This window comes from Mycobacterium sp. E735, from assembly GCF_001666955.1.
GTDB lineage: Bacteria > Actinomycetota > Actinomycetes > Mycobacteriales > Mycobacteriaceae > Mycobacterium.
Map to the genome: position 1 here is coordinate 1 of NZ_LZIX01000109.1, position 49,178 is coordinate 49,178.

Genomic DNA, 49,178 nt, shown 5'->3' on the forward strand with positions numbered 1-49,178 from the left:
CGCACAATTCATCACGGCCGCCGCTGCGAGCCCCAATTCCCAACTGGCGGCGCCCTTCTCGCTGATGCGGCGCGCGCTGGCGTGCCAGACGAACAACGCCGGATTCGGGGCGCGCGCCTTCCGGCGCAGCGACGGCCAATGGGGAGGCGCGATGGTGGTCGCCGCCAAGAGCGCGACGCCCAACGTCGACGCCCTGGCCGGCTGCGCCAAGACCAACTGGCGGCGCGCCACGGCCGGCACCCAGACCTCGCTGTGCAACAGCGGCTGGAGCACCCCCAACACCTACGAGAGCCGCCGCGGCGAGACCTACTACGTGTTGCTGGCCGGCACCGCGGACGACTTCTGCACCGCGGTCAACGGCAAATTCAAGGACAACTCCAACGGGTGGCCGTTCTAGCCGCTTTCCGGCGGCGTCGTACGGTAAGGGGGTGAGCATGTCGCGTCATCGCGTCGTCATCATCGGAAGCGGATTCGGTGGCCTGAACGCGGCCAAGGCACTCAAGCGGGCCGACGTCGACGTCACCCTGATCTCCAAGACCACGACCCACCTCTTCCAGCCGTTGCTGTACCAGGTGGCCACCGGCATCCTGTCCGAGGGCGACGTCGCCCCGACCACCCGGCTGATCCTGCGCAGGCAGAAGAACGTCCGGGTGCTGTGGGGCGACGTCAACGCCATCGACCTGACGGCCAAGACCGTGACGTCGCACCTGATGGGCATGGAGACCGTGACGCCCTTCGACAGCCTCATCGTCGCCGCCGGCGCGCAGCAGTCCTATTTCGGCCACGACGAGTACGCCGCCTTCGCGCCCGGCATGAAGAGCGTCGACGACGCCCTCGAGCTGCGGGCCCGCATCCTCGGCGCGTTCGAGGCGGCCGAAGTCGCCACCGACCCGGCCGAGCGGCAGCGCCGCCTGACGTTCGTGGTGGTGGGCGCGGGCCCGACCGGGGTCGAGCTGGCCGGCGAGATCGTCCAGCTCGCCGAGCGCACCCTGGCCGGGGCGTTCCGGACGATCACGCCCAGCGAGTGCCGGGTCATCCTGCTCGACGCCGCGCCCGCGGTGTTGCCGCCGATGGGCGAGAACCTGGGCTTGAAGGCGAAACGGCGGCTGCAGAAGATGGACGTCGAGGTGCAGCTGAACGCCATGGTGACCTCGGTGGACTACATGGGCATCACCGTCAAGGAGAAGGACGGCGGCGAGCGGCGCATCGAATGCGCGTGCAAGGTGTGGGCCGCCGGCGTGCAGGCCAGCGAGCTGGGCAAGATGGTCGCCGAGCAGTCCGACGGGACCGAGACCGACCGCGCCGGGCGGGTGATCGTCGAGCCCGACCTCACCGTCAAGGGGCATCCCTACGTGTTCGTCATCGGCGACCTGATGTCGGTGCCCGGCGTCCCCGGGATGGCCCAGGGCGCGATCCAGGGGGCGCACTACGTCACCAAGTTGATCAAGCAGGCGGTGAAGGGCCAGGACGACCCGGCCAACCGGAAGCCGTTCAACTACTTCGACAAGGGCAGCATGGCCCTCATTTCGCGGTACAGCGCCGTCGCCAAGGTCGGAAAGCTGGAGTTCGGCGGCTTCATCGCCTGGTTGGCGTGGCTGCTGTTGCACCTGTTGTACCTGGTCGGGTTCCGCAACCGCATCGCCGCCATGTTCTCCTGGGGCATTTCCTTCCTGGGCCGCACCCGCGGCCAGATGGCCATCACCAGCCAGATGATGTACGCCCGGCCGGTGGTGGACTGGGTGGAGCGCCAGGCGCAGGAGGGCTCACTGGCGGCGGCCGAACGCATCGAAGCCGCCGAGAAGCAGGCCGGTTAGCCCTTCGACTAGCTCAAAGCCTGGTCGATGTCGGCGATCAGGTCGTCGGCGCCCTCGAGCCCGACGGAGATTCGCACCACGCCGTCGCCCAGGCCGATCGCTGCGCGCCCCTCCGGGCCCATCGCCCGGTGGGTGGTCGTGGCCGGATGTGTGACAAGGGATTTCGCGTCGCCCAGGTTGTTGGAGATGTCGATCAGCCGCAGCTTGTCCAGCACCTCGAACGCCCGCGGCTTGGCTTTGTCGTCGGGGCAGTCGAGCGCGAAGGTGATCACCGTCCCCCCACCCGACATCTGGCGCTTGGCCAGGTCGTACTGCGGGTGCGACGGCAGGAACGGGTAGCGGACCCAACTCACCGCAGGATGGGTCTCCAAAAATTCCGCGATCCGGTGCGCCGAGGAATTGCTGTGTTCCACCCGGACCGCCAGTGTCTCAAGGCCTTTCACCAGCACCCAGGCGTTGAAGGCGCTGAGCGCCGGCCCGGTGTGCCGCATCAGCTTCTGCACCGGGCCGTCGATGTACTCCTTGTCGCCCAGGATCGCGCCGCCCAGCACCCGGCCCTGACCGTCGATGTGCTTGGTGCCCGAGTACACCACCACGTCGACGCCCAGCGGAATGCCCTGCTGCAGCAGCGGAGTTGCGAAGACGTTGTCCAACACCACTTTTGCGCCCGCGGCGTGCGCGAGCTCGACCACCGCGGCGATGTCCACCAGCGACTGCATCGGGTTCGACGGCGTCTCGAAGAACACTGCCTGCGTCGGCTTCGACAGCGCCTCCTCCCACTGCGCCAGGTCGTCGCCGTCGACGAACACGGTCTCGACGCCCCAGCGCGGCAGGATCTCGTTGCACACCACGAAGCACGAGCCGAACAGGCTGCGCGACGCGACCAGCCGGTCCCCGGCGGCCAGCAGCGCGCCCAGCGACGTGAACACCGCCGCCATGCCGCTCGCGGTGGCGAACGCGGCCGGCGCGCCCTCGATCAGGCGCAACCGCTCCTCGAACATCGTCACGGTCGGGTTGCCGTACCGCGAGTAGACGAAGTGGTCCAGCTCGCCGGTGAAGGACTTCTCCGCGACGGCCGCCGAATCGTAGACATACCCGGACGTCAGGAACATCGCCTCTGCGGTCTCGTCGAACCCCGAGCGCAGCAGTCCCCCGCGTACGCCGATGGTGGCCTGGCTGACGCCGTCGGGCAGCGCCTTGGGCTCGCGGACGGAATCCCCCGACGGTGAACTCATAGCTGCTTCCAGGGCAATCCGATTGCGCGCCAACCTGATTCACCGCGAATCCCCTGGGCGTTCGGGTGGCCTTCGAACCCGTCAAGCACGTTGTAGGCCGGGGTGATGCCGGCCCGGGTGGCGACCTCGGCGGCACCGATCGAGCGGTTGCCCGAGCGACACAGGAAGACCACCGGCCGTTCGGATTCGGTCTCGGGCACCCGGTCGCGCAGTTCGTCGGCGAAGTTGGCGTTGAAGGTGCCGTCGGACGTGTTCCACTCGATGAACACCACCTCGCGGCCCAGGCTGGACAGGTCGGGCACGCCGACGAGCCGCCATTCGGCGTCGGTGCGCACGTCGACCAGCACCGCGTCGGGGTTGTCGCTCAGCAGCTTCCATGCCTGCTCTGGCGTGATGTCTCCGGCGTAGGAGCCTGTGCGCTCTGTGCTCATGACCTCGGATGGTAGCGAGGTTACAACCGCGCCTCTCGCGTGACCGAGCTGTGCGGGCCCTGGTGCCGCACCGCCAGCCGGTCCGCGACGTCGCGCGCGCGGTCGCGCGCGGCCGTCACGTCCGGCGCCGTCGCCAGCGCCTGGAATGCCCGCCCGGCCAGGCGAAGGTCGCTTTCCGGCACGCCCAGCGCCCCGGCGATCGCGACGGGCGGCGCGTCGGCGCGCTCCACCCGGTGGGCCGCGCCCGGCGAAATCATGATGGTGTCAACCGGCAGCCCGAGGACGGTGCGGGCCTGCAGTTCGAACGCCGACAGCCGCTGGCTGGGCACCGTCGCCCAGGCGCTGTCGGTGGGGCGGGGCGTGACGTCGACGAAGTACACCTCGTCGCCGTTGATCATCAGCTCGACGGCGAAGACGCCGCGCCCGCCGAGCGCCTTGACGATCCGCGCGGCGATCGATTTGGCGGCGTCCATCGCGGCCGCGGTCATGCTCTGCGGTTGCCAGGACTCGAGCACGTCGGGAGTGGGCTCGGGGTGGCCGACCGGTGAGCAGAAGTCGATCCGGGGCCCCTGCGGACCGTCGCTGCGCACCGCCAGCAGGGTGACGTAGAACTCGACCTCCACGACGGTCTCGGCCAGCACCCGGTGCTGCTCGCCGTGGCCTCTCGTCGCGCGCTGCCAGGCCGGCCCGATGTCGTCGGGACCCGACGCGACCGACTGGCCCCGCCCGGCGCCCGCGAGCACCGGCTGCACCAGCAGCGGGTAACCGGCGTGCGCGCCCACCGCCTCGAGTTCGCCGGCCGAGCCGACGAACCAGAACGGCGCGGTGGGCAGCCCCAGCTCGTCGGCGGCCAGCCGACGCAGGCCCTCGCGGTCGGCGGCGAGCCGCACGGCATGCGCGCTGGGCACCAGCTGCGGGCCCTCGAGCCCCTCCAGAGCTTGGGCCGCGACGGCGTCGGTGGTCGTGACCACGAAGTCCGGCTGCAGCCCGCGAATCGCCTTGGTCAGCTCGTCTGCATCGGTCATCGCCACCACCAGCGACTGATCGGCCACCGCGTGCGCGGGGGCGTCGGCGCGCTCGTCGAGGGCGATCACCCGCGCGCCGAGGCGGCCCAGGGCGATCGCCAGTTCGCGGGCGAGCTCACCGGCGCCCACCAACGCCACCCGCGGCCGGGTGTCGGCCTTCCCCGCCGGCGGTTGCGGCGGGACGGTGAGCGCGGTCGTCTTGTCGTCGGGTCCGTCGGTCACCGCTCAAGGATAGGTGCGCGGCGGGCAACTCAAGGTTGACCGGGAAGCAGCCGCACCATCAGCCCGTTGGCCTCGGCCAGCACCGCGTCGTCACCGTCGACGAGTTCGGCGGCGACGAACGCCTTGCGGCCCTCGGTGCTCGTGACGCGGCCGCGCACAGCCAGGGGCGCATCGATCGGGGTGACCTTGCGGTAGTCGACGTGCAGGAACGCGGTGCGGCTGATCGGCCGTCCCGCGGCGTGCGACACCATGCCGAACATGTGGTCGAACAGCAGCGGCAACACACCGCCGTGCACGGCGTGGTTTCCGCCGACATGGAACCGGCTGAAGTAGCCGGTCATCTCGACGCCGTCCGGCGCGTACCTGGTCAACGTCCAGGGCGGCAACAGCAGGCTGCCCATGCCGGGCAGGTCGGGCGTGCGCCCGGCCGGTGCCTTGCCCTCGTCGGCCTGGAACGGGCCGAGCAGCTGCACCAGCGCCGCGGCGCGGTCGGCCGCGTCGTCCCACACGTCGTCACCCGGGTCGGCGGACACCGCCAGGTCCTGCAGCGCGCGCATGGCCGCGACGAACCGGCCGAAGCCCGGGCCCGGGCTGGCCGGGCCGTATTCGGGAAAGCCGCCGTGGTGTTCGTAGTCGGGGTCGAGTTCTTTCGGGTCCGGTTCCGTCACGGGCGCGCCGCCAGCACGTCGCGGCGCACGATCGTCTGTTCCCGCCCCGGCCCGACGCCGATGCACGAAACATGCGCCCCGGCAAGCTCTTCCAGCCGCAGCACGTAGTCACGCGCCTTGGCGGGCAGGTCGTCGAATTCGCGCGCGCCGGAGATGTCCTCCCACCAGCCGGGCAGTTCCTCGTAGATCGGCTCGGCGCGCGCCAGGTCGCTCTGCGTCATCGGCATGTCGTTGGTGCGATCGCCGTCGATGCGGTAACCGACGCAGATGGGGACCGTCTCCAGGCTGGAGAGCACGTCGAGCTTGGTCAGGAAGAAGTCGGTGATGCCGTTGACCCGGGTGGCGTAGCGCGCGATCACGGCGTCGAACCAGCCGCAGCGGCGGCGCCGCCCGGTGGTGACGCCGAACTCGCCGCCCGTCTTCGACAGGTATTCGCCGTTGGCGTCGAACAGCTCGGTGGGGAACGGCCCGGAACCCACCCGGGTGGTGTAGGCCTTGAGGATCCCGAGCACGGTGGTGATGCGGGTGGGACCGATGCCGGACCCGACGGCCGCGCCGCCTGCGGTCGGATTCGACGACGTCACATAGGGATACGTGCCGTGGTCGACGTCGAGCAGGGTGCCCTGGGAGCCCTCCAGCAGCACCGTCTCGCCGGTCTCGAGCGCGGTGTTGAGCAGCCGGCGGGTGTCGCGGATGCGGTGCCGGAAGCCCTCGGCCTGATGCAGCAGGGCGTCGACGACCTGGTGCGGGTCCAGCGCCTTGCGGTTGTAGATCTTGACCAGGATCTGGTTCTTCAGTTCCAGCGCGGCCTCGATCTTGTGCGTCAACTGGTCGGGGTCGAGCACGTCCGCGACGCGGATGCCCTGGCGCGCGATCTTGTCCTGGTAGCACGGCCCGATGCCGCGGCCCGTGGTGCCGATCTTCTTGTTGCCCATGTAGCGCTCGGTGACCTTGTCGATCGCGACGTGGTAGGGCAACAGCAGGTGCGCGTCGGCGGAGATCAGCAGCTTGGTGGTGTCCACCCCGCGGTCCTCGAGGCCCTTGAGCTCGTCGAGCAGTACGCCGGGGTCGACCACCACACCGTTGCCGATCACGTTGGTGACGCCGGGGGTCAGCACGCCCGAGGGGATCAGGTGCAGCGCGAAGTTCTCGCCGCTGGGCAGGACGACGGTGTGGCCGGCGTTGTTGCCCCCCTGATAGCGCACCACCCACTGCACGCGCCCACCGAGCAGGTCAGTGGCCTTACCTTTGCCCTCGTCGCCCCATTGGGCGCCGATGAGGACGATTGCCGGCATGACTTGCTCCCGCCTGCTTACTGTGGTTCTACTGGCAACGCACCGTATCTCGCAGCGCTGCAACGGCTTGCGGCATCGCCCGGTGGCTCGAGCTGCCTGCCCGCACCAGGGTCTCGGTTGAGCGCTCCGGGACCGTGCGCGTAGCTGGAGGCATCTTTGCTTGACGCTCTCACGTGGCGATCCTAAACGTCGGGCAGCGACGTACCCGCGTCAAGGGCCGTTTGGTCGCGGCTCGTGTCCTCCACGGCCGGGGCTTACGGCGTCGTGGGCGGTTTAGCAGCGCATACGCCGCCGGCGGTCGGTGCCTCCAGCATCAGGCACAGGGGCTGCTTGGGGTCGCGCTCGGTCCTCTTGGCCGCCCAGCCCGGCCACACCGGTTTGCCGTTCCAGCTGACCAGCGTCCAGCCATCGTGCGGGTTGCCCTGGACCACGACGACACCGGCGTTGGGCAGCGGGTCGAACAGCAGGAGCAGTGGATCGGGGTTTCTGACGCTCATCATCGTCCCGACGCCGATAGCGAACTCGCTGGAGAACGCCACCTCGGTGATCTTGCCGCCCGCGGCCCGGACCGGGTTGGCCATGGCGTTGCCGTAGATCGTTTGCAGGGAGTCGTTGAAGCGACCCGCGTCGGTCGCCGCGTTGCCGTACATCGTCTGCAGCGCGCCGTTGAAGCGTTTGTGGAACTCGAATCCGTTGGCGTCGGTGGAGCCCGGAGCCAGCATCGGCACGATGCGCAGCCCAAGCAACCACGCCACCGGCCCCAGCAGGTACGCCAGCCCGGCGAGGCTGAACTGCGGTTGCCCGTTGAACGCGCCGGCGTCGATCTCGTTGAGGCCGGGCAGCGCCTGAACATTCATCCCCAACGCGGCCGCCAACGGGGCGGCCGTCTGCTGGGTCCTGGTCAGCTGCGACGCGAAGATCCCGGCGAGCGGACCCTGCGCGGCCAGCGTGGTGGCGATGTTCTGCGCCTGTTGCTGCCCGAGCGCGGTGAGCACCGTTCCGGGCACCGCCGTGTCGATCACCCGCGCCGCGTTGCCCTCCGACTGGCCATGCCGCACCAGGTCGATCACGATCGATTCGTCGGCCGAGGCCGTCGCAGGCTCGACGCACAACAGGACAGCCGAAACCGCCACGGCGCCGGCACGGCGGAGTCGCCTCGTCAGCAACGGACGCGCGTCGGGCCGGTACCAGACACGGGCGGCGCGGTTCGCGCGGTTGAGAGGAAGGCGGTGAGTCGGCGAATGGCAGTTCTCCGTTCTCTTGGCCACCCATTCGTTGACCCCGTGGCAGGAGTAAAGTATCCGGTTGCCATCGGGCGGTGGCGCAACAACTTTCGCAGTCCGAGATCATGTTGTGACCGCGTCGTGATGACGAGATTTTCCGGCCCCCAAATGGTCTGGCCGCTGAGTGCGCGAGAGGCATTGAAAGACAAGGCTATTGGTGAACACAGAAGACGGCGCCGTAGCGGTGCTGCTGTTCGGTGATCGCCGGGTGCCGCGACCGCTGGTCGGCCTGCCGGTCCACGCCGCCGATCCCGATTCCGCGATCGGGCCGTACCGGCGGCTGGTGGTGGTCGGCGCCGACGCCGACCTGGCCGCCGTGTTGACCGGGCTGCTGCGCGCCGGGCGGCTCGACGTCGAGGTGGCCTACGTGCCGCGCCGCCGTACCCGCGCGAGCCGGGCCTACCGCCTGCCCGCCGGGCGGCGCGCGGCGCGGCGAGCCCGGCGTGGCACCGCGCGGCGGGTGACCCTGGTCCGCGACGAGACCGGATCGGTGGTCGTCGGGCGGGCGAGCTGGCTGCCGTCCGAGGGGCGATCGCTGCGTGGCGAGGCCGTCGTCGACGACACCGTGTTGTTCGACGGGGACGTCCCCGGCGTGCACGTCGAGCCGACGCTGGCCGTGCCCGGCCTGCGCGCCCGCGTTGGCCGGCGCCGCTGGGTCGCCGGGCGCGCGGTCCAGCTGGGCAGCACCGGCGTCGACGTGGTGCGCGACGGCGTACCCGCGCCGCGGCCGGCGCGCCGCTCGACGTTCTACCGCAACGTCGAGGGCTGGCTGGCGGTCCGATAGTTGGGCTGAGTCCGCAGGATTCGCGAGCGCGGTCCGCATTACGGCGCTGGCGACTTTGCTGACAGTTCGTTCTGCAAAAGCGAGACGTCCCCAGCCCGCTCGAATAGCCTCAATCTAGGTTTGGGCGCACCACCCATTTGCCTGGAATCTCCGGCTTCCGCCCTGAACGGTCCCCGAAAGAAAGAGTTGTCAGATTCTCCGATTGGCGGGCTGGTCCTACCTACCTATCAGCCCGGCCCACCGGGGCTGCGACGAAACGAGGAGACATCATCATGATCACGCCGCATCACCTCGACCGCACCACTGGGCCCACGCTGAAAAAATCGGCCGCCATAACCGTTCTCGCCGGTGGGTTGGCGATGGCTGTCATAGGGCTGACCCCTGCCATGGCCAACGCAGACCCCGCACCGCTGGACCCCCCAAGCCCAACCATAACCGCAACCCTGCTCCCCACAGCGCCCCCACCGGGAAGGGCAGGATCAGACCTCTGTATCGCTGTCAACAATGCGCCGCGTGACCACCAGCCGAACAGCTTGAGCGGCTGCTAGGGCGCGCCGCACCACGCTACAGAGGCGGCGTTTCGACTCGGGGATTGGCGAGGCACCTCTGCCATCGCCACTGGTGATCAGGTTGAAGCCCTTGGGTTTTACTCCTTGTTCTACCGCAACGTCGAGGGCTGGCCGGCGGTCCGGCAGGTCGCGGGCTAGGCGCCGTCGCCCTGCTGCTTCGACGCCAGGTGCTTGACGATTAGGCAAAAGTTGACGACGGCGGCGCTCAGCTTGTGGATGGTGGCGTCCCGGGCCCGCCACGCACATCTGCCAGTCGCCGAACTCCTCAGGGGGTCTTTGGTTGTCCGCGTTGAGATGGATCTTCTGCTCGATCTGGTCGCACAGATCCGCCGGGGTCAAGTTGTCCCGGCGCATCGACGTCGAAGAACCATTTATCCGTCATGCCTAGTCGGTACCCCCTGCGCCGCGAATTCACCTGACCCGCGCGCCGGTCGACGTGACGAATGGAGCGCATCGTGTCACATTTCGCGGCTGCGGAACGTCGATATTCTCGAGAACTCCACGCATGAGGGGGACGCCATTGGCAGCGAATAGGCTTGCGTGCCGGCCGAATGTTGTCGTCCGGCTGCTGGACCTGACCCAGCTGGGACAGGCGCAGTGGTTGTTCGGCAACATCTACGAAGCGGTCGTCCATATCCCGGAGCGGCTTGCCGCCCAGCCGAGGCCGTCATCGGTGTTGGCACCGGGCAGCCCGGTGCGCTATTACGCTGCCGCCGCACCGATCACCGTGGCGGCCACGGCCGCAGCCGTGAGCAAGGGCTGGGAAATCGACGACGCCAGGGGCTGGTTGGCCGTTACGGCGGGATGCTCGGTCACCGGATTGGCCCTCACCGGCTATCTGATCCGGACGGTGAACCTCCCGGTGATGTTTGCCGACACGGCGCCGCCGCCAGACGTACGGGCCGCCCGACTCCGAACCTGGTACCGGCTCAATCTGGTTCGGATCGCCGCCGCGTGTGGCGCGTTGATCGCCGCGAACCGCGCGAGCCAGGTCATCGCGCGGCGGGGCGCACGGTAGCGCGCCAAACCCCGTCGACGGGCGGTCCGATAGTTTCGACCGGTGAACCTGCCCGCCCGGCGCGAATCGTTGCGACCCAGCCCCATCTTCCTGGCCCTGGTGGCCGTGACGGCGGCCGGCGGCGCGCTGGCCTGGCTGGCCGGCAGCACCGTGCGGCCACTGGCGTACGTCGGGGTGTTCACCTTCGTCATCGCCGGCTGGTTGGTGTCGCTGTGCCTGCACGAATTCGGGCACGCGGTGACCGCCTGGCGATTCGGCGACCACGACGCCGCCGTGCGCGGGTACCTGACGCTGGATCCCCGGCGTTACAGCCATCCCGCGCTGTCGCTGCTGCTGCCGATGGTGGTGATCGCGCTGGGCGGAATCGGCCTGCCGGGCGCCGCCGTGTACCTGCGGACCTGGTTCATGACGCCGAACCAGCGCACCCTGGTCAGCCTCGCGGGCCCCGCGGCCAACCTGGCGCTGGCGGTGCTGCTGCTCACCCTCACGCGGGTGTTCTACGACCCGTTCCACCAGGTGCTCTGGGCGGGCGTGGCCTTCCTGGGATTCCTGCAGCTGACCGCGGTGGTGCTGAACGTGCTGCCCATCCCGGGCCTGGACGGCTACGACGCGCTGGAGCCGCACCTAAGCCCCGAGACCCAGCGCGCGGTGGCGCCGGCCAAGCAATGGGGCTTCTTCATTCTGCTGTTTTTGCTCCTGGCGGGCGGTAACTGGTTCTTCGGGGCCGTGCTGTGGCTGTTCGACTTCTCGGGGGTGCCGACGTGGCTGGTGTCGGCGGGCAACGTGCTGACCCGCTTCTGGAGCCGCTGGTTCTGACCCTTGCCATATATGCGCGAATGTGCATATATTGCTCGCCATGGGCGCAGGCCACAGTCACAGTCCCGCCGAGACCGACGGGTCCCGGCTGATCCCTCGCATGATCGTCGCCGCCGCCATCCTGGCGGCGTTCTTCGTGATCGAGCTGACCACCTCGTTGCTCATCAACTCGATCGCGCTGCTGGCCGACGCGGGCCACATGCTGACCGACGTCGTCGCCGTCTTCATGGGCCTGGCCGCCGTGACGCTGGCCCGCCGCGGCAGCTCGTCGCCGTCGCGGACCTACGGCTGGCACCGCGCCGAGGTGTTCACGGCGGTCGCCAACGCGGGCCTGCTGATGGGGGTGGCCCTGTTCATTCTCTGGGAAGCGATCCAGCGGCTGAGGGAAACGCCGTCGGTCCCCGGCGTGCCGATGATCGTGGTCGCGCTCGCCGGCCTACTGGCCAACCTCGTGGTCGCGCTGCTGCTGCGGTCGCACTCCGGGCAGAGCCTGGCGGTCAAGGGCGCCTACATGGAGGTGGTCGCCGACAGTGTGGGCAGCCTCGGGGTGCTGATCGCCGGCATCGTCACCGTCACGACCCGCTGGCCCTACGCCGACGTGGTGGTGGCGGTACTGGTCGCGTTGTGGGTGCTGCCGCGGGCGATCTCGCTGGCCCGCGAAGCGTTGCGGATCCTGTCCGAATCGTCGCCGACCCACATCGACGTGGAGGAGCTGCGCTCGGCGCTGGGCGCCGTCGACGGCGTGACCGAGGTGCACGACCTACACGTGTGGACGCTGTCGCCGGGCAAGGACATGTGCACCGCACACCTGCGCAGCACCGGCGACTCCGCCCGGGTGCTGCAGGACGCCCGGACCGTGCTCTCGGCGCGCGGGCTGGAGCACGCCACCGTGCAGATCGACGGGCCCGGCGAAGCGGAGTGTTCGGAGAGCTTCTAGAGGCCCAGCGCCGGCCGCGCCTCCGGGTCGCAATCGTCGAGCAGGTCCAGGCAGCGCAGGTGTTCCTCGGATTCGCCGATCGTGTCGGCGGCCCGGGCCAGCGCCGCCACACAGCGCAGGAACCCGCGGTTGGGCTCATGCGAATACGGCACCGGGCCGAAGCCCTTCCAGCCGTTCCGGCGCAGCTGGTCCAGGCCGCGGTGATAGCCGGTGCGGGCGTACGCGTACGCCGTGACGGCCTGCTCGTCGGCCAGCGCCTGTTCGGCCAGCGCCGCCCAGGCCACCGACGCCGACGGATGCGCGGCGGCGACGATCGCGGGCTTCTCGCCGGCGAGCAGTTCCGCCTCGGCGTCGGGATCGCCCGGCAACAGGGTCGGGTCGGGTCCGAGCAGGTCTCGTGGCGGCGTCATGACTCCCATTCTGCAGCTGCCGGATTTCGCCGGGGCGGCGGACCTCGACCATCACCCCATCGAGGGGGACGGGTCGCTAAGCTCTCCAACTACCCCACCCGATAGCGGAGGACAGCCGTACTCATGCCCCAGCCACCCGAGCCCGACCGCGGCGGCACGCCGAACGCGCCTGGGCACGAATGGGCCGCGCAGTCAGGCGAAGACGCGACCGAGGGCGTCCCGCTCATCCCGAGCGACTCCGAGACGGAGACCGTCGTGATCCGGCCCGATTCGGGCGGGGGCCCGGGGGTTCCCGGGGACGACGCGGACGCCCAGCAGCGCGAACGCCGCTTCACCGCGCCCGGTTTCGACGCCAAAGAGACCACGGTGATCGCCACCACCCCGGAGCCCGCCACCGAGGCCTTCTCGACACCTCCGGAGGGCCAGACCGCGCAGCTTGGGGTGCCCCCCAAATCCGCTGTGCCACAGTCGATTCCGCCTCGACTCGGCGGAAAGCTGCGCACCTCCCGGCAGATCAACTGGGGCTGGGTGCTGGCGCTGGTGGTGATCGTGCTGGCGCTGGCCGCGATCGCGATCCTGGGCACGGTGCTGCTCACCCGCGGCAAGCACACGAAGGTGTCGCAGGAGGACATGGTCCGCACAACCATCCAGAGCTTCGACACCGCGATCCAAAAGGGCGACCTGACCACGCTGCGCACCATCACCTGCGGCACCACCCGCGACGGGTACGTGGACTACGACGAGCACTCGTGGGATGAGACGTACCGCCGGGTCTCGGCGGCCAGGCAGTATCCGGTGATCGCGAGCATCGACCAGGTGGTGGTCAACGGCCAGCACGCCGAGGCCAACGTCACCACGTTCATGGCCTACGACCCGCAGGTCCGTTCCACCCGCAGCCTGGACCTGCAGTATCGCGATGACCAGTGGAAGATCTGCCAGTCCCCGAGCGGCTAGGTTGAGCCTTCGGCGTCGAGTGTGCGGCCAGCCGCACGTTCGAGCGGCTAGCCGACGGACTTCCCGGCGCAGTGCAGGTCCTCGCAGGCCTCCACCACGCGCTCGCTCATCGACGCCTCGCCCTTCTTGAGGTAACTGCGCGGGTCGTAGACCTTTTTGTTGCCCACCTCGCCGTCGACCTTGAGCACGCCGTCGTAGTTGCTGAACATGTGGCCGGCGATCGGGCGGGTGAACGCGTACTGGGTGTCGGTGTCGACGTTCATCTTCACCACGCCGTAGCGCAACGCCTCCTCGATCTCCGACTTCAGCGAGCCCGACCCGCCGTGGAAGACGAAGTCGAACGGCTTGGCGCCGTCGGGCAGGCCCAGCTTGGCCGCGGCGACCTGCTGGCCCTGGGCCAGGATGTCGGGCCGCAGCTTGACGTTGCCCGGCTTGTAGACGCCGTGCACATTGCCGAACGTCGCGGCCAGCAGGTACTTGCCGTGCTCGCCGTGCCCGAGCGCCTCGATGGTCTTCTCGAAGTCCTCCGGCGTGGTGTACAGCTTGTCGTTGATCTCGTGGGCGACGCCGTCCTCCTCGCCGCCGACGACGCCGATCTCGATCTCGAGAATGATCTTGGCGGCCGCGGCCTCCTTGAGCAGTTCCTGCGCGATGGTCAGGTTCTCGTCGATCGGCACGGCCGAGCCGTCCCACATGTGCGACCCGAACAACGGGTCCTGCCCCGCGGCCACCCGCTCAGCGGAGATCCGCAGCAGCGGCCGCACGTAGCTGTCCAGCTTGTGCTTGGGGCAGTGGTCGGTGTGCAACGCGACATTGATCGGGTATCTGGCCGCGATCACGCGGGTGAACTCGGCCAGCGCCACCGCGCCGGTCACCATGTCCTTCACCCCCAGGCCGGAGGCGAACTCCGCACCGCCGGTGGAGAACTGGATGATGCCGTCGCTGCCGGCGTCGGCGAAGCCCTTGATCGCCGCGTTGACCGTCTCCGAGGAGGTGCAGTTGATGGCCGGGAAGGCGTACGAGTTTTCCTTGGCGCGGCCCAGCATCTCGGCGTATACCTCGGGCGTGGCGATGGGCATGGGCTCCTCCTGGCGACTAGGCCCATCCAGTATCGCAACACCGGTATGTTGAAGCATCGTGAGCACCACCGTGACGGCCCTGCCCCACATCTTCGACCCGATGTACTGGTTGGGCGCCGACGGCGTCTTCGGCTCCGCGGTGCTGCCGGGGATCCTGGTCATCGTCTTCATCGAGACCGGCCTGCTGTTCCCGCTGCTGCCCGGCGAATCGCTGTTGTTCACCGGCGGCCTGCTCGCCGCGCACCCGAATCCGCCGGCGAGCATCTGGGTGCTGGCCCCCGCCGTCGCGCTGGTGGCGATACTGGGCGATCAGACCGGTTACTTCATCGGGCGGCGGATCGGCCCGGCCCTGTTCAAGAAGGAAGACTCCCGGTTTTTCAAGAAGCACTACGTGACCGAGTCGCACGCGTTCTTCGAGAAATACGGGCCCTGGGCGATCATCCTGGCCCGGTTCGCGCCGTTCGTGCGGACGTTCGTCCCGCCGGTCGCGGGGGTGTCCTACATGCGCTACCCCGTGTTTCTGGGCTTCGACATCGTCGGCGGCATCCTGTGGGGCGGCGGCGTGACGCTGGCGGGCTACTTCCTGGGCAACGTGCCGTTCGTGCACCACAACCTGCAGAAGATCCTGCTGGTGATCCTCGTCGTGTCGCTGATGCCGGCGTTCATCGCGGCCGTGCGGAGCTACCGGGCGCGCCGACGGGGGCCGGCCGCCCCGGAGCCGGAGTCAGGACACCCGACTTCTGCGGTACGCAACGAAAGCGTCTAGCAGTTCCGGCCGGTCGATCGAGCTCTGCTGCACCGCCTCGCCCGGCGCGGCGCCCAGCAAGATCCGCTTGATCGGGATCTCCAGCCGCTTGCCGGTCAGCGTGCGCGGGATCCCGGGAACCGCCAGGATGTCGTCGGGCACGTGGCGCGGGGAGGCGTGCTGACGGATGGCCGCGACGATCCTGGACCGCAACCCCTCGTCGAGTTCGGCGCCGTCGGCCAGGGCCACGAACAGCGGCATCCAGTAGCCGCCGTCGTCCTGCTCGACGCCGACCACCAGGCAGTCGCCCACCTCGGGCATGCCCTCCACCGCGGTGTAGATCTCGGCGCTGCCCATCCGCACGCCCATCCGGTTCAGGGTTGCGTCCGAACGGCCGTGCACCACAACGGATCCCCGGTCGGTGATGGTGATCCAGTCGCCGTGACACCACACGCCCGGATACTTCTCGAAATAGGCTGCGCGGTAGCGGCTGCCATCGTCGTCGTTCCAGAAGAAGACCGGCATCGAGGGCATCGGCTCGGTGATCACCAGCTCGCCCTCCTCGCCGATCACCGGATGGTTTGCGCCGGACCAGGCTTCGATGGCCGCGCCCAGGCAGATGCACGACAGCTCGCCGGCGACCACGGGCAGGATCGCGCAGCCGCCGATGAAGGCGGTGCAGACGTCGGTGCCGCCGCTCATCGAGATCACCGGCACCGACCGGCCGAGTCCCTCGTGCACCCAACGGAATCCGGACGCGGGCAGGGGCGAGCCGGTGGAGCCCACGGCGCGCAGCCCGTCCAGCGGGTACGTCGCCCCCGGCTTGAGCCCCTTCTTGGCGCAGGCCAGCAGGTAGCCCGCGCCGGCGCCGAGCACGTTGACACCGCTCTCGGCGGCGACCCGCCACAGCCCGTCGGTGCCCAAATGCGTTGGGCTGCCGTCGTAGAGCACGATCGTGGTGTCGACCAGCAGCCCCGACAGCAGCAGGTTCCACATCATCCAGCTGGTCGACGAGTACCACAGGAAGCGCTCGCCGGCGTGCAGGTCCAGTTGCAGGCTCAGGTATTTCAGGTGCTCGATCACCGTGCCGCCGTGACCGTGCACGATGCCCTTGGGCTTACCGGTGGTGCCGGACGAGAACATCACCCACAGCGGATGCGCGAACGGCACGGCCGCGATCTCCAGCTCGGCGTCGGATGCCACCGCCATCGCCCACGCGACGGTGTCGCCGTCGCTCGCCAGCCCGAGCCGCGGCACCACCACGGTGGCGCGCAGGCTGGGCATCGCCCGCCGGATCGTGTCCAGCTCCGCGCGCCGGTCGATGCGCTTGCCGTCGTACACCGACCCGTCGGTGGCCACCAGCACGACCGGCTCCACCTGGCCCAGCCGGGCGATCACGCCGTCGACGGCCACGTCCTGGTTGCACACCGCCCAGATGGCGCCGACGCTGGCGGCGGCCAGGGCGGCGACGGCCGCCTCGCCGACGTTGGGCAGGTAGCCGACGACGGCGTCCCCGGGCCGCACGCCGAGGCCACGCAGGTACGCCGCGAACGCGCCGGTCTCGCGGCGCAGCCGCGCCCACGACCACTCGCACGCGCCGTCCTCGCCCACGACGATCATCGCCGGGCGCTCGTCGGTGGCGTGCCGGAAGATCTCGGTGGCGTAGTTGAGCGTGGCGCCGGGGAACCACTCGGCGCCCGGCATGGAACGGTTGCCCAGCACCGCGCGCGGCGGGCTGCTCGCCTGGATGCCGAAGTAGTGCCACACGGCATCCCAGAACCACTCGATGTCGTCCACGGACTTGCGCAGCAGCGCGGGGTAGTCGCCGAAGCGGCCGCGGCCCGTCTCCGCGAGCCACGCCATGAAGTGGGTGAGGTTTGCTTGGGCCAGCGTCGCCTCGTCGGGAATCCAGCTGCCGGGCTCGGTCATGTCGCGCTCCCTGCCGTCACGGCGGTGACGTTACAGGCGGCCTCCATCAGCATCCAGCCCGACAGCTGCACCGACAGATCCCGCTCGGCGACCTCGGAACTGTTCACCGCACCCTCGACGAACTGCGCCTCCCCGCCCTCCGCGCCGGGCAGCTGGGCGTCGCGGTCCCAGAACGGGCCGAACAGCGGCAGCCCGTCGACCGTTTGCCGGTAGTCCCAGGCCGACTTCGCGCTGGCCAGCACGATCCGCCGGGCGGTGTCGCGGGCCGCGGCGTCGTCCGCCGAGTCCCCCGGCAGCGTGGTGGCGACCAGCGCCAGGTATCGGGCGGTGATGCCGGAGAACAGTCCCCCGTCCCCGCCGCCGGCCCCGGTCAGCACGCCCGTCGGGGCCATGTGGTCGGCGACGGCCGCGACCAGCCGATGCACCCGCGGGGCGTGCCGGTCGTCATGGGTGCGCGCCGCGAGTTCCGTTTCCAGGCCGAGCACCACGCCCTGGCAATAGGTGTACTGGGCGCGGACCAGGGAGCCGGCCTTGATGCCGTCGAACACCAGGTGCGTCTCCGGGTCGATCAGGGTCTCGTTGATCCAGTCGGCCATCTGCTGGGCGCGCCGCATCTTCTCGCCGTAGCGGGCCAGGAAGATTCCCGCCGGGCCGTTGGCGGGGGCGTTGAAGAACTGGTCCTGCTTGCGCCACGGGATGCCGCCGCCGTCCTCGGGCACCCACGCGTTCAGGAACTGGTCGGCGAGCTTGGGCAGCGCGCGGTGGCGCTCGACCCCGGCTATCCGGGCGGCGCGTTCCAAAGCCAGCGCCAGCCAGGCCATGTCGTCGTAGTAGCTGTTGGTCCAGCGAAAGTTGTTGCGCAGCCGGTGGGAACGGACCTGCCGGTTGATCCTGGTGTGCCGCTCCGGCCGCGGGTCGCGCAGCTGCGCGTCGACCAGACAATCCAGCAGGTGCGCCTGCCACCAGTAGTGCCAGGTGCCGAACATCCGGTCACGGCGCGTCGACGGCCAGGCCACCACGCCCAGCTGCGTTGCGGGCAGGCCCCAGAGGCGCTTGAGGTGCCGTTGCGTGACGGCGGCCTCGGAGCTGGCCGCGCGGTTGACCCACAGCTGATCCATACTCCCCGATCCTGCCTCATACTGATATATGCGCTACCGGCAAACCATTTCGGGGACCACGCACACCTTCGACGGGCTGGTCGACGTGATGGCCAAGGCGACGCCGCTGCGCTCCGGCGACCAGCTGGCGGGGTGCGCCGCCGGCTCCGACGCCGAACGGGCCGCGGCCGCGTGGGTGCTGGCCGACATTCCGCTGGCGACGTTCCTCACCGACGTGCTGGTGCCGTACGAGACCGACGAGGTCACCCGCCTCATCATCGACGGCCACGACCGCGACGCATTCGGCCCGATCGCCGGCTTGACCGTGGGCGGCTTCCGCGACTGGCTGCTGGACGCCGCGTCCCGCGGCGACGGCGCGGCGCGCATCACCGCCGTCTCCCCGGGGCTGACGCCGGAAATGGTTGCCGCGGTGTCGAAGATCATGCGCAATCAGGATTTGATCCTGGTGGCCGCCGCGGCGACGGCGACCGCGGCATTCCGCACCACCATCGGGCTGCCGGGCACGCTGGCCACCCGGCTGCAACCGAACCATCCCACCGACGACCCGCGCGGGATCGCCGCGGCGCTGCTCGACGGGCTGCTGATGGGCTGCGGCGACGCGGTGATCGGCGTCAACCCGGCGACCGACTCGCCGCACGCGGCGTCCGACCTGCTGCACCTGCTCGACGACATCCGGCAGCGGTTCGCGATCCCGGTCCAGTCGTGCGTGCTGTGCCACGTCACGACCACGATGGAGCTGATCGAGCGGGGCGCGCCCGTCGACCTGGTGTTCCAGTCGATCGCCGGCACCGAGGGCGCCAACGCCTCGTTCGGCACCTCGATTCCGATGCTGCTGGAGGCCAACGAGGCCGCCCGGTCGCTGAACCGCGGGACCGTCGGCGACAACGTCATGTACCTGGAGACCGGGCAGGGCGCGGCGCTGTCGGCGGGGGCCCACCTCGGCGTGGGGAACAAACCGGTCGATCAGCAGACGCTCGAGGCGCGGGCCTACGCGGTGGCCCGGGCGCTGCAGCCGCTGCTGATCGACACCGTGGTCGGCTTCATCGGGCCGGAGTACCTCTACGACGGCAAGCAGATCATCCGCGCCGGCCTGGAAGACAACTTCTGCGGGAAACTGCTCGGCCTGCCGATGGGCGTCGACGTCTGCTACACCAACCACGCCGAGGCCGATCAGGACGACATGGACACGCTGCTCACCCTGCTCGGCGTGGCGGGCACCGCGTTCGTCATCACCGTTCCCGGCGCCGACGACATCATGCTGGGTTACCAGAGCCTGTCCTTTCACGACGCGCTGTACGTGCGAAAAGCGTTGGGGCTGCGGCCCGCTCCCGAATTCGAGGCGTGGCTGGCCGGCCTCGGCATGGCCGACGCCGACGGCCGGATCCTGCCCGTCGACCCCGCGACGTCGCCGCTGCGCGCGCTGGCAGCCGGCTGATGACCGACCCGGAACCCCCGGACGTCTGGGCCCCGCTGCGGGCGACCACGCAGGCGCGGATCGGCCTCGGGCGGGCGGGAGATTCGCTGCCGACCCGGCGCGTCCTGGAGTTTCGGGCAGCGCACGCCGCGGCACGCGACGCCGTGCACGACCCGCTCGACGTCGACGGCCTCGTCCAGCGGCTCCGCGGCGTCGGCATCGGCGAGCCGCTACAGGTGCACAGCCGGGCCACCTCCCGCGGCGAATACCTGCGCCGGCCCGACCTCGGCCGCAGCCCGGCGGACCTGTCGGATCTGCCGAACACCAAGGCGGACGTCGGATTTGTGCTCGCCGACGGCCTCTCGCCCCGGGCGCTGACCGACCACGCCGCGGGCATGGTCGAGGCGCTGGTGCGCGCGTTCGACGGCCGGTACACGATCGCCCCGCCGGTGGTCGCCACCCAGGCCCGCGTCGCGCTCGGTGACCACATCGGTGCAGCCCTGGGTGTCACAACGGTTCTCGTCCTCATCGGAGAACGGCCGGGGCTGTCGGTCGCCGACAGCCTGGGCATCTATCTGACGCACCGGCCGGCGCCGGGGCGCACCGACGCCGACCGCAACTGCGTGTCCAACATCCATCCGCCCGACGGCCTGGACTACCCGGCGGCCGCGGCGGTCACCGCCGCGCTGGTCGCAGGCGCCCGCGAACTCGGCCGCTCGGGGGTCGCCCTCAAAGACACGACGCGAGCGGCGATCGGCAGTTCTAGCGCCTCCGGCCGAGCACCCAACCCAACACCAGCGCGGCCAGCACGGCCAGCAGCACCGGGGCGTACCTCTTGAGCTGGTCGCCGCCGGCGAGGTCGAGCAGGTCGATGGGCTCGGGCTCGGCGGCGTGGCGTGGCTCCGGGGCGCGCCCGACCTGCGGGGGGCCCTCGGGTGTGGCCGGCGCGGCCACCGATTCCGCGACGAGCTTGGCTTCGAGCGACTCCACGAACTGGCCCAGCAGCTTTTCCGACACCTGCTGCAGCATGCCGCTGCCGAACTGGGCCAGCTTGCCGGCGATCTTCAGGTCGGTGTCGACGGTGACGCCGGTGCGATCGCCGTCCTCGTGGAGCTGGGCGGTGACCGTCGCCGCCGCGTTGCCGGTCCCGCGGGTCTCCTTGCCCTTGGCGTCGATCACCGCGCGGTATTGGCCGCGATCGTGCTCGACGAAGCGCACCTTGCCGCTGAACTCGCTGGTGACGGGGCCTACCTTCACCTTGACCTTGCCGAGGTAGTCGTCGCCCTCGTGGCCGGTCAGCGCGGCCCCGGGCATCAGCGGGATCACCTGCTCCAGGTCGCTCAGCACGTCCCAGGCCTCTTCGATGGGGGCACTGACGGTGAACTGGTTGGCGATCTTCATCCCGGGGTCCTCTCGTGTGCGGCGACGACGGCGTCGTGCACAGCCTACGGGCGGCACTACGGAAGTAGAGTGGGGTCCCCCGCGTCATGGTGGATCCGCCCGCCGATCTCGGCCAGCGGGCGGCCCCCGCCGCCCCAGCGCTTGGCGATGATGTCGGCGGCGATCGAGACCGCGGTCTCCTCGGGGGTGCGCGCACCGAGGTCCAGCCCGATCGGGCTGGACAGCCGGCTCAGTTCGGCGCCGGTCAGCCCGGCGGCCTGGAGCCGGGTCATCCGGTCGTCATGCGTGCGGCGCGACCCCATCGCTCCGACGTAGCCGACCTCGGGCAGGCGCAGCGCCACCTCGAGCACCGGCACATCGAACTTCGGGTCGTGGGTCAGCACGCAGATCACCGTGTGCCGATCGACGGCGCCCGCCTCCGCCTGGGCCGTGAGGTAGCGGTGGGGCCAGTCGACGACGACCTCGTCGGCCGTCGGGAAGCGGGCCCGGGTGGCGAACACCGGGCGGGCATCGCACACGGTGACGCGGTAGCCGAGGAACGAGCCCTGCCGCGCCAGCGCGGCGGCGAAGTCGATCGCGCCGAAGATCAGCATCTGCGGCGGCGGCGCGAAGCTGGACACGAAGACCTCCATGCCGTCGCCGAGCCGCTGCCCGTCGGGCCCGTACACGAGGACGTCGCTGCGGCCCAGCGCGAGCAGCCCGCGCGCGTCGTCGGCGACCGCGGCGTCGGCGCGCGCCGAGCCCAGCGAACCCGCCACGCCGTCGGGCCGGATGACGATCCGCCGGCCCACCCAGTCCGGGTCGGGGTGGGCGACGACGGTGGCGGTCGCCACCGCGCGACGCTCGGCGATGTCGTCGGCCACTGCGCCGAGCTCGGGAAACGACGCGCGCGAGACCGGTTCGACGAACACGTCGATGACGCCGCCGCACGTCAGGCCGATCGTGAACGCGTCGTCGTCGCTGACTCCGTAGCGCTCCAGCCGCGGCGCCCCGGTCTTCGCAGCCTCGGCGGCGAGGTCGTACACCGCGCCCTCCACGCAGCCGCCCGACACCGACCCGGTGACCGAGCCGTCCGGCGCGACCACCATCGCCGCCCCCGGCGGGCGCGGCGCGGACCGGAAGGTACGCACCACCGTGCCCAGCCCCGCAATATCGCCGGCACGCCAGATCGACATCAGCTCGGCAATCACGTCACGCACCCTCTCAACGTATGCGGACGGCCGCGAGCCCGGCTCAACTTGGGGTCTATTCGCCTCGGCTCGGCCGGACGAGGTATCCCACGCCGTCGCGGGTGAACCCTTGGCTTCGAGTGTGCGCTGAGGGCGGCGACACGCCGAAAATCCCCGCCCTGAGCGCACATTCGATGCGCAAGCGGGAAAGCGACGCCGCTACCAGGCGCGCGACAGGTCGGCGTGCTGCCGGACCCAGGCGTGCATCGCGATCCCGGCGGCCACCCCGGCATTGATGCTCCGCGTCGAGCCGAATTGGGCGATCGACACCGCCATCGCGGCGCCCGCGCGGATGTCGTCGGTGATGCCCGGGCCCTCCTGACCGAACACCAGCAGGCAGTTCCGCGGCAGCGCGGTCTCCTCGAGCCGCGTCGCGCCGGGGACGTTGTCCACCGCGACCACCGTCAGCCCGGCACCGGCGGCGAAGCCCAGCAGGTCGGCGGTGCTGTCGTGATGGCACAGCCGCTGATAGCGGTCGGTCACCATGGCGCCGCGGCGATTCCACCGCCGCCGGCCGACGATGTGCACGGTGTGCACCGCGAAGGCGTTGGCGGTGCGCACCACCGAGCCGATGTTGGCGTCGTGCCCAAAGTTCTCGATCGCCACGTGCAGGGGATGGCGGCGGCGGTCGATGTCGGCGATGATCGCCTCGCGCGTCCAGTACCGATAGGCGTCGACGACGTTGCGAGTGTCGCCCTCGCGCAACAGGACCGGGTCGTATCGCGGGTCGTCGGGCGGGTCGCCGGGCCACGGCCCCACCCCGGCGGCCGGTGCGGCCCATTCGGTCGGCCCGGGCCCCGGTTCGCTCATCGCGGCGTCCACACCGCGGCGTGCGTGCCGTCGACCGCCACCGTCGCGTAGAGCAGCGCCTCGTTGATCTCGCCCTGCGTGCACAACGACGCGCTGACGTGCACCGCGTCCAGCGAGGCGTCGGGCAGGATCAGCACCGACGACCCGTACGCCGAGCAGGCCGGGTTCAGCCCGGCGCCGGGCAGCGTCGGGGACGCGAGCAGCATCAGCGGGCCGCCGCGGTTGGCCGACTCGTCGCGATACCGGGCGGCCAACCCGTCGGCTTCCAGCCCGAGCAGCATGTAGCCGGTGCCGTTGAACGCCGCCGGATCGCCGAGCTGCGCCTTCGTCATCGGGGCGCCGTCGGCGCGCCAGGCCGACAGACTGACGGTCTTCACCGACAGGCCGGTGTCGTTGGCGTTGGTGGGCATCAGCCCCACCGGGAACGCGGCCGGGTAGGCCGCCGAGCTGTTCGGGATCCGGTCGCGCGGCGAGTAGGTGTACACGCCGCGGACCTGACTGCGATCCTTAAGCGGCCCAAGGCAAACCGTCCCGGCGAGCCGGTCGCCGGAGGCCGACAGCGGCGCGTGGACGTCGGGCGCCTGGCCCGCCGGGCGGTCGCAACTGCCCAGCCCGTTGGACTCCATCGGGTGCGACAGCGCCCCGTAGAGCCCGAACCGGATGTCCTCGGGTTTGGCGTGCGGCGCCTGCGGGTTGGCCGCCGAGGCGTCGACGTCGATCAGCACGTAGTCGCCGTCCCACCGCAGGTTCGACACCGCCATGTTCCAGCCCAGCAGCGAAAGCGATTCCCCGAAGCGGGCGCCCTGCGCGCCGTAGGGGCGGACGGGCTGGCTGGCGCCCGAGCAACCCGTGAGGCAAGCGAGCAGGCAGGCGGCCATCGCGAGGAAGGTGCGCACAGCGATGACGGCCTAGCCCAGCCCCAGATCGGCGAGGCCCAGCACGCTGCGGTACGGCAGGCCCTCGGCCTCGATGGCCTCGGCCGCGCCGGTGGAACGGTCCACGACCGTGGCCACGCCGACCACGTGCCCGCCTGCCTCTTGGACGGCGCGCACCGCGGTCAGCGCCGACGCCCCCGTCGTGCTGGTGTCCTCGACGACCAGCACGCGCTTGCCCGCGACCTCGGAGCCCTCGATAAGGCGTTGCAGCCCATGGGTTTTCGCGGACTTGCGCACGACGAACGCGTCGATCGGGCGGCCCGGCGCGTGCATGACGGCCGTAGCGACCGGGTCGGCGCCCAGGGTGAGGCCGCCGACCACCGCGTAGTCCCAGTCGTGGGTGAGGTCGCGCATCAGCGTGCCGATCAAGGCGGAGGCCCGGTGGTGCAGGGTCGCGCGGCGCAGGTCGACGTAGTAGTCGGCCTCCTTGCCCGACGACAGTGTCACCTTGCCGTGCACCACCGACAGCCGGCGCACCAGGTCGGCCAGCTCCTCGCGGGAGTCGCCGCGCGGGTCAGGTCCTGCCACGGCCACCGCCGATCCGCTTGGTCACGGCCCGCATCAGGGTCCGCGGAATCATCCGCTCCACGGCGATGATCGCCTTGTATTGCAGGCCGGGGATGCTGATCACCTTGCCGCGCGCGATGTCGGCCAGGCTCTGGTTCACCACGTCGTCGACCTCGAGCCACATGAACGACGGTGACTTGGCCATGTCGATCCCGGCGCGGGCGTGAAACTCGGTGTGCACGTAGCCCGGACACACGGCGTGCACCCCGACGCCGGTGCCCTGCAGGCCGACGGACAGGCCCTCGCTGAACGAGATGACCCACGCCTTGGATGCCGAGTAGGTCGAGCCGCGGCCCGGCACCAGCCCCGCGACGCTCGCGATGTTGATCACGGTGCCGGCGCCGGCGTCCAGCATGGCGGGCAGGGCCGCCCGGGTGAGGTGCATGACCGCGGTGACGTTGACGTCGAGCTGCGACTGCAGCAGCGCGGGATCGGTCGCCCAGAAGTCGCCGGAGGTGCCGAAGCCGGCGTTGTTCACCAGGACGCGCACCCCGCGGGACAGCCGTTCGCAGACCTGGTCGCGGCCGGCGGCGTCGGCCAGGTCGGCGGGCAGCACCTCGATGTTGCCGGCGCGGCCCTGCAGTTCGCCGGCGAGGTCGGTCAGCCGGTCGACGTCGCGGGCGACCAGGACCAGGTCGTATCCGTCGTTGGCATAGCGTCGCGCGTAGCCGGCGCCGATCCCCGAGGTGGGCCCGGTGATCAGGGCTACGGGACGAGGCATGAGCGACATCCTAATGACGGCGGCCGCGCCGCCCACCCGGCGCCCGGCGCGCCGTCAGTGCTGATAGTTGGTGGCCTGGTGGCCGTTGCGCCCCGCCGGCGGCGGGCGGCGAACGGCGTCCGGGCCGCGCTGCTCCCGCCGGATCGGCTCGGCCGGCCGGCGCGCGGACGCCTGAACGTCGGAGCCCAGTAGCCCGGCCACGTCCTGCTGCGGACGCCGGGGCGGCAGCTCGGCGCGGCCGGCGGGCGCCAGCGGGCGGCTGGGCGCCGCGCCGCGCAGCCCCGCGGGCGCGCCCGCCTCCTGCTGGGTCTCCTCCGGCAGCGGCGGCAGCACCCGCAACAGGTCGTTGAACTGACGCACGGTGCGCAGGCCCTCGTCCCACTGGGTGCGGGTGCTGGTGATGGGCATGGCGACCAGCGTCCAGTTCTGCTCGTTCCACATGATCTCGGCGGAGTCCGGGGCGGTGTGCGCGAAGGTGACCATGCGGCGGTCGCAGGCCCGCCGGGCGGCGTCCAGGTTGGTGGAGTACACCATCCGCGGGCCGATCGCGCCCAGCAGCCAAATGTCGCTCTCCCGTGGCTCTTTGAGCCCCTTGAGCCGCAGGTCCACCACGACGTTGGTGCCCACCTTGCGGTGCAGCGCGATCACGGTGGCGACTTCCTCGAGGTCGAAGATGTACACCGCCTCGCCGCGGATCTGACCCAGCACGACGTTCTCGGCGGCGATGTCGCCGACCGTCGAGATGACACCGCGCTTCCAGCGCTTGAGGATGTCGGCCGATTCCCGCTCATAGTCGAACCCGTGCGACCGCGCCCAGGATTTGCGGCGCCTGCTGCGTCCGCGGCGTCGATCGAGGTCGACGTACAGCAACACGCCCGCGCCGACGAAGCACAGCGCGGAGAGCGTGAACCAAAGGGGGACCATCCCACACAGGGTATCCGCATTTGCTCCGGAATAAATAAGTCCGGTCGGTCACAACCCAGTCACAGGACCAAACACTCCACTGATGCGCCGAACGTCGACTTGTTGGGCTCTTTCGGATGAAATGCCCACAACAAGTCGACGTTCGAGCAGCATCAGCCCAGGATCAGCGAATCGCCGTCCGGGCTGACGTTCACCGGCACGGTGTCGCCGTCGTGAATGTCACCGGCCAGCAGCAGCTTGGCCAACTGGTCGCCGATGGCCTGCTGCACCAGCCGGCGCAACGGCCGCGCGCCGTACACCGGGTCGAACCCGCGCTGGGCCAGCCACTGCTTGGCCGGCAGCGACACCTCCAGCGTCAGCCGACGCTGCGCCAGCCGCTTCTGCAGCTGGGCCAGCTGGATGTCGACGATCGACACCAGCTCGCCGGGCTCGAGGCCGTGGAAGATGATCACGTCGTCGAGCCGGTTGATGAACTCCGGCTTGAACGCCGAGCGCACCGCGGCCATCACCTGCTCCTCGCTGCCGCCCGACCCGAGGTTGGACGTCAGGATCAGGATGGTGTTGCGGAAGTCGACCGTGCGGCCCTGACCATCCGTCAACCGGCCCTCGTCGAGCACCTGCAGCAGCACGTCGAACACGTCCGGGTGCGCCTTTTCGATCTCGTCGAACAGGATCACCGTGTACGGGCGCCGCCGCACCGCCTCGGTCAGCTGGCCGCCCTGGTCGTAACCGATGTAGCCGGGCGGGGCGCCGACGAGCCGGGCGACCGAGTGCTTCTCGCCGTACTCGCTCATGTCGATGCGGACCATCGCGCGCTCGTCGTCGAACAGGAACTCCGCCAGCGCCTTGGCCAGCTCGGTCTTACCGACACCGGTCGGCCCGAGGAACATGAACGACCCGGTCGGCCGGTTGGGGTCGGCCACCCCGGCCCGGCTGCGACGCACCGCGTCGGACACGGCCGTCACCGCACGCTTCTGGCCGATGACGCGCTTGCCCAGCTCGTCTTCCATGCGCAGCAGCTTGGCGGTCTCGCCCTCGAGCATCCGCCCGGCGGGGATGCCGGTCCACGCCGACACCACCTCCGCGATGTCGTCGGGCCCGACCTCCTCCTTGAGCATCACGTTCTCGCGCGCCTCGGCCTGGGGCAGCGCCGCGTCGAGCTTCTTCTCGACCTCGGGGATGCGCCCGTAGCGCAGTTCGGCGGCCTTGGCCAGATCGCCGTCGCGCTCGGCGCGCTCGGACTCCCCGCGCAACGCCTCCAGCTGCTCCTTGAGCTCGCGGACCACGTCGATCGCGCTCTTCTCGTTCTGCCAGCGGGTGGTGAGCTCGGCCAGCTTCTCCTTCTGGTCGGCCAGCTCGGAGCGCAGCTTCTCCAGCCGCTCCTTGGACGCCTCGTCCTCCTCCTTGGCCAGCGCCATCTCCTCGATCTCGAGGCGGCGCACCAGGCGCTCGACCTCGTCGATTTCGACGGGCCGCGAGTCGATCTCCATCTTCAAGCGCGAGGCGGCCTCGTCGACCAGGTCGATGGCCTTGTCGGGCAGGAAGCGCGCGGTGATGTAGCGGTCGGACAGCGTCGCCGCGGCCACCAGGGCCGAGTCGGTGATGCGCACCCCGTGGTGCACCTCGTAGCGGTCCTTCAGGCCGCGCAGGATGCCGACGGTGTCCTCCACCGACGGCTCGCCGACCAGCACCTGCTGGAAGCGCCGCTCCAGGGCGGCGTCCTTCTCGATGTACTTGCGGTACTCGTCGAGCGTGGTGGCGCCGACCAGCCGCAGCTCGCCGCGGGCCAGCATCGGCTTGATCATGTTGCCGGCGTCCATCGCGCCCTCGCCGGTCGCGCCCGCGCCGACGATCGTGTGCAGCTCGTCGATGAACGTGATGATCTGGCCGGCGGAGTTCTTGATGTCGTCGAGGACGGCCTTGAGCCGCTCCTCGAATTCGCCGCGGTACTTGGCGCCGGCCACCATCGAGCCCAGGTCCAGGCTGATGACGGTCTTGTCGCGCAGGCTCTCCGGTACGTCGCCGGCCACGATGCGCTGGGCCAGGCCCTCCACGATCGCGGTCTTGCCGACGCCGGGCTCGCCGATCAGCACGGGGTTGTTCTTGGTGCGCCGGCTCAGCACCTGCACGACGCGGCGGATCTCGTTGTCGCGCCCGATGACCGGGTCGAGCTTGCCCTCGCGGGCGCGCGCGGTCAGGTCGGTCGAGTACTTCTCCAGCGCCTGGTAGGTGGCCTCCGGCTCGGGGCTGGTGACGCGGGCGCTACCGCGCACCTTGACGAAGCCGTCGCGCAGCGCCTGCGGCGACGCGCCGTGGCCGGTCAGCAGCTTGGCCACGTCGGAATCTCCCGTGGCCAGGCCAACCAGCAGGTGCTCGGTGGAGACGTACTCGTCGTCCATCTCGGTCGCCAGTTGCTGGGCGGTGGTGATGGCGGCCAGCGATTCACGCGACAGCTGGGGCTGCGAGCTGGCGCCGCTGGCCTGCGGCAGCCGCTCGACCAGGCGCTCGGCCTCGGCGCGGATGGTCGCGGGCTGGACGCCGACAGCCTCCAGCAGCGGCCCCGCGATCCCGTCGGCCTGCGTCAGCAGGGCCATCAGCAGGTGCGCGGGCCGGATCTCGGGGTTACCGGCGGCCGAGGCCGCCTGGAGCGCCGAGGTCAGCGCCGCTTGCGTCTTGGTTGTCGGGTTGAAAGAGTCCACGACGCCTCCGTTCGGTACGTAGGGAAAATGCTTGTCGCGATGTTCAACGTCGTCAAGGTTGAGTGTGTTCCGCTCAACCCTAACGAGTTTTGAGCACTACGGTGCACCGGGTACCCGGGTAACGATGACGCAGACAGAACCACACCAGGAGCGGACCGATGGGCGCCGCGCCTTCAGGCTTGCCATCGTGGTCGGCGGACTGGCGCTGGCGGGGCTGGCCGTCGCCGGATTCCGCACCGACCTGGGTGCCGACGGCCCGTCGGCCACCGTCCCTGAGGCCGGAACGTTGCAGGTCAACGGGACGGGCACGACGAAGACCGTCCGCTGCCAGGGCGGCTACCTCTCGGTCAGCGGTCAGACCAACACTGTCACCGTCACCGGCCACTGCACCAGCGTCAGCGTGTCCGGCCACGGCAACCGCGTCGCGGTCGACAGCACGGACGCGGTGAGCACCTCCGGAACCGGCAACGCGGTGACGTACCACTGGGGTTCACCCAACGTCGCCAACGCCGGGGCGGCCAACACCGTCAAGCAGGGCTGAGCCCGGGTCACGGGCGATAGGCCGCCGGCAGGTCGAGTTCGTCCGCGTCGCCGGTGAGATAGCGCTGCACGCTCGGCGCGATCAGCGCGACGACCTCGTCGGTGCGCAGCTCGGCAAGCGGCCCCACCCGCATCACGTAGCGGAACAACGCGGTGCCCACCAGGTTGGTCCCCGCCAGGTTGGCCCGCAGCACGGTGTCGGGCCCCTCGCCCAGGACGCCGGAGATGGCCGCCATCACGTAGCCGCGCATGAACTCGCGGAAGGCCTCGTACGCATCGGAGTTCAGCATCGCCGAGTGCAGCATGGCGACCATGGTCGGGCCGGTTTCCGGCTCTTCCCAGATCCGCAGGTAGGCCCGCACCAACCGCACGCCGACGTCCTCGCGTGGGCCGTCGGTCATCGCGGCGACCAGCACGTCGCCGTCCAGGATCAGCCGCATCGACTCACGGAACAGCTCGGCCTTGGAACCGAACAGGTACAGCACCATCGCGGCGTCCACGTGTGCGTCGTCCGCGATCTGACGCAGCGTCGTCTTCTCGAAGCCCTGCGCGGCGAACCGCCGCTTGGCCGCTCGGAGCACCACGTCCTTCGACACGGGCTCGCCCTGGCGGCGGCCCCTGCGCTTTTGCGCGCCTCCGGCGCCGGGCGCTCTTTTCGCGCCCGCGGGGGAAGCGGCAGGTGGCGGCATAGGACGACCGTATCATTTCACTAGTCGTTGAAAATATTGAACACGGCCGTTACGCTGCGAACGTCATATTTCATCTGCTGATGAAAAGGAGGTAGCGCATGATCACGCAGTCGCTTCCCCAGCACGGCCGGCCGGCACACTCCCGTCCGGCGCTGCCACTCTTGCGTGCTACGGGAATCGTCGCGGCGATGACCGTCGCGGTGGCCATCATCTGCGTCGCCTTCGCGCTGCCGGCGGCACGCTCGAAGCCACACCACATTCCGATCGGCCTGGTGGGGCCCGGCCTGGTAACCGGGCTGATCAACAGCCAGCTCGATACCGCCGCTCCGGGCGGCTTCACCGTGACCACCTACCCGGACGAGGCCGCGCTGCGGTCGGCGATCCGCAACCGCGACGGCTACGGCGGCCTGGTGGTCACCCCCAAGGGCCCCACCCTGCTGCTCGCATCCGGGGCGAGCCCGACCGTGGCACAACTGCTGACGCAGATCGGCGACCGCGTCGCGCAACGCACGGGCGCGCCCTTGCGCACCGAAGACCTGGCCCCGCTGCCGGCCGACGACCCGCGCGGCGCAGGCCTGGCCGCATCCGCGCTGCCGATCACCCTGGCCGGCATCCTGCCCGCCATCGTGCTGTTGCTGGCATTTCCGCGCCGACCCTGGCTGAATTTCGCTGTCGCAAGCGCATTTTCGGTCGCGGCCGCGGCGACCGTCGCGGTGTTGCTGCGCTACGTGCTCGGGTCGGTCGATCAAAATTTCTGGGGCGTGGCCGCCGGGCTCACGCTGGGCACATTGGCGATGACGTTGCCGACGCTGGCGCTGGGCACGCTGTTCGGCCGGGTCGGCCTGAGCAGCGCGGTCGCGGTCGCCATGCTGCTGGGCAACCCGCTGTCGGGACTGATGAGCGCCCCGGAGATGTTGCCGTCCGGGTGGGGCGCGCTGGGCCAGCTGCTGCCGCAAGGGGCCAACGCCACGTTGCTGCGATCGACGGCGTTCTTCTCCGGTGCCGGGGCGACCACGGCCGGCGTCGTGCTGTGCTGCTGGGTGGCCGCCGGGGCCGTGCTGATCGGGATTGCCGGCGCGCGGCGCGCCTAGAATCGGGCCCCGTGGGGCTCGAGGACACCGACGCGTTGCGGGTGCTGCGCGACGCCTTCGCCCAGGGCGAGGCCGGGCCCGACAACGAGCTGGTCCGGCGGTTCTACACCCAGTGGTTCGGCCTCGACGTCTCGGTGCGCGACCTGTTCCCGCCCGAAATGGGTGATCAGCGCACCGCTTTCGCCCACGCCCTGCGCTGGGTGTACGGCGAACTCGTCGACCAGCGAGCCCAGGAACCGGTGGCCTTCCTCGCCCAGCTCGGCCGGGATCACCGCAAATACGGTGTGCTGCCGCAGCATTACGACACGCTGCGGCAGGCGTTGTTCTCGTCGCTGCGGACTCACCTCGGCGACGCCTGGACCGACGCCGTCGCCGAGGCCGCCACCCAGTCGCTCAACCTGATCACCGGGGTGATGCGGGGCGCGGCCGACGCCGAGGAGGGCCCCGCCTGGTGGGACGGCACGGTGATCGAGCACATGCGGGTGTCCCGCGACCTCGCCGTGGTCCGGCTGCAGCTCGACCGCCCGATGGACTATCACGCCGGCCAGTACGTCAACGCCCACGTCCCGCAGTGCCCGCGGCGCTGGCGCTACCTGTCCCCCGCCATCCCGGCGGACCCGGGCGGCGGCATCGAGTTCCACGTCCGCGTGGTGCCCGGCGGCCTGGTCAGCACCGCCATCGTCAACGAGACGCGGCCAGGCGACCGGTGGCGGCTGTCCAGCCCGCACGGCGGCCTGCGGGTGGACCGGGACGGCGGCGACGTGCTGATGGTCGCCGGCAGCACCGGCCTGGCGCCCCTGCGCGCACTGATCATGGACCTCAGCCGATACGCCGTGAACCCGCGCGTGCACCTGTTCTTCGGCGCCCGCTACCGCTGCGAGCTCTACGACCTGCCGACCCTGTGGCAGGTGGCATCGCACAATCCGTGGCTGTCGGTCTCGCCGGTATCCGAATACAGCGCCGACCCGGCGTGGGCCGCCGACTATCCCGACTGCACGCCGCCACGCGGACTGCACGTGCGCCAAACCGGCCGGCTCCCCGACGTGGTGACCAAGTACGGCGGGTGGGGCGACCGGCAGATCCTGATCTGCGGCGGGCCGGCGATGGTGCGGGCCACCAAAGCCGCGCTGATCGCCAAAGGCGCTCCGCCTGAACACATTCAGCACGACCCACTGTGGAGGTAGGCATGCGCGTCGTCACCCTGCGCGACCAGGCATCGGCGCTGACCGCCGAGTTCGTGCCCGGGGCGGGCATGATCGGAACCTCGCTCAGCGACGCCGGCGTGGAGCTGTTGGGGCAACGGCGCGGGCTGGACGCCTATGTGGCCAATGGCAAGACGATGGGGATCCCGATCCTGTATCCCTGGGCAAACCGCCTGGGCGCCAACAGCTATACCGCGCAAGGCGTGACGACGACGCTGACACCGGGCGACAACGGGGTTCGCGCCGATCCCAACGGCCTGCCGATCCACGGCGTGCTCGCCGCCTACCCGGGCTGGCGGGTGACGGCGGAGTCGGCCGACGAATTGGTGGCCGAGTTGGACTTCGCCGCCGATCCGCGACTGCTGGCCAGCTTTCCCTACCCGCATGTGCTGACGGTGGCGGTGCGGCTGGCCGAGCGGACACTGACGGTGCGCACCACGGTGACGGCCACCGGCCCAAACGCCGTCCCGCTGTGCTTCGGCTTTCACCCCTACCTGCAGCTGCCCGACGCGCCGCGCGCCGAGTGGGTGATCGAGGCCCCGCCGCTGCGACACCTGCTCCTCGACGACGTTGGGCTGCCCACCGGCGAATCCGAACCTCAGCCGGCCCTGTCGGAATCCTTGGGAGACAAGGCTTTCGACGATGCCTACGACGAGGTGCCCGACGGCGCGGTGTTCGCGGTCTCCGGCGGCGGCCGCCGCATCGAGGTGCGCTTCGAAAGCGGGTATCCGGCCACGCAGATCTTCGCGCCCACCGGCGACGACCCCGCGACGCGGATCGTCTGCTTCGAGCCGATGACCGCGCCAACCGACGCGCTGCGCCGCGGCGGCTACCGCTGCGCGCGACCGGGAGAGCCCGCGGTCGCCCAATTCTCGATCCGCGCATAGGGATTCGCCATGTCCGACCCGGCCCAACCGCAGATCGGGCGAATGATCGAGCAGTTCCAGGCGGTCATAGCGCTTCTCGACGAGCAGGTCCGGCGGATGCAACGAGTGGCGATCGTGGTCAGCGACCAGACCGGCACGGTCGAGGTGACCATGAACGGCCATCTGCGCCTGACCGGCCTGGTCATCGATCCGGGGATACTGGCCCTGGGCGCCCAGGAGGTGACGAGGCGGATCAACGAAGCAATAAGCGAGGCAACCGAATTCGCCGACGAGTGGGCGGACGAGGACATTGTCGACCTGGAGACCCGGGTCGCCGACGCGCTGGCGAAGCTCAGGGACCTGCCGCCGCCGACGTAGCGCTCACGCGACCCAGACGCGGCGCTCCGCCCGGTGAGCCGACGGCGACTCCAGCGCCAGCCGGCCGTCCGCGTCCAGCGTGTAGGGGAAGATCAATCCGATCGCCACGCCCTCGCGGTGCTCGGCGGTCAGCTCGATGCCGTCCCGGTGCTGTTCGGTCAGCGTCACGTTAACCGCCACCACTGCGGCGCGCAGCGAGTCCTTCACCTCGATGAGCGCGCGCCACTGGGCGGCGAGCTGCTCGGCCACCTGCAGATCCCGGCCGCGGGGGTAGTTCGGCTGGACGGCCTGGCGCTGACCCTGAGCGGACACGGCCAGCGCGAACGGCAGGAACTCGCCCGCCGCGGCGATGCGCTCGGCCGCGAAGGTGACCGCGGCGTCGACCAAGCCGTCCAGGTCCGCCTGCGCCTGCTCCGTCACTGTGTCGCGCCAACCCATGCGCCGAGGGTAGCCTGCTCACCATGGGGGCCAACGAGCTGCGCGTCTACTGTGCCGAGCTGACGCACGCGTCGAAAGAGACGACGAACGCGGCGGACGAGATCGAGGGCCTGCGGCGAAAATTGGGGACGCAGATGGGCGACCTTCGCCGCACCTGGACGGGGCAGGCGGCCACGGCATACCTCAACGTCTGGTCGGAGATCGACGAAGAATGCGAAGCCATGCTCGCCGACCTGCGCTGGATCGGGGAATCGCTGTCGGCGGCCGCCAATGCCTACGCGCACATGGAAACCAACGGGGCCAACGCCTTTCGAGCCCTAGAACCCCCGGGGGTGTAATCATGGCCCGACTCACCGTCAACGAGGACGAACTGGTGGACGCGGCCGACGCGATGCGCCAGTTCTGCCTCGTGATGAAGGACCGACTGTGCGAGGTGGCCAAGGATCTGCAAGGCCTGCAGGGCACGTGGGAGGGCGTGGGGTTCGACGTCTTTCTCGAGCGGGTGCAGCACTGGCAGCGCTGGGCGGACGAGGCGAGCGAGCAGGTGTTCGACATGCACCTCAACGCGCACATCGCGCACCGCAACTACACCCACAACGCCGAGGTCAACACCTCGATGTGGGGCGGATAGCGGCCGGCGTATTGGTCGGGCTGTTCGGCGGCCCGTATTCCGGCGGAATCTCGCCGACCCGTAGGCTTTTCGGAAACGGATCGGGCAACGCCGCGAGCTGGCCGCGGTCCGTGGGCTCGTCGGTGGCGGCGAAAAGCGCCCCCTCGTCGTAGAACGTGGTGCCCTCGGACGGCAGGTACTCACGGACGATCGGCAGGTACTCGGTGCCGAACCAGATCCACCAGATCGGGTGGGACGGTAGACCGAGTATCCCGTCCGCCCCGCGCAACAGGCCGCTGACGTCCTTGTTGACGTCGGTCGGCCCGGAGAGCTTGTGGTTGCGCAGCACCTCGCCGGTAGCCAGCACGCTGCCGCGCCGGCGGGCGAACTCGACGAAGAACCGGCGCACGGAGTTTCGCCAGCGCGGGTCGTCCAGCGGCTCGGCCACAATCCACAGAGTGTCGACGCAGACACCGCCCCACTCTTTCGGGAAGAGCCCGCCCTCAAGGCAGGGGAACGTCGCCTTGAACCGCGCCACATCGGAATAGACGTCCACGAACCGGGCGTCACCGTCGCGGTCTAGTCGGTAACGCAGCGGGTCCGATTCGCCGAAGCGGCGCGGAAGGGCCTCGGGGAGGAGCTTTCTCGCGAGTTCGAGCCAGAGCGTCGGGGCGTTGGGCGCCGACACCGGCGAGTACCAATCAAGCTTGAGGACTCGGATCAACTCGCTGTTGGGTCGGCTGGCCTTGCGAGCCCCTCGGGCACCGAGGATGTCCTCGGTCTGTTCGTCGACCGCCACGCCCCCCGCCGCGACGGCCAACGCCTTGGCGAACCGCCGCGCCGGCCGGACCTCGGCCGGGTCGCTGCCCTCCACGCTGATCTGCCAGCTGATGGCCGGCTCGAGAAGGTAGGGCACGACGTCGTCGGGCACGTCCTCGGGCTCGATCTCGTGGGGCCCGAACACGGTGAATGCATAGGTGTCGTCTTTGCCGCGCACCACGGTGACCTCACCGTCCCCGCTGTCCCCGATCGACAGCCCGGGGACGGATTCGACGATCGCCTCCAACTCCTCGTCGTCGACGCTGCCGGCCGCGTAGACCGTCAGGTCATACGACATGAGGTGGCCCCTTTCCGGGTGTAAACGCGAAATCCCAGGCTGCCATAGAATCGGTTCGCCGGTGGGAGAGCGGGGCGGGGAGTGACGGACGTCGATCCGGAATTGTTCTACGACGCGGCCGCTGCCTACAAGGAGAACAGCGACCACGCCGCCGCCGCGTTGCGCAAACTCGCCGGCGTCCAGGCCGCCAACGCCGCCGGGACGCACGGGGTCGGCCCGCAGTGGGCGGCGGCCTTCGACACCGCCGCCGACGAGGCCGGCCAGGTCTCCTTCCGGCTGGTCAACGTCTTCGACAACCTCGGTACCCTGTTGCGCCAGGACGGCATCAACCACGACGAGACCGAAGAGGCGTCCACCCTCAACCAGCGCGACGCGTTTGGGGGGCCGATCACCCCGCCGGGCCAGTCCGCCGGGACCTACATCGACGCGGCGGTCGATGTCGGCTCGGTCGCCGGGGGCGGCGACCCGGAACCGCCGCACTGGGACCTGGTGCGTGGCCAGATCACCGACGGCTGGCCCGACGGGCACCCCGACCGGGTGCAGGCGGTCGGTTCGGCGTGGGAGACGTTCGGGCACGACCTGGTGCACATCGACGACGAGCCCGGGCCGGAGGAACAGCGGCTCATTGTCGACGTCGAGGCGGCGGAGATCGCCTTCGTCGTCGACCGGCTCAACGAGGCGCGCGTCGTCAGCACCGACATCGCCGGCGCGTGCGGGGATCTGTCGCGCGCGGCCAAGGACTACGGGGACAAGCTCAAGTCGGTCAAGGACGACATGGCCTTCGTCGTCCGCAGCCTCGATCTGATCGTCAAGATCCTGGACGGTTATCCGCCGCAACTGCACCTCGTCACCGAGGCCATCAAGCGGACGTTCATCGCGACGGCGGTCACCCAGATCAACGGGCTGAACACGGCGCTGCGGACCACGGCCACCACCTCGATGACGGACCTGACGTCGGCCACCACCGCCATGAACGCCGCGTTGCCTACGGTGAAGACGCTGCTCACCCTGGTGCCACGACGCGTGGATCCGACTCCGACGCAACGGGTCAACGACAACCGCCTCAAGGGCCGCCGCGCCGAACAACTCGCCGGCATCGACCAAGACGCCAAGCGACCGATTCGTGTGACCGACCCGCAGACAGGCGCGATCAGAACACGAATTCCGGATGAGATCGATGACCGCAATCACGTGGTGCGCGAGGTGAAGAACGTGCAGAAGCTGGACGCCACGCGGCAGATCCGGGACATGGCACAGTGGGCACGGGACAACGGCTACAAGTTGGTCATCGTGGTGGACAAAGGCCGCACCAACGTCGGCAGCGTGGAGGACACCTTGCGAACGGACTACCCGGGGTTGAACGTGGAGATCGATCAAAGCATCAACCTCTCATGAGATCACCAGGCGACCCCGCTACTTGGCCGGAATCCGAGCAGGCGATGAAACGGGAACTCGACGCCGCAGGCATCCCCGAAGACACAGTCTGGGAATTGGTGAACTCACCCAACGACTATCCGCAGGCGGTGCCAATCGTCGTGGACTGGCTGCAACACCTCGATGAACGCGTTCCTCGTAATGAGGACCGCCGGGCGTGGCGTGCCGGACTGATCCGTAACCTGATCACTAAGCACGCCAAAGGAAACCGCGCCGCCGTAGACGTCCTGTTTGATCAGTTCAACATCGAGCCTCCGCTCAGCAACCTGGAACTCGAAGCCGCCGGCTTCGCGCTGGCCAAAATTTGCGAGCGCTCCGACTTCCCGCGTATCGCCGCCCTGATTCGCTCCGAGCGCGACTTTCCCACCAAATCGCTGCTGGTGGAATGGATCGGCCAAATCAAGACCGAGGAGGCGAAAGAGCTAGCGGTGAGCCAGCTTCCGTATCCGGCCTCCCGCATCCCGGCCATGAAGGCGCTGGCGCGTCAACGCGCTACGGGTGTGCGCGACGCCGTCGCGAAATACCTCGACGACGAGCACGAGATCTTCCGCAAGGAAGCCCGCAAAACCCTCGACAAACTGCCCGAGGACTGAAGGCTAACGGCCCCTGCGCGGCTGCCAGACCACCACGGCGGTGCTCTTGGGCACCACCGCCAGGTCGCGGCGCTGGCCGGCTCGCACCTGCGCCAGCTCCTCGGTCAACTCCTTCACCCGCGCCTGCAAGGCCTCGACCTGGTTGGTCAGCTCGATGATGCGTTTGATGCCGGCCAGGTTGACGCCCTCGTCCTGGGACAGCCGCTGCACCTCGCGCAGGAGGTCGACGTCGTGCTCCGAATACCGCCGTCCCCCACCGGAAGTGCGGCGCGGACTGACCAGGCCGAGGCGATCGTAGGTGCGCAGGGTCTGGGCGTGCATGCCGGCCAGCTCGGCGGCCACCGAGATCAGGAACGTCCGGGATTCCTCCCGTGAATTCTTGGCCATCAGCGGTTACCCGCCCATCCCGCTCGCGGGTCGAACCCACTGGCCCGCTCGGCGGCCGCGTACGCCTCCAGCGCCTCCGCCGCGGCGCCCTCGACGTTGGGCGGCACGGCGACCTTGACGGTGACCAGCAGGTCCCCGTTGCCGCCGCTGCGCTTGGGAACGCCCCGACCACGCACCCGCAGGATGCGTCCGTCGGACGTGCCCTTGGGCACCCGCACGCCGACCTTGCCGTCCAGCGTGGGCACCGAAATCGTTGAGCCCAAAGCCAACTCGGCGAAGCTGACGGGGACGGTCACGGTGAGGTCATCACCGTCGCGGCCAAACACGTTGTCCGGCCGCACATGTACCGTCACGTACAGGTCGCCCGACGGGGCCCCGCGCAGGCCCGCCTCGCCCTGCCCGGGCAGCCGGATGCGTTGCCCGTCCTCGACGCCCGGCGGGATCCGCACGTTGATGGTGCGGGTCCGGGTGGTGACCCCGGTGCCCTTGCACTCGTCGCAGGGGTGCTCGATGATCGAGCCGCTGCCCCGGCAATCGGTGCACGGTTCGGAGAAGCCGAACGCGCCCTGGTTGCGGCTGATCACGCCGGAGCCGTTGCAGGTGGGGCACACCTTGGGGCTGGTGCCCGGCCGCGCGCCGCTGCCGTGGCAGTTGGTGCACGGCGCCGGGCTGGTCAGCCGCAACGGCATGGCCACACCCTTGGCGGCCTCGACGAAGTCCAGCTGCGTCTCGGTCTCCAGGTCGTTGCCGCGTCGTGGCCGGCTGGGACGGGCCCCGGCGCCGCGCCCGAACAGGCCGCCGAACAGGTCACCGATGTTGGTTCCGCCGCTGCGGCCGGCGGCATCGAACAAATCGTTGAGGTTGAACTCGGCGCCGTCGCCACCGACGTTGAAGCCACCGAAGCCGCCGGTGTCGAACCGGCGACCGCCGAAACCGCCGCCCGCGAACAGGCGGCGGGTCTCGTCGTACTCCTTGCGCTTCGCCGGATCCGACAACACGTTGTGCGCTTCCGAGACCGCCTTGAATCGCTCGCCGGCGGCCGGATTGTCGGGATTGGCGTCCGGATGCAGGTCGCGCGCCAGCTTCCGGTATGCGCGTTTGATCTCTTCGGGACTGGCGTCAGAGGAGACGCCCAGCTCCTTGTAGAAGTCCTTTTCGACCCATTCACGCTGGGCCATGTCGCGTCACCCCCTTCACCTTTGGAGTTCTGTTGTTGTGCTGATTGTGTGGTCTATTCACCGGATGCGCCGGGGTTATCGCCCGATTCGACCGGCGCGGCCGCCGGAGCGCCCTCGTCGGCCACCGTGTCGATGACCCCGACCAGGGCGTGCCGCAGGACCTGGTCGCCCAGTTTGTAACCCTGCCGCATGACCGTGCCGATCACCGGTTTGGAGCCGTCGCCGCCGTCGCCCTCGTGCTGCACCGCTTCGTGCAACACCGGGTCGAAGTCCTCGCCTTCCTCGCCGAACGCGACCAGGCCCAGCCCGGTCAACGCGCCGGTCAGCTTGTCGGCCACCGACTTCAGCGGGCCGGACTCCAGGTCGCCGTGCTTACGCGCCCGCTCGAGATCGTCGAGCACGCCCAGCAATTGGCTGACGACGCCGGCCTTGGCCCGGTCCGCGGCGGCCTGCTGGTCGCGCAGCGCGCGCTTGCGGTAGTTGGCGAAGTCCGCCTGGACCCGTTGCAGGTCGCCCAAAAGTTCGGCGGCCTTGCCGGCCTCCTCGGGTGATTCACCCGCGAAGTCGCCCGGCGCGGCCTCTCCCGGCTCGGAGCCGGGAGAGGACCGCCGGACTTCACCGGTTTCGGGGTCGATGCGCCGCTTGTCGGTGACGGTCACCTGCTCGTGTGGATTCCCTTCGGTCACTTGGCCTCCCGGTCGTCGTCGACCACCTCCGCGTCCACCACGTCGTCAGCGGAACCGGCCTGCGGGCCTCTGGCACCGTCGCCACCGGCACCGCCGGCCGCTTGGGTCGCCTCGTAGATGGCCTGGCCGAGCGCCTGGGACTCCTGGCCCAGCTTCTCCATCGCCGACTTGATCGCGGAGATGTCGGTGCCTTCCAGCGCGGACTTGGCCTCGGCCACGGCCGCGTCCACCCTGTTCAGGGTGTCCTCGGGGACCTTCGAACCGCCCTCGGCGCCACGCTGTTCGGCGACGAACTTCTCCGTCTGGTAGACCAGCGTCTCGGCCTGGTTGCGGATGTCGGCCTCTTCGCGGCGCTGACGGTCCTCCTCGGCGTGCGCCTCGGCGTCCTTGATCATCCGGTCGATCTCCTCCTTGGACAGGCCGGAGCCCTCCTGGATCTTGATCGTGTTCTCCTTGCCGGTGCCCTTGTCCTTGGCCGTGACGTGCACGATGCCGTTGGCGTCGATGTCGAAGGTGACCTCGATCTGCGGGACACCACGGGGCGCCGGCGGGATGCCGGTCAGCTCGAAGGAGCCGAGCAGCTTATTGTGCGAAGCGATCTCGCGCTCACCCTGATAGACCTGGATCTGCACCGACGGCTGGTTGTCGTCGGCCGTGGTGAAGGTCTCCGACCGCTTGGTGGGGATCGTGGTGTTGCGCTCGATGAGCTTGGTCATCACGCCACCCTTGGTCTCGATACCGAGACTCAGCGGCGTGACATCAAGCAGCAGAACGTCTTTCACCTCGCCCTTGAGGACACCCGCCTGCAGCGCGGCGCCAACGGCCACCACCTCGTCGGGGTTCACGCCCTTGTTGGGCTCCTTGCCACCGGTCATCTCCTTGACCAGGTCGGACACCGCGGGCATGCGGGTGGAACCACCCACCAGCACCACGTGGTCGATCTCGGACACCGAGATGCCGGCGTCCTTGATCACAGACTGGAACGGCTGACGCGTGCGGTCCAGCAGATCCTGGGTGATGCGCTGGAATTCGGCGCGGGTCAGCTGCTCGTCGAGGAACAGCGGGTTCTTGTCGGCGTCGACGGTGATGTAGGGCAGGTTGATCGAGGTGCTCTGCGAACTCGAGAGCTCGATCTTGGCCTTCTCGGCGGCCTCACGCAGCCGCTGCATCGCCATCTTGTCCTTGGTCAGGTCGATGCCGCTGGTGCCCTTGAACTTGTCGACCAGCCACTCGACGACCCGGTCGTCCCAGTCGTCGCCACCGAGGTGGTTGTCACCGCTGGTGGCGCGGACCTCGACCACGCCCTCACCGATCTCCAGCAGCGACACGTCGAACGTGCCACCGCCGAGGTCGAAGACCAGAATGGTCTGTTCCTTCTCGCCCTTGTCCAGGCCGTACGCCAGCGCCGCCGCGGTGGGCTCGTTGACGATGCGCAGCACGTTGAGGCCGGCGATCTGGCCGGCTTCCTTGGTCGCCTGCCGCTGGGCGTCGTTGAAGTACGCCGGCACGGTGATCACGGCGTCGGTGATGTCCTCACCGAGGTACGCCTCCGCGTCGCGCTTCAGCTTCATCAGCACCCGGGCGCTGATCTCCTGCGCGGTGTATTTCTTGTCATCGATCTCGATGGACCAATCCGTGCCCATGTGCCGCTTCACCGAACGGATGGTGCGGTCGACGTTGGTCACCGCCTGGTTCTTGGCGGGCTGACCGACGAGCACCTCGCCGTTGCGCGCGAACGCGACGATGGACGGGGTCGTCCGTGAGCCCTCGGAGTTGGCGACGACGACGGGGTCCCCGCCCTCGAGAACTGCGACGACGGAGTTGGTGGTCCCGAGGTCGATACCGACCGCACGAGCCATAGTGATTCCTCCTGATTGAGTAGAGCTTCTTTGGTGCCACTATGCTGAGTGAACCCCGCTCAAGCCTGCTCTTGCCGACACCGTGGTGTCAACCCAGCATTGAGTGTAGTTCGCTCAACTTGTCGATCATGGTAACGGCCAGGGTCGCGGTCTTGTTCCCGGGGGCTCTGCGACGGCGTCGCGGAGCACTGCGGCCTGGTCGGGAACACACCGGCCCGGGCCGCGGCCACTGACCGAGCGCGCCGGCGGACCGGTGAGTTAGCCTGAGCCTTTCCCGGAGCCGACACGGCAGGACCCAATGTCATCGCAAGACAGCGCCGCCGCGCGGCTCGCCCGTGAAGACTCGGGCTATCACAAGGGCCTGAACAATCGCCAGATCCAGATGATCGGCCTCGGCGGCGCCATCGGGACCGGCCTGTTCCTCGGCGCGGGCGGAAGGCTCGCGTCGGCCGGACCGGGGCTGTTCCTCGTCTACGGGGTCTGCGGCATCTTCGTCTTCTTGATCCTGCGCGCCCTCGGCGAGCTGGTGCTGTACCGCCCGTCCTCGGGATCCTTCGTGTCCTACGCCCGGGAGTTCTTCGGCGAGAAGGCCGCCTTCGCGGCGGGCTGGCTGTACTTCGTCAACTGGGCGATGACCGGGATCGTGGACACCACCGCGATCGCGCACTACTGCCACTACTGGACGACGTTCCAGACCGTCCCGCAGTGGACGCTGGCGCTGATCGCGCTGGTCGCCGTGCTCGCGATGAACCTGATCTCGGTCAGGCTGTTCGGCGAGCTCGAATTCTGGGCCTCGCTGATCAAGGTGCTGGCCCTGGTGACGTTCCTCGTCGTCGGCATCGTCTTTCTGGTCGGCCGCTTCAAGGTCGACGGTCACGACCCCGGTGTGGCGCTCTGGGACAGCCACGGCGGACTCCTGCCGGCCGGCTTGCTGCCCCTGGTGCTGGTCACCTCGGGCGTGGTCTTCGCCTACGCCGCGGTCGAACTCGTCGGCATCGCGGCCGGCGAGACCCCAAATCCGCACAAGATCATGCCGCGGGCCATCAATTCGGTGGTCTTTCGCATCGCCATCTTCTACATCGGGTCGACGGTCCTGCTGGCGCTGCTGCTGCCACACACCGCCTACCGCGACCACGTGAGCCCGTTCGTCACCTTCTTCTCCAAGGTCGGCTTCGGCGGGGCCGGCAGTGTGATGAACCTGGTCGTGCTCACCGCCGCGCTCTCCAGCCTGAATGCCGGGCTGTACTCCACGGGCCGGATATTGCGGTCCATGGCGATCAACGGCAGCGGCCCGAAATTCACCGCGCCGATGACCAAGACCGGCGTGCCCTACGGCGGAATCCTGCTCACCGCCGTGGTCGGCCTGTTGGGCATCGTGCTCAACGCCGTCAAACCCAGCCAGGCGTTCGAAATCGTGCTCCACATCGCCGCCGTGGGCGTGGTGGTCGCCTGGGGGACGATCGTGGCGAGCCAGCTGCGGTTCTACCGGCTGTCCCGCGCCGGTGAGGTGCAGCGGCCGCACTTCCGGATGCCGCTGGCGCCCTACAGCGGCTACCTGACGCTGGCCTTCCTGGCCGGCGTCCTGGTCCTGATGTTGCTGGACAAGGTTCAGGGCCCCTGGCTGCTCGGCGCGTTGGCCCTCGGCATCCCCGGGCTGATCGGCGGCTGGTACCTCGTCCGCCATCGCGTGCACGCGGCCGCCCAAGACGCCGCGCTGCCCGCCGCCGACCCGCCCGCGGCGGCCTAGGGCTCGTCGATGTCCTGACCGCCGGCGAGATCCGCGCAGTCGACGATCTCGACGTCGCGCCGGGTCCGCAGGTACGCGCCGGCGCCGCTGTCGCCGGAGATGCTCGACAGGACCTCGGGCCAATGGCGGCGGGCGACGACCACCGGATGCCCCGGGCGGTCGCCGAACGCGGCGCGCGCCAGCCCGGCGGGTGATGCGATCGCCCGGCCGAGAACGCGCGCGACCACCGCGGGCCCCACATCGGGGGCGTCGACGACGTGCAGCACCGCGTAGTCCGCGCGCAGCCGGTCGGCCCGCTCGAGGCCGGCGCGGACCGAGGCGCTCAGCCCGTCCCGCCACCGCCGGACCGTCACCGCGGTGGATCCGGCCGGAACCGCCACCTGGGCGGCGCCCAGCACGACGACCACGTCCGCGCAGCCCCCGGCCCGCAGGGCGTCGACCGCGGCCTGAAGCCACCCGTCGACCAGCACCTTCGGCTTGCCGTAGCGCCGCCCGGCTCCCGCGGCCAGCAGCACCCCGACGCTGCGCGGCGCCGGGCCGCTCGACTGCGATAACGCCACTCTCCTATGATGACATTCAGCTTCTCGCCTAGCGACAACCAATGGAGCACGATGACTCAGGACGTGCAGGCTCCCTCCACTCCGGCGCCCCGATACGCGGGCACCCGAGTCCAGCGGGTTGAGGACGGCCGGCTGCTGACCGGCCGCGGCAGCTTCGTAGACGACATCTCGCGGCCCGGCATGCTGCACGCCTGCTTCGTGCGCAGCCCGTTCGCACGGGCGCGGATCAACGGCATCGACGCCTCGGCCGCGCTGGCGCTGCCCGGCGTGCGCGCGGTGTTCACCGCCGCCGACCTCAACCCCGACGTGCGGGAGGCCTGGCACGCCGTCGCCGGCAAGGACGTCCAAGACACCCCGCGCCCGCCGCTGGCCGAGGGCGAGGCGAAGTTCGTCGGCGACCCCGTCGCCCTCGTCGTCGCCGAGAGCCGGTATGTCGCCGAGGACGCGCTGGAACTCATCGACGTGGACTACGAGCCGCTGCCCGCCGTCACCGACTTCACCCGGGCGCAGGCCTGCGACGTGCTGGTGCACGACGCCTACCCGAACAACATCGCCGGCGGGATGGGCGGGGCCCCGCCGGACGAAGAACTGTTCGCCGGCGCGCCGTGCGTCGTCAAGGAGAACATCTACCAACAGATCTATGCGCCGGTGCCGATCGAAACCCGCGGCCTGGTCGTCGAATGGACCGCCGCCACCGGAGAACTCACGATGTGGGCGTCCACCCAGACCCCGCACGAACTGCGGGCGTTCTGCGCCCGGCTGTTAGGCATTGCGGCACAACGGGTTCGGGTCATCATGCGCGACACCGGCGGCGGCTTCGGCCAGAAGGTCGTCCCGATGCGCGAGGACATGTGCATCATGCTGGCCGCCCGCAAGGTGCCGGCCGCGCTGAAGTGGATCGAGGACCGGCGGGAGAACCTGATGTCGGCCGGGCAGGCGCGGCACGTCGACGGCACCGCCCGCATGGCCTTCGACGACGAGGGCAACATCGCGGCGGCCGACATCGACTTCGTCCAGGACATCGGCGCCTACCCGACGCCTTATCCGGTGCTCACCACGGCCGCCATCGGCATGTTCTTTCCGGGCCCCTACCGGGTGCCCAAGGCCAGCTTCAACTACAAGACGGTGTTCTCCAACACCAGCGGCCTGGCCGCCTATCGCGGCCCCTGGCAGTACGAGACGCTGGCCCGCGAGATTCTGCTGGACATCGCCGCGCGCAAGATGAACATGGACCCGGTCGAGCTGCGCCGGCGAAACCTGTTGCGCCGCGACGAGATGCCCTATTTCAACCCCAACGGCATGCCGTATGACCACGTCGCCCCGATCGACACCTTCGAGCAGGCCGTGAAAATCCTTGACCACGAAGGCTTTCGCAAAGAGCAGGCCGAGGCGCTGGCGCAGGGCCGCTACCTGGGATTGGGGTTCTCGGCCTACATCGAACCGACAGGCGCGGCGACCGGCCACCTGGCCACCGAGGGTTGCACCATCCGCATGGAGCCCACCGGCAAGATCAACGTGTACGTCAACGGCGGCTCGAGCGGCAACAGCATCGAGACCACGGTCGTGCAGCTGACCGCCGACGCGCTGGGCGCCGACATCGACGACGTCGCCACCATCCAGGGCGACACCGCGGTCACCCCGTACGGGGCCGGGACGCAGGGCAGCCGCAGCGCGCCCATGACCGCCGGGGCCGTCAACGAGGCGGGGGCGCTGCTGCGCGAGAAGATCGTGGCACTGGCCGCCCACCACCTCAAGGTCGCAGAATCCGAAGTGGACCTGGCGTTTTCGGTGGCCAGCGTGCGCGGCGAGCCCGACAGGTCGGTGCCGTTCGGCGAGCTGGCGTACGTCGCGCACTACTCGCCGCAGCTGCTGCCGCCGGGGATGTCGGCCAACCTGGAGGCGACCGCCCGGTTCAACTCGACCAATCCCATCCACTGGTCCAACGCGACGCACGCCTGCACCTGCGAGGTGGACGTGGCCACCGGCAAGGTGACGCTGCTGCGCTACATCGTCAGCGAGGACGTCGGACCGATGATCAACCCCTCGGTGGTGGAGGGCCAGATCGCCGGCGGCACCGTGCAGGGCATCGGCGGCGCCCTGATGGAGGACTTGGTTTACGACGACGACGGCAACCCGCTCGCAACGACTTTCGTCGACTACCTGCTGCCCACCGCCACCGAGGTACCGCCGATCGAATTCGGCCACGTCGAGATACCCGGACCGGGGCCCGGCGGCTATAAGGGCGCAGGCGAGGGCGGGGCCATCGGCTCGACGCCGGCGGTGATCAACGCCATCAACGACGCGCTCGCGCCGCTGGGTGTGACGGTCACCCGGCTGCCGGCCAGCCCGGCGTCGATCGCGGCCCTGCTGGAAGCGGTGCAACGATGAAGCCGGCCGCGTTCGACTACCACCGGCCCGACAGCATCGACGACGCCGTGCGCCTGCTGGCCGAATTGGGCGACGACGCAAAGATATTGGCGGGCGGCCAGAGCCTGGTGCCGATGCTCGCGATGCGGCTGGCCTACTTCGACCACCTGATCGACATCTCCCGTCTGCCCGAGCTGCAGGGCATCGACCGCAGGGGTGCCGAGCTGTGGATCGGCGCCGGCACCACCGAGGCTGCCGTTGGCTCCGATGACGTAGTGCGCCAAGCGGTTCCGCTGCTGGCCCGGGTGACGCCGTTCGTCGGGCACTTCCAGATCCGCAACCGCGGCACCCTGGGCGGGTCGATCGCGCACGCCGACGCCGCCGGCGAATACCCCGCAGTCGCCCTGACGCTGGACGCGGTGATGGAGGTCCAGTCGCCAGGCGGGCGGCGCGAGATCGCCGCCGCCGACTTCTTCGCCGGCGTCTGGGAAACCACCATGGACTCCGACGAGGTGCTGACCGGGGTGCGGTTCCCGATCTGGGACGGCAGATGCGGGTTCGCCGTCGAGGAATTCTCGCGCCGCCACGGCGATTTCGCGATCGCCGGCGCACTGGTGGCCGTCCAGCTCGACGACCAGGACCGGGTGTCGCGCTGCGCGATCGGGCTGCTGGGCATGGGGTCCACGGTCCGGCGCGCGACGGCGGCCGAGGTCGCGGCCCTCGGAAGGCCGGTCGGCGAGCTGGCTCCCGAGGAGATCGGCCGGGCCGCGATGAGCCGGCTCGACGAGGTTCCCAACGACCTGCAGGGGACGGCGGCGTACCGGTTGAAGGTCGGCGCCACGATGGCCGCCCGCGCCTGGACACGAGCTACAGCCGAAGCAGCCACGGGGGCCGACAATGCCTGAACACCCAATCGAACTGTCCGTCAACGGAACTCCGGTCACCACCGTGGTCGAACCGCGGATGACGCTGGCCGACTTCCTGCGCGAGAAGTGCGGGCTGACCGGCACCCATCTGGGCTGCGAACACGGCGCGTGCGGGGCCTGCACGGTGCTGCTGGACGGCGCGGCCGTGCGCTCGTGCCTGATGTTCGCGGTGCAGGCCGACGGGACCGAGGTGACGACGGTCGAAGGGGTCGCGGAACCCGACGGCACGCTGTCGCCAGTGCAGTCGGCGCTGCGCGAGTGCCACGGGCTGCAATGCGGCTTCTGCACGCCGGGTTTCGTCATGTCGCTGACCGCGCTGCTGCGCGACAACCCCGATCCCAGCGACCACGAGATCCGGGAGGGCCTGTCCGGCAACTTCTGCCGGTGCACCGGCTACCAGGGCATCGTCGCCGCCGCCCGCCGGGCCGCCGAGACCCAGTCGGTCACGCAGCGATAAAGGTTCACCATCGGCGTGGCATCGACAGCTGCGCGGTTGCACGGGATTTCGTTACTGCGCGCGTAATCTGATTTCCCAATATTGCTGATAATCGGGAGTGGCGCGTGCGGTTTTCGCAAAGGGCACGGTGGAGCCTTGCCGGTGGGTCCCTGCTGATCGCGCCCGTGCTGGTCAGCCCGGCACTGATCGACGCCTGTTCCAGCACCATCGCAGGCCGGCCGGTCGCCGCGCCGGGGGCCGGCCCGGTCGAACCCACGTTCCCCACCCCCAGGCCGTCGGCAGCGCCGCCGGCCCCGACGGCCAGCCCAGCCCCGGGCCTGCCGACGGCGCCGGCCAACCCGACCGCACCGGCCGGCGCGATCCCGCTGCCGCCGGACCAGAACGGCTACGTCTTCATCGAAACCAAGTCGGGCACCACCCGCTGCCAGATCAACAAGGACACCGTCGGCTGCGAAGCGCCGTTCACCAACTCCCCGCTGCAGGACGGCGAACACGCCAACGGCGTCAGCGTGGACTCGGCCGGCAAGGTGCAGTGGGTTTTGGGCAACCTCGGCGCCATTCCCACCGTGCAGATCGACTACAAGACCTACAACGCCGCCGGCTGGACGATCAACGCCACCGCCGACGGCACCCGCTTCACCAACGACCACACCGGCCACGGCATGTTCGTCAGCCTCGACAAGGTCAACACGTTCTAAAGGCAGGTCCGGATCGCTCGGCTGCGCCGTCCCGGTGCGACACCTGATGCCGGACGGCCGGCTGCGCCCGCACCGCCCCGCCGACGGCGCTCGCCGCCGCCCCGACGGCCACCTGGTGTGGGACGGCGCAGCCGAGCGATCCGGACCTGCCTTTAGAACGTGTTGACCTTGTCGAGGCTGACGAACATGCCGTGGCCGGTGTGGTCGTTGGTGAAGCGGGTGCCGTCGGCGGTGGCGTTGATCGTCCAGCCGGCGGCGTTGTAGGTCTTGTAGTCGATCTGCACGGTGGGAATGGCGCCGAGGTTGCCCAAAACCCACTGCAC

50 protein-coding genes and 2 pseudogenes are annotated in these 49,178 nt (G+C 69.8%); 24 read left to right on the forward strand and 28 right to left on the reverse strand.

The annotated features are described in order from the left end of the window. Positions 1 to 397, forward strand: a pseudogene (locus A5704_RS28795) (hypothetical protein); the annotation flags it as partial. A 37-nt stretch (positions 398 to 434) separates the two neighbouring features. Then, a complete protein-coding gene (locus A5704_RS09140) occupies positions 435 to 1,814 on the forward strand; it encodes an NAD(P)/FAD-dependent oxidoreductase (protein ID WP_067759422.1) in 1,380 nt (459 codons plus the stop codon). An 8-nt stretch (positions 1,815 to 1,822) separates the two neighbouring features. On the opposite strand, the gene A5704_RS09145 is transcribed toward A5704_RS09140, so the two are convergent. The 6 genes from A5704_RS09145 to A5704_RS09170 form a co-directional block, all read right to left on the reverse strand. Further along, the gene (locus A5704_RS09145) at positions 1,823 to 3,049 is read right to left on the reverse strand and encodes an O-succinylhomoserine sulfhydrylase (protein WP_067759420.1); all 1,227 of its coding nucleotides are present in this window, start codon (positions 3,047 to 3,049) and stop codon (positions 1,823 to 1,825) included. Then, the gene (locus A5704_RS09150) at positions 3,046 to 3,480 is read right to left on the reverse strand and encodes a rhodanese-like domain-containing protein (RefSeq protein ID WP_067759418.1); all 435 of its coding nucleotides are present in this window, start codon (positions 3,478 to 3,480) and stop codon (positions 3,046 to 3,048) included. The genes A5704_RS09145 and A5704_RS09150 overlap by 4 nt, the downstream gene beginning before the upstream one ends. Before the next feature lie 20 nt (positions 3,481 to 3,500). Beyond that, positions 3,501 to 4,727: a formate-dependent phosphoribosylglycinamide formyltransferase gene (gene purT, locus A5704_RS09155; protein WP_067759416.1), complete on the reverse strand. Its 1,227-nt coding sequence runs from the start codon at positions 4,725 to 4,727 to the stop codon at positions 3,501 to 3,503. A gap of 29 nt (positions 4,728 to 4,756) precedes the next feature. Then, positions 4,757 to 5,395 (reverse strand): PaaI family thioesterase, encoded by a 639-nt coding sequence (locus tag A5704_RS09160; RefSeq protein WP_067759412.1) that lies wholly within the window; start codon positions 5,393 to 5,395, stop codon positions 4,757 to 4,759. Further along, the gene (locus tag A5704_RS09165; RefSeq protein ID WP_067785860.1) at positions 5,392 to 6,690 is read right to left on the reverse strand and encodes an adenylosuccinate synthase; all 1,299 of its coding nucleotides are present in this window, start codon (positions 6,688 to 6,690) and stop codon (positions 5,392 to 5,394) included. Before A5704_RS09165 ends, A5704_RS09160 begins: the two co-directional genes overlap by 4 nt. A 254-nt stretch (positions 6,691 to 6,944) precedes the next feature. After that, on the reverse strand, positions 6,945 to 7,823 hold the full coding sequence (locus tag A5704_RS09170) for a histidine phosphatase family protein (RefSeq protein WP_067785857.1): 879 nt from the start codon (positions 7,821 to 7,823) through the stop codon (positions 6,945 to 6,947). A gap of 307 nt (positions 7,824 to 8,130) precedes the next feature. Between A5704_RS09170 and A5704_RS09175 the strand changes: the two genes are divergently transcribed. After that, a complete protein-coding gene (locus A5704_RS09175) occupies positions 8,131 to 8,757 on the forward strand; it encodes a peptidase M50 (RefSeq protein ID WP_067888674.1) in 627 nt (208 codons plus the stop codon). Between the two features lie 479 nt (positions 8,758 to 9,236). On the opposite strand, the gene A5704_RS29130 is transcribed toward A5704_RS09175, so the two are convergent. After that, on the reverse strand, positions 9,237 to 9,680 hold the full coding sequence (locus A5704_RS29130) for a hypothetical protein (RefSeq protein WP_231968956.1): 444 nt from the start codon (positions 9,678 to 9,680) through the stop codon (positions 9,237 to 9,239). Between the two features lie 247 nt (positions 9,681 to 9,927). Between A5704_RS29130 and A5704_RS09180 the strand changes: the two genes are divergently transcribed. The 3 genes from A5704_RS09180 to A5704_RS09190 are packed head-to-tail and all read left to right on the forward strand — an operon-like array spanning position 9,928 to position 12,097. Next, positions 9,928 to 10,344 carry a DUF1772 domain-containing protein gene (locus tag A5704_RS09180; protein WP_197498952.1) on the forward strand — a complete coding sequence of 139 codons (417 nt, stop codon included), beginning with the start codon at positions 9,928 to 9,930 and terminating at the stop codon, positions 10,342 to 10,344. A 42-nt stretch (positions 10,345 to 10,386) separates the two neighbouring features. Next, positions 10,387 to 11,160, forward strand: coding sequence for a site-2 protease family protein (locus A5704_RS09185; protein WP_067780092.1), 774 nt, complete (start codon positions 10,387 to 10,389; stop codon positions 11,158 to 11,160). Positions 11,161 to 11,200: 40 nt separating this feature from the next. Continuing rightward, positions 11,201 to 12,097: a cation diffusion facilitator family transporter gene (locus A5704_RS09190; protein WP_067759389.1), complete on the forward strand. Its 897-nt coding sequence runs from the start codon at positions 11,201 to 11,203 to the stop codon at positions 12,095 to 12,097. Here the strand turns inward: A5704_RS09190 and A5704_RS09195 are convergent. Further along, a complete protein-coding gene (locus A5704_RS09195; RefSeq protein WP_067759425.1) occupies positions 12,094 to 12,507 on the reverse strand; it encodes a DUF3151 domain-containing protein in 414 nt (137 codons plus the stop codon). The genes A5704_RS09190 and A5704_RS09195 overlap by 4 nt on opposite strands. Positions 12,508 to 12,630: 123 nt before the next feature. On the opposite strand from A5704_RS09195, the gene A5704_RS09200 reads away from it, so the two are divergent. Further along, positions 12,631 to 13,461, forward strand: coding sequence for a hypothetical protein (locus tag A5704_RS09200; RefSeq protein WP_067759386.1), 831 nt, complete (start codon positions 12,631 to 12,633; stop codon positions 13,459 to 13,461). Positions 13,462 to 13,508: 47 nt separating this feature from the next. Here A5704_RS09200 and fbaA read toward each other — a convergent pair whose 3' ends face one another. Continuing rightward, on the reverse strand, positions 13,509 to 14,540 hold the full coding sequence (fbaA, locus tag A5704_RS09205) for a class II fructose-bisphosphate aldolase (protein ID WP_067888631.1): 1,032 nt from the start codon (positions 14,538 to 14,540) through the stop codon (positions 13,509 to 13,511). A gap of 58 nt (positions 14,541 to 14,598) precedes the next feature. Between fbaA and A5704_RS09210 the strand changes: the two genes are divergently transcribed. Beyond that, positions 14,599 to 15,306: a DedA family protein gene (locus A5704_RS09210; protein ID WP_067780088.1), complete on the forward strand. Its 708-nt coding sequence runs from the start codon at positions 14,599 to 14,601 to the stop codon at positions 15,304 to 15,306. On the opposite strand, the gene A5704_RS09215 is transcribed toward A5704_RS09210, so the two are convergent. After that, complete coding sequence (locus A5704_RS09215; RefSeq protein ID WP_067780085.1) at positions 15,265 to 17,214, reverse strand: acetoacetate--CoA ligase; 1,950 nt, start codon at positions 17,212 to 17,214, stop codon at positions 15,265 to 15,267. The two genes, A5704_RS09210 and A5704_RS09215, sit on opposite strands and share 42 nt — an antisense overlap. Beyond that, positions 17,211 to 18,332, reverse strand: a complete 1,122-nt coding sequence (locus tag A5704_RS09220; protein WP_067888633.1) for a glycoside hydrolase family 76 protein — start codon at positions 18,330 to 18,332, stop codon at positions 17,211 to 17,213. Before A5704_RS09220 ends, A5704_RS09215 begins: the two co-directional genes overlap by 4 nt. A 28-nt stretch (positions 18,333 to 18,360) precedes the next feature. Between A5704_RS09220 and A5704_RS09225 the strand changes: the two genes are divergently transcribed. Further along, entirely contained in the window at positions 18,361 to 19,767 is a 1,407-nt protein-coding gene (locus A5704_RS09225) for an ethanolamine ammonia-lyase subunit EutB (protein WP_067888635.1), read from the forward strand. Further along, complete coding sequence (gene eutC, locus A5704_RS09230) at positions 19,767 to 20,585, forward strand: ethanolamine ammonia-lyase subunit EutC (RefSeq protein ID WP_067888637.1); 819 nt, start codon at positions 19,767 to 19,769, stop codon at positions 20,583 to 20,585. The genes A5704_RS09225 and eutC overlap by 1 nt, the downstream gene beginning before the upstream one ends. Here the strand turns inward: eutC and A5704_RS09235 are convergent. The 8 genes from A5704_RS09235 to clpB form a co-directional block, all read right to left on the reverse strand. Beyond that, the gene (locus tag A5704_RS09235) at positions 20,509 to 21,147 is read right to left on the reverse strand and encodes an SRPBCC family protein (RefSeq protein WP_067760060.1); all 639 of its coding nucleotides are present in this window, start codon (positions 21,145 to 21,147) and stop codon (positions 20,509 to 20,511) included. The genes eutC and A5704_RS09235 overlap by 77 nt on opposite strands. Positions 21,148 to 21,203: 56 nt before the next feature. After that, complete coding sequence (locus tag A5704_RS09240; protein ID WP_197505049.1) at positions 21,204 to 22,346, reverse strand: XdhC family protein; 1,143 nt, start codon at positions 22,344 to 22,346, stop codon at positions 21,204 to 21,206. A gap of 189 nt (positions 22,347 to 22,535) precedes the next feature. Next, on the reverse strand, positions 22,536 to 23,186 hold the full coding sequence (locus A5704_RS09245) for an RNA methyltransferase (RefSeq protein WP_067888680.1): 651 nt from the start codon (positions 23,184 to 23,186) through the stop codon (positions 22,536 to 22,538). Beyond that, a complete protein-coding gene (locus tag A5704_RS09250) occupies positions 23,183 to 24,064 on the reverse strand; it encodes a hypothetical protein (RefSeq protein ID WP_067888677.1) in 882 nt (293 codons plus the stop codon). Before A5704_RS09250 ends, A5704_RS09245 begins: the two co-directional genes overlap by 4 nt. Positions 24,065 to 24,094: 30 nt before the next feature. Beyond that, on the reverse strand, positions 24,095 to 24,649 hold the full coding sequence (gene pyrE / locus A5704_RS09255) for an orotate phosphoribosyltransferase (protein WP_067888684.1): 555 nt from the start codon (positions 24,647 to 24,649) through the stop codon (positions 24,095 to 24,097). Continuing rightward, positions 24,636 to 25,409, reverse strand: coding sequence for an SDR family oxidoreductase (locus tag A5704_RS09260; protein WP_067760076.1), 774 nt, complete (start codon positions 25,407 to 25,409; stop codon positions 24,636 to 24,638). The genes pyrE and A5704_RS09260 overlap by 14 nt, the downstream gene beginning before the upstream one ends. 54 nt (positions 25,410 to 25,463) lie before the next feature. Further along, positions 25,464 to 26,333, reverse strand: coding sequence for a trehalose monomycolate transport factor TtfA (ttfA, locus tag A5704_RS09265; RefSeq protein ID WP_067760058.1), 870 nt, complete (start codon positions 26,331 to 26,333; stop codon positions 25,464 to 25,466). Positions 26,334 to 26,485: 152 nt separating this feature from the next. Continuing rightward, complete coding sequence (gene clpB, locus A5704_RS09270; RefSeq protein WP_067760055.1) at positions 26,486 to 29,032, reverse strand: ATP-dependent chaperone ClpB; 2,547 nt, start codon at positions 29,030 to 29,032, stop codon at positions 26,486 to 26,488. Between the two features lie 124 nt (positions 29,033 to 29,156). Between clpB and A5704_RS09275 the strand changes: the two genes are divergently transcribed. Next, entirely contained in the window at positions 29,157 to 29,573 is a 417-nt protein-coding gene (locus tag A5704_RS09275; protein WP_082950173.1) for a DUF3060 domain-containing protein, read from the forward strand. A 7-nt stretch (positions 29,574 to 29,580) separates the two neighbouring features. Here A5704_RS09275 and A5704_RS09280 read toward each other — a convergent pair whose 3' ends face one another. Continuing rightward, a complete protein-coding gene (locus A5704_RS09280) occupies positions 29,581 to 30,261 on the reverse strand; it encodes a TetR family transcriptional regulator (protein ID WP_082954813.1) in 681 nt (226 codons plus the stop codon). A gap of 98 nt (positions 30,262 to 30,359) precedes the next feature. On the opposite strand from A5704_RS09280, the gene A5704_RS09285 reads away from it, so the two are divergent. Genes A5704_RS09285 through A5704_RS09300 form a run of 4 tightly spaced genes read left to right on the forward strand, consistent with a single transcriptional unit; the run spans position 30,360 to position 33,798 of the window. Further along, complete coding sequence (locus A5704_RS09285; protein ID WP_067760046.1) at positions 30,360 to 31,352, forward strand: hypothetical protein; 993 nt, start codon at positions 30,360 to 30,362, stop codon at positions 31,350 to 31,352. Positions 31,353 to 31,363: 11 nt separating this feature from the next. After that, a complete protein-coding gene (locus tag A5704_RS09290; protein WP_067760043.1) occupies positions 31,364 to 32,536 on the forward strand; it encodes an FAD-binding oxidoreductase in 1,173 nt (390 codons plus the stop codon). A gap of 2 nt (positions 32,537 to 32,538) precedes the next feature. Then, positions 32,539 to 33,441 carry an aldose 1-epimerase gene (locus A5704_RS09295; RefSeq protein ID WP_067888639.1) on the forward strand — a complete coding sequence of 301 codons (903 nt, stop codon included), beginning with the start codon at positions 32,539 to 32,541 and terminating at the stop codon, positions 33,439 to 33,441. 9 nt (positions 33,442 to 33,450) lie between these two features. Continuing rightward, positions 33,451 to 33,798: a YbaB/EbfC family nucleoid-associated protein gene (locus A5704_RS09300; protein ID WP_067888641.1), complete on the forward strand. Its 348-nt coding sequence runs from the start codon at positions 33,451 to 33,453 to the stop codon at positions 33,796 to 33,798. A gap of 3 nt (positions 33,799 to 33,801) precedes the next feature. On the opposite strand, the gene A5704_RS09305 is transcribed toward A5704_RS09300, so the two are convergent. Beyond that, positions 33,802 to 34,236 (reverse strand): hypothetical protein, encoded by a 435-nt coding sequence (locus tag A5704_RS09305; RefSeq protein ID WP_067888643.1) that lies wholly within the window; start codon positions 34,234 to 34,236, stop codon positions 33,802 to 33,804. Positions 34,237 to 34,259: 23 nt separating this feature from the next. On the opposite strand from A5704_RS09305, the gene A5704_RS09310 reads away from it, so the two are divergent. Together A5704_RS09310 and A5704_RS09315 are read left to right on the forward strand one after the other, a co-directional pair. Beyond that, positions 34,260 to 34,574, forward strand: coding sequence for a WXG100 family type VII secretion target (locus tag A5704_RS09310; RefSeq protein WP_067888645.1), 315 nt, complete (start codon positions 34,260 to 34,262; stop codon positions 34,572 to 34,574). 2 nt (positions 34,575 to 34,576) lie between these two features. Then, positions 34,577 to 34,867: a WXG100 family type VII secretion target gene (locus A5704_RS09315; RefSeq protein ID WP_067888648.1), complete on the forward strand. Its 291-nt coding sequence runs from the start codon at positions 34,577 to 34,579 to the stop codon at positions 34,865 to 34,867. Here the strand turns inward: A5704_RS09315 and A5704_RS09320 are convergent. Next, positions 34,842 to 35,963, reverse strand: coding sequence for a hypothetical protein (locus A5704_RS09320; protein ID WP_067888651.1), 1,122 nt, complete (start codon positions 35,961 to 35,963; stop codon positions 34,842 to 34,844). The two genes, A5704_RS09315 and A5704_RS09320, sit on opposite strands and share 26 nt — an antisense overlap. Positions 35,964 to 36,044: 81 nt before the next feature. Between A5704_RS09320 and A5704_RS09325 the strand changes: the two genes are divergently transcribed. Both A5704_RS09325 and A5704_RS09330 read left to right on the forward strand, forming a co-directional pair. Beyond that, positions 36,045 to 37,358, forward strand: a complete 1,314-nt coding sequence (locus A5704_RS09325) for a putative toxin (RefSeq protein ID WP_067888655.1) — start codon at positions 36,045 to 36,047, stop codon at positions 37,356 to 37,358. Between the two features lie 44 nt (positions 37,359 to 37,402). Next, positions 37,403 to 37,990, forward strand: a complete 588-nt coding sequence (locus A5704_RS09330; protein WP_067888658.1) for a hypothetical protein — start codon at positions 37,403 to 37,405, stop codon at positions 37,988 to 37,990. A 3-nt stretch (positions 37,991 to 37,993) separates the two neighbouring features. Here the strand turns inward: A5704_RS09330 and A5704_RS09335 are convergent, their stop codons facing one another. Genes A5704_RS09335 through dnaK form a run of 4 tightly spaced genes read right to left on the reverse strand, consistent with a single transcriptional unit; the run spans position 37,994 to position 42,100 of the window. Next, positions 37,994 to 38,377, reverse strand: coding sequence for a heat shock protein transcriptional repressor HspR (locus A5704_RS09335; RefSeq protein WP_067268708.1), 384 nt, complete (start codon positions 38,375 to 38,377; stop codon positions 37,994 to 37,996). Beyond that, positions 38,377 to 39,555, reverse strand: coding sequence for a molecular chaperone DnaJ (gene dnaJ / locus A5704_RS09340; RefSeq protein WP_067760011.1), 1,179 nt, complete (start codon positions 39,553 to 39,555; stop codon positions 38,377 to 38,379). Before dnaJ ends, A5704_RS09335 begins: the two co-directional genes overlap by 1 nt. Positions 39,556 to 39,608: 53 nt before the next feature. Beyond that, complete coding sequence (grpE, locus tag A5704_RS09345; RefSeq protein WP_067760008.1) at positions 39,609 to 40,241, reverse strand: nucleotide exchange factor GrpE; 633 nt, start codon at positions 40,239 to 40,241, stop codon at positions 39,609 to 39,611. After that, a complete protein-coding gene (gene dnaK / locus A5704_RS09350; RefSeq protein WP_067888660.1) occupies positions 40,238 to 42,100 on the reverse strand; it encodes a molecular chaperone DnaK in 1,863 nt (620 codons plus the stop codon). The genes grpE and dnaK overlap by 4 nt, the downstream gene beginning before the upstream one ends. 298 nt (positions 42,101 to 42,398) lie before the next feature. Between dnaK and A5704_RS09355 the strand changes: the two genes are divergently transcribed. After that, positions 42,399 to 43,847: an amino acid permease gene (locus A5704_RS09355; protein ID WP_067888663.1), complete on the forward strand. Its 1,449-nt coding sequence runs from the start codon at positions 42,399 to 42,401 to the stop codon at positions 43,845 to 43,847. Here the strand turns inward: A5704_RS09355 and A5704_RS09360 are convergent. After that, positions 43,844 to 44,407 (reverse strand): NTP transferase domain-containing protein, encoded by a 564-nt coding sequence (locus A5704_RS09360; protein ID WP_067760001.1) that lies wholly within the window; start codon positions 44,405 to 44,407, stop codon positions 43,844 to 43,846. The genes A5704_RS09355 and A5704_RS09360 overlap by 4 nt on opposite strands. A gap of 51 nt (positions 44,408 to 44,458) precedes the next feature. Here A5704_RS09360 and A5704_RS09365 point away from each other — a divergent pair, with 51 nt between their 5' ends. The 4 genes from A5704_RS09365 (at position 44,459) to A5704_RS09380 (ending at position 48,855) form a co-directional block, all read left to right on the forward strand. Further along, positions 44,459 to 46,795 carry a xanthine dehydrogenase family protein molybdopterin-binding subunit gene (locus tag A5704_RS09365; RefSeq protein ID WP_067888687.1) on the forward strand — a complete coding sequence of 779 codons (2,337 nt, stop codon included), beginning with the start codon at positions 44,459 to 44,461 and terminating at the stop codon, positions 46,793 to 46,795. Continuing rightward, positions 46,792 to 47,679: a xanthine dehydrogenase family protein subunit M gene (locus A5704_RS09370; RefSeq protein WP_067888666.1), complete on the forward strand. Its 888-nt coding sequence runs from the start codon at positions 46,792 to 46,794 to the stop codon at positions 47,677 to 47,679. Before A5704_RS09365 ends, A5704_RS09370 begins: the two co-directional genes overlap by 4 nt. Then, positions 47,672 to 48,157 carry a (2Fe-2S)-binding protein gene (locus A5704_RS09375; protein ID WP_067748333.1) on the forward strand — a complete coding sequence of 162 codons (486 nt, stop codon included), beginning with the start codon at positions 47,672 to 47,674 and terminating at the stop codon, positions 48,155 to 48,157. The genes A5704_RS09370 and A5704_RS09375 overlap by 8 nt, the downstream gene beginning before the upstream one ends. 149 nt (positions 48,158 to 48,306) lie before the next feature. Further along, on the forward strand, positions 48,307 to 48,855 hold the full coding sequence (locus A5704_RS09380; protein ID WP_369828444.1) for a hypothetical protein: 549 nt from the start codon (positions 48,307 to 48,309) through the stop codon (positions 48,853 to 48,855). 152 nt (positions 48,856 to 49,007) lie between these two features. Here A5704_RS09380 and A5704_RS28800 read toward each other — a convergent pair. Then, positions 49,008 to 49,178 (reverse strand): annotated as a pseudogene (locus A5704_RS28800) (hypothetical protein); the annotation flags it as partial.

What these genes read in the sequence shown, in the direction of transcription:
- A5704_RS09140 (WP_067759422.1), top strand. Translation starts at nt 435, where the DNA reads ATGTCGCGTCATCGCGTCGTCATCATCGGAAGCGGATTCGGTGGCCTG.
- A5704_RS09145 (WP_067759420.1), bottom strand. Translation starts at nt 3,049, where the DNA reads ATGAGTTCACCGTCGGGGGATTCCGTCCGCGAGCCCAAGGCGCTGCCC.
- A5704_RS09150 (WP_067759418.1), bottom strand. Translation starts at nt 3,480, where the DNA reads ATGAGCACAGAGCGCACAGGCTCCTACGCCGGAGACATCACGCCAGAG.
- A5704_RS09165 (WP_067785860.1), bottom strand. Translation starts at nt 6,690, where the DNA reads ATGCCGGCAATCGTCCTCATCGGCGCCCAATGGGGCGACGAGGGCAAA.
- A5704_RS29130 (WP_231968956.1), bottom strand. Translation starts at nt 9,680, where the DNA reads ATGCGCCGGGACAACTTGACCCCGGCGGATCTGTGCGACCAGATCGAG.
- A5704_RS09190 (WP_067759389.1), top strand. Translation starts at nt 11,201, where the DNA reads ATGGGCGCAGGCCACAGTCACAGTCCCGCCGAGACCGACGGGTCCCGG.
- A5704_RS09195 (WP_067759425.1), bottom strand. Translation starts at nt 12,507, where the DNA reads ATGACGCCGCCACGAGACCTGCTCGGACCCGACCCGACCCTGTTGCCG.
- A5704_RS09200 (WP_067759386.1), top strand. Translation starts at nt 12,631, where the DNA reads ATGCCCCAGCCACCCGAGCCCGACCGCGGCGGCACGCCGAACGCGCCT.
- fbaA (WP_067888631.1), bottom strand. Translation starts at nt 14,540, where the DNA reads ATGCCCATCGCCACGCCCGAGGTATACGCCGAGATGCTGGGCCGCGCC.
- A5704_RS09215 (WP_067780085.1), bottom strand. Translation starts at nt 17,214, where the DNA reads ATGACCGAGCCCGGCAGCTGGATTCCCGACGAGGCGACGCTGGCCCAA.
- A5704_RS09220 (WP_067888633.1), bottom strand. Translation starts at nt 18,332, where the DNA reads ATGGATCAGCTGTGGGTCAACCGCGCGGCCAGCTCCGAGGCCGCCGTC.
- A5704_RS09225 (WP_067888635.1), top strand. Translation starts at nt 18,361, where the DNA reads ATGCGCTACCGGCAAACCATTTCGGGGACCACGCACACCTTCGACGGG.
- eutC (WP_067888637.1), top strand. Translation starts at nt 19,767, where the DNA reads ATGACCGACCCGGAACCCCCGGACGTCTGGGCCCCGCTGCGGGCGACC.
- A5704_RS09235 (WP_067760060.1), bottom strand. Translation starts at nt 21,147, where the DNA reads ATGAAGATCGCCAACCAGTTCACCGTCAGTGCCCCCATCGAAGAGGCC.
- A5704_RS09245 (WP_067888680.1), bottom strand. Translation starts at nt 23,186, where the DNA reads ATGAGCGAACCGGGGCCCGGGCCGACCGAATGGGCCGCACCGGCCGCC.
- A5704_RS09250 (WP_067888677.1), bottom strand. Translation starts at nt 24,064, where the DNA reads ATGGCCGCCTGCCTGCTCGCTTGCCTCACGGGTTGCTCGGGCGCCAGC.
- A5704_RS09260 (WP_067760076.1), bottom strand. Translation starts at nt 25,409, where the DNA reads ATGCCTCGTCCCGTAGCCCTGATCACCGGGCCCACCTCGGGGATCGGC.
- ttfA (WP_067760058.1), bottom strand. Translation starts at nt 26,333, where the DNA reads ATGGTCCCCCTTTGGTTCACGCTCTCCGCGCTGTGCTTCGTCGGCGCG.
- A5704_RS09275 (WP_082950173.1), top strand. Translation starts at nt 29,157, where the DNA reads ATGACGCAGACAGAACCACACCAGGAGCGGACCGATGGGCGCCGCGCC.
- A5704_RS09280 (WP_082954813.1), bottom strand. Translation starts at nt 30,261, where the DNA reads ATGCCGCCACCTGCCGCTTCCCCCGCGGGCGCGAAAAGAGCGCCCGGC.
- A5704_RS09285 (WP_067760046.1), top strand. Translation starts at nt 30,360, where the DNA reads ATGATCACGCAGTCGCTTCCCCAGCACGGCCGGCCGGCACACTCCCGT.
- A5704_RS09295 (WP_067888639.1), top strand. Translation starts at nt 32,539, where the DNA reads ATGCGCGTCGTCACCCTGCGCGACCAGGCATCGGCGCTGACCGCCGAG.
- A5704_RS09300 (WP_067888641.1), top strand. Translation starts at nt 33,451, where the DNA reads ATGTCCGACCCGGCCCAACCGCAGATCGGGCGAATGATCGAGCAGTTC.
- A5704_RS09305 (WP_067888643.1), bottom strand. Translation starts at nt 34,236, where the DNA reads ATGGGTTGGCGCGACACAGTGACGGAGCAGGCGCAGGCGGACCTGGAC.
- A5704_RS09310 (WP_067888645.1), top strand. Translation starts at nt 34,260, where the DNA reads ATGGGGGCCAACGAGCTGCGCGTCTACTGTGCCGAGCTGACGCACGCG.
- A5704_RS09315 (WP_067888648.1), top strand. Translation starts at nt 34,577, where the DNA reads ATGGCCCGACTCACCGTCAACGAGGACGAACTGGTGGACGCGGCCGAC.
- A5704_RS09320 (WP_067888651.1), bottom strand. Translation starts at nt 35,963, where the DNA reads ATGTCGTATGACCTGACGGTCTACGCGGCCGGCAGCGTCGACGACGAG.
- A5704_RS09330 (WP_067888658.1), top strand. Translation starts at nt 37,403, where the DNA reads ATGAAACGGGAACTCGACGCCGCAGGCATCCCCGAAGACACAGTCTGG.
- A5704_RS09335 (WP_067268708.1), bottom strand. Translation starts at nt 38,377, where the DNA reads ATGGCCAAGAATTCACGGGAGGAATCCCGGACGTTCCTGATCTCGGTG.
- dnaJ (WP_067760011.1), bottom strand. Translation starts at nt 39,555, where the DNA reads ATGGCCCAGCGTGAATGGGTCGAAAAGGACTTCTACAAGGAGCTGGGC.
- dnaK (WP_067888660.1), bottom strand. Translation starts at nt 42,100, where the DNA reads ATGGCTCGTGCGGTCGGTATCGACCTCGGGACCACCAACTCCGTCGTC.
- A5704_RS09355 (WP_067888663.1), top strand. Translation starts at nt 42,399, where the DNA reads ATGTCATCGCAAGACAGCGCCGCCGCGCGGCTCGCCCGTGAAGACTCG.
- A5704_RS09365 (WP_067888687.1), top strand. Translation starts at nt 44,459, where the DNA reads ATGACTCAGGACGTGCAGGCTCCCTCCACTCCGGCGCCCCGATACGCG.
- A5704_RS09370 (WP_067888666.1), top strand. Translation starts at nt 46,792, where the DNA reads ATGAAGCCGGCCGCGTTCGACTACCACCGGCCCGACAGCATCGACGAC.
- A5704_RS09375 (WP_067748333.1), top strand. Translation starts at nt 47,672, where the DNA reads ATGCCTGAACACCCAATCGAACTGTCCGTCAACGGAACTCCGGTCACC.